The organism is Streptomyces camelliae (assembly GCF_027625935.1).
GTDB classification, from domain to species: domain Bacteria; phylum Actinomycetota; class Actinomycetes; order Streptomycetales; family Streptomycetaceae; genus Streptomyces; species Streptomyces camelliae.
Genome location: NZ_CP115300.1, coordinates 6,159,078 through 6,215,255, shown reverse-complemented (window position 1 = coordinate 6,215,255; position 56,178 = coordinate 6,159,078). Strand labels below are relative to the sequence as shown.

51 protein-coding genes and 1 pseudogene (2 of these 52 running past the window's edge) are annotated in these 56,178 nt (G+C 71.9%); 15 read left to right on the top strand and 37 right to left on the bottom strand.

Features of this window, described 5'->3' with window-relative positions:
* The 3 genes in view from O1G22_RS28455 to O1G22_RS28445 are tightly spaced (at most 42 nt apart) and all read right to left on the bottom strand, a layout consistent with a single transcriptional unit that may run on beyond the window.
* Positions 1-1,052: the 5' portion of a sialidase family protein gene (locus O1G22_RS28455; RefSeq protein WP_270083919.1), read on the bottom strand. 115 nt of this gene lie to the left of the window's left edge; the window shows 1,052 of its 1,167 coding nt (coding positions 1-1,052); the start codon lies at positions 1,050-1,052; its stop codon lies off the left edge, out of view.
* A gap of 42 nt (positions 1,053-1,094) precedes the next feature.
* Entirely contained in the window at positions 1,095-1,778 is a 684-nt protein-coding gene (locus O1G22_RS28450) for an ABC transporter ATP-binding protein (RefSeq protein ID WP_270083918.1), read from the bottom strand.
* Entirely contained in the window at positions 1,775-2,866 is a 1,092-nt protein-coding gene (locus O1G22_RS28445; protein WP_270083917.1) for an ABC transporter permease, read from the bottom strand. Before O1G22_RS28445 ends, O1G22_RS28450 begins: the two co-directional genes overlap by 4 nt.
* 192 nt (positions 2,867-3,058) lie before the next feature.
* Here O1G22_RS28445 and O1G22_RS28440 point away from each other — a divergent pair, with 192 nt between their 5' ends.
* Positions 3,059-4,324, top strand: a complete 1,266-nt coding sequence (locus O1G22_RS28440; protein ID WP_270083916.1) for a sensor histidine kinase — start codon at positions 3,059-3,061, stop codon at positions 4,322-4,324.
* Positions 4,321-4,983, top strand: coding sequence for a response regulator (locus O1G22_RS28435; protein ID WP_270083915.1), 663 nt, complete (start codon positions 4,321-4,323; stop codon positions 4,981-4,983). Before O1G22_RS28440 ends, O1G22_RS28435 begins: the two co-directional genes overlap by 4 nt.
* Positions 4,984-4,996: 13 nt before the next feature.
* Here the strand turns inward: O1G22_RS28435 and O1G22_RS28430 are convergent, their stop codons facing one another.
* Together O1G22_RS28430 and leuA are read right to left on the bottom strand one after the other, a co-directional pair.
* Positions 4,997-5,683 (bottom strand): TerB family tellurite resistance protein, encoded by a 687-nt coding sequence (locus tag O1G22_RS28430; protein ID WP_270083914.1) that lies wholly within the window; start codon positions 5,681-5,683, stop codon positions 4,997-4,999.
* Positions 5,684-5,867: 184 nt separating this feature from the next.
* A complete protein-coding gene (leuA, locus tag O1G22_RS28425) occupies positions 5,868-7,589 on the bottom strand; it encodes a 2-isopropylmalate synthase (protein ID WP_270083913.1) in 1,722 nt (573 codons plus the stop codon).
* Positions 7,590-7,930: 341 nt separating this feature from the next.
* Between leuA and O1G22_RS28420 the strand changes: the two genes are divergently transcribed.
* From O1G22_RS28420 to O1G22_RS28405, 4 genes are read left to right on the top strand one after another with little or no spacing between them, the layout of a single operon-like run.
* Positions 7,931-8,998, top strand: a complete 1,068-nt coding sequence (locus tag O1G22_RS28420; RefSeq protein WP_270083912.1) for a M4 family metallopeptidase — start codon at positions 7,931-7,933, stop codon at positions 8,996-8,998.
* Positions 8,999-9,019: 21 nt separating this feature from the next.
* Positions 9,020-9,286 (top strand): protealysin inhibitor emfourin, encoded by a 267-nt coding sequence (locus O1G22_RS28415; protein ID WP_270083911.1) that lies wholly within the window; start codon positions 9,020-9,022, stop codon positions 9,284-9,286.
* A 58-nt stretch (positions 9,287-9,344) separates the two neighbouring features.
* Positions 9,345-10,691 (top strand): GH1 family beta-glucosidase, encoded by a 1,347-nt coding sequence (locus O1G22_RS28410; RefSeq protein ID WP_270083910.1) that lies wholly within the window; start codon positions 9,345-9,347, stop codon positions 10,689-10,691.
* Positions 10,688-11,944 (top strand): MFS transporter, encoded by a 1,257-nt coding sequence (locus tag O1G22_RS28405; RefSeq protein ID WP_270083909.1) that lies wholly within the window; start codon positions 10,688-10,690, stop codon positions 11,942-11,944. The genes O1G22_RS28410 and O1G22_RS28405 overlap by 4 nt, the downstream gene beginning before the upstream one ends.
* On the opposite strand, the gene O1G22_RS28400 is transcribed toward O1G22_RS28405, so the two are convergent.
* Positions 11,941-12,795 carry an NAD-dependent epimerase/dehydratase family protein gene (locus tag O1G22_RS28400; RefSeq protein ID WP_270086570.1) on the bottom strand — a complete coding sequence of 285 codons (855 nt, stop codon included), beginning with the start codon at positions 12,793-12,795 and terminating at the stop codon, positions 11,941-11,943. The two genes, O1G22_RS28405 and O1G22_RS28400, sit on opposite strands and share 4 nt — an antisense overlap.
* A 119-nt stretch (positions 12,796-12,914) precedes the next feature.
* Between O1G22_RS28400 and O1G22_RS28395 the strand changes: the two genes are divergently transcribed.
* Positions 12,915-13,769 (top strand): helix-turn-helix transcriptional regulator, encoded by an 855-nt coding sequence (locus tag O1G22_RS28395; protein WP_270083908.1) that lies wholly within the window; start codon positions 12,915-12,917, stop codon positions 13,767-13,769.
* A gap of 368 nt (positions 13,770-14,137) precedes the next feature.
* Here the strand turns inward: O1G22_RS28395 and era are convergent, their stop codons facing one another.
* Positions 14,138-15,091 carry a GTPase Era gene (gene era, locus O1G22_RS28390; protein WP_270083907.1) on the bottom strand — a complete coding sequence of 318 codons (954 nt, stop codon included), beginning with the start codon at positions 15,089-15,091 and terminating at the stop codon, positions 14,138-14,140.
* A gap of 152 nt (positions 15,092-15,243) precedes the next feature.
* On the opposite strand from era, the gene O1G22_RS28385 reads away from it, so the two are divergent.
* Together O1G22_RS28385 and O1G22_RS28380 are read left to right on the top strand one after the other, a co-directional pair.
* Complete coding sequence (locus tag O1G22_RS28385) at positions 15,244-16,563, top strand: ammonium transporter (protein ID WP_270083906.1); 1,320 nt, start codon at positions 15,244-15,246, stop codon at positions 16,561-16,563.
* Positions 16,560-16,898: a P-II family nitrogen regulator gene (locus O1G22_RS28380; protein WP_270083905.1), complete on the top strand. Its 339-nt coding sequence runs from the start codon at positions 16,560-16,562 to the stop codon at positions 16,896-16,898. The genes O1G22_RS28385 and O1G22_RS28380 overlap by 4 nt, the downstream gene beginning before the upstream one ends.
* Here the strand turns inward: O1G22_RS28380 and O1G22_RS28375 are convergent.
* The 3 genes from O1G22_RS28375 to O1G22_RS28365 form a co-directional block, all read right to left on the bottom strand.
* Positions 16,792-17,820 (bottom strand): WxL protein peptidoglycan domain-containing protein, encoded by a 1,029-nt coding sequence (locus O1G22_RS28375; RefSeq protein WP_270083904.1) that lies wholly within the window; start codon positions 17,818-17,820, stop codon positions 16,792-16,794. The two genes, O1G22_RS28380 and O1G22_RS28375, sit on opposite strands and share 107 nt — an antisense overlap.
* Positions 17,821-17,880: 60 nt before the next feature.
* Positions 17,881-19,170: a WxL domain-containing protein gene (locus O1G22_RS28370; protein ID WP_270083903.1), complete on the bottom strand. Its 1,290-nt coding sequence runs from the start codon at positions 19,168-19,170 to the stop codon at positions 17,881-17,883.
* Between the two features lie 267 nt (positions 19,171-19,437).
* Positions 19,438-19,914 (bottom strand): hypothetical protein, encoded by a 477-nt coding sequence (locus O1G22_RS28365; protein ID WP_270083902.1) that lies wholly within the window; start codon positions 19,912-19,914, stop codon positions 19,438-19,440.
* Between the two features lie 308 nt (positions 19,915-20,222).
* On the opposite strand from O1G22_RS28365, the gene O1G22_RS28360 reads away from it, so the two are divergent.
* Positions 20,223-21,101 carry a metallophosphoesterase gene (locus tag O1G22_RS28360; RefSeq protein ID WP_270083901.1) on the top strand — a complete coding sequence of 293 codons (879 nt, stop codon included), beginning with the start codon at positions 20,223-20,225 and terminating at the stop codon, positions 21,099-21,101.
* 70 nt (positions 21,102-21,171) lie between these two features.
* Here O1G22_RS28360 and O1G22_RS28355 read toward each other — a convergent pair whose 3' ends face one another.
* The 8 genes and pseudogenes from O1G22_RS28355 to O1G22_RS28320 all read right to left on the bottom strand — a co-directional run.
* Positions 21,172-21,525: a cytidine/deoxycytidylate deaminase family protein gene (locus O1G22_RS28355; RefSeq protein WP_270083900.1), complete on the bottom strand. Its 354-nt coding sequence runs from the start codon at positions 21,523-21,525 to the stop codon at positions 21,172-21,174.
* A 103-nt stretch (positions 21,526-21,628) separates the two neighbouring features.
* A complete protein-coding gene (locus O1G22_RS28350) occupies positions 21,629-21,988 on the bottom strand; it encodes an MmcQ/YjbR family DNA-binding protein (RefSeq protein WP_270083899.1) in 360 nt (119 codons plus the stop codon).
* Positions 21,985-23,286, bottom strand: a complete 1,302-nt coding sequence (locus O1G22_RS28345) for a hemolysin family protein (RefSeq protein ID WP_225100962.1) — start codon at positions 23,284-23,286, stop codon at positions 21,985-21,987. The genes O1G22_RS28350 and O1G22_RS28345 overlap by 4 nt, the downstream gene beginning before the upstream one ends.
* A 16-nt stretch (positions 23,287-23,302) precedes the next feature.
* Positions 23,303-23,800 carry an rRNA maturation RNase YbeY gene (gene ybeY, locus O1G22_RS28340; RefSeq protein WP_270083898.1) on the bottom strand — a complete coding sequence of 166 codons (498 nt, stop codon included), beginning with the start codon at positions 23,798-23,800 and terminating at the stop codon, positions 23,303-23,305.
* Between the two features lie 12 nt (positions 23,801-23,812).
* Positions 23,813-24,880 (bottom strand): PhoH family protein, encoded by a 1,068-nt coding sequence (locus O1G22_RS28335; protein ID WP_225100960.1) that lies wholly within the window; start codon positions 24,878-24,880, stop codon positions 23,813-23,815.
* Between the two features lie 180 nt (positions 24,881-25,060).
* Positions 25,061-26,218, bottom strand: coding sequence for a carbohydrate kinase family protein (locus tag O1G22_RS28330; protein ID WP_270083897.1), 1,158 nt, complete (start codon positions 26,216-26,218; stop codon positions 25,061-25,063).
* Positions 26,219-26,330: 112 nt separating this feature from the next.
* Entirely contained in the window at positions 26,331-27,623 is a 1,293-nt protein-coding gene (locus tag O1G22_RS28325) for a glucarate dehydratase family protein (RefSeq protein ID WP_270086569.1), read from the bottom strand.
* Positions 27,624-27,628: 5 nt separating this feature from the next.
* Positions 27,629-28,102, bottom strand: a pseudogene (locus O1G22_RS28320) (dihydrodipicolinate synthase family protein); the annotation flags it as partial.
* A 227-nt stretch (positions 28,103-28,329) separates the two neighbouring features.
* On the opposite strand from O1G22_RS28320, the gene O1G22_RS28315 reads away from it, so the two are divergent.
* A complete protein-coding gene (locus tag O1G22_RS28315; protein ID WP_428986515.1) occupies positions 28,330-29,484 on the top strand; it encodes an RNA-guided endonuclease InsQ/TnpB family protein in 1,155 nt (384 codons plus the stop codon).
* Between the two features lie 137 nt (positions 29,485-29,621).
* Here the strand turns inward: O1G22_RS28315 and O1G22_RS28310 are convergent, their stop codons facing one another.
* Genes O1G22_RS28310 through O1G22_RS28295 form a run of 4 tightly spaced genes read right to left on the bottom strand, consistent with a single transcriptional unit; the run spans position 29,622 to position 35,213 of the window.
* Complete coding sequence (locus O1G22_RS28310; protein ID WP_270083895.1) at positions 29,622-30,662, bottom strand: adenosine deaminase; 1,041 nt, start codon at positions 30,660-30,662, stop codon at positions 29,622-29,624.
* 35 nt (positions 30,663-30,697) lie between these two features.
* Complete coding sequence (locus O1G22_RS28305; protein ID WP_270083894.1) at positions 30,698-31,603, bottom strand: ribonuclease Z; 906 nt, start codon at positions 31,601-31,603, stop codon at positions 30,698-30,700.
* Positions 31,604-31,609: 6 nt separating this feature from the next.
* Positions 31,610-31,963 (bottom strand): histidine triad nucleotide-binding protein, encoded by a 354-nt coding sequence (locus tag O1G22_RS28300; protein WP_270083893.1) that lies wholly within the window; start codon positions 31,961-31,963, stop codon positions 31,610-31,612.
* Positions 31,964-32,012: 49 nt separating this feature from the next.
* Positions 32,013-35,213 carry a S41 family peptidase gene (locus O1G22_RS28295; protein WP_270083892.1) on the bottom strand — a complete coding sequence of 1,067 codons (3,201 nt, stop codon included), beginning with the start codon at positions 35,211-35,213 and terminating at the stop codon, positions 32,013-32,015.
* A 118-nt stretch (positions 35,214-35,331) separates the two neighbouring features.
* Between O1G22_RS28295 and O1G22_RS28290 the strand changes: the two genes are divergently transcribed.
* Positions 35,332-35,706, top strand: coding sequence for a hypothetical protein (locus O1G22_RS28290; protein ID WP_270083891.1), 375 nt, complete (start codon positions 35,332-35,334; stop codon positions 35,704-35,706).
* Here the strand turns inward: O1G22_RS28290 and O1G22_RS28285 are convergent.
* From O1G22_RS28285 to hrcA, 5 genes are all read right to left on the bottom strand, one after another.
* Entirely contained in the window at positions 35,648-36,040 is a 393-nt protein-coding gene (locus tag O1G22_RS28285) for a VOC family protein (protein ID WP_225100951.1), read from the bottom strand. The two genes, O1G22_RS28290 and O1G22_RS28285, sit on opposite strands and share 59 nt — an antisense overlap.
* A gap of 36 nt (positions 36,041-36,076) precedes the next feature.
* Complete coding sequence (locus O1G22_RS28280; protein ID WP_270083890.1) at positions 36,077-36,814, bottom strand: 16S rRNA (uracil(1498)-N(3))-methyltransferase; 738 nt, start codon at positions 36,812-36,814, stop codon at positions 36,077-36,079.
* The gene (locus O1G22_RS28275; RefSeq protein ID WP_225100949.1) at positions 36,811-37,887 is read right to left on the bottom strand and encodes a nitronate monooxygenase; all 1,077 of its coding nucleotides are present in this window, start codon (positions 37,885-37,887) and stop codon (positions 36,811-36,813) included. Before O1G22_RS28275 ends, O1G22_RS28280 begins: the two co-directional genes overlap by 4 nt.
* Before the next feature lie 339 nt (positions 37,888-38,226).
* A complete protein-coding gene (gene dnaJ / locus O1G22_RS28270; protein WP_270083889.1) occupies positions 38,227-39,363 on the bottom strand; it encodes a molecular chaperone DnaJ in 1,137 nt (378 codons plus the stop codon).
* The gene (gene hrcA / locus O1G22_RS28265) at positions 39,364-40,380 is read right to left on the bottom strand and encodes a heat-inducible transcriptional repressor HrcA (protein WP_270083888.1); all 1,017 of its coding nucleotides are present in this window, start codon (positions 40,378-40,380) and stop codon (positions 39,364-39,366) included.
* 169 nt (positions 40,381-40,549) lie between these two features.
* Between hrcA and O1G22_RS28260 the strand changes: the two genes are divergently transcribed.
* Positions 40,550-41,272, top strand: a complete 723-nt coding sequence (locus tag O1G22_RS28260) for an MBL fold metallo-hydrolase (protein ID WP_270083887.1) — start codon at positions 40,550-40,552, stop codon at positions 41,270-41,272.
* 34 nt (positions 41,273-41,306) lie between these two features.
* A complete protein-coding gene (locus O1G22_RS28255; protein ID WP_270083886.1) occupies positions 41,307-42,122 on the top strand; it encodes a DUF3097 domain-containing protein in 816 nt (271 codons plus the stop codon).
* Here O1G22_RS28255 and O1G22_RS28250 read toward each other — a convergent pair.
* The 5 genes from O1G22_RS28250 to lepA all read right to left on the bottom strand — a co-directional run bounded on the left by O1G22_RS28250 (position 42,100) and on the right by lepA (position 50,009).
* Positions 42,100-42,678, bottom strand: a complete 579-nt coding sequence (locus O1G22_RS28250; protein ID WP_270083885.1) for a Uma2 family endonuclease — start codon at positions 42,676-42,678, stop codon at positions 42,100-42,102. The genes O1G22_RS28255 and O1G22_RS28250 overlap by 23 nt on opposite strands.
* A gap of 99 nt (positions 42,679-42,777) precedes the next feature.
* Complete coding sequence (hemW, locus tag O1G22_RS28245; RefSeq protein WP_270083884.1) at positions 42,778-44,010, bottom strand: radical SAM family heme chaperone HemW; 1,233 nt, start codon at positions 44,008-44,010, stop codon at positions 42,778-42,780.
* Between the two features lie 57 nt (positions 44,011-44,067).
* Entirely contained in the window at positions 44,068-45,888 is a 1,821-nt protein-coding gene (locus tag O1G22_RS28240) for a SpoIIE family protein phosphatase (RefSeq protein WP_270086568.1), read from the bottom strand.
* A 98-nt stretch (positions 45,889-45,986) separates the two neighbouring features.
* Positions 45,987-47,861, bottom strand: coding sequence for an AMP-dependent synthetase/ligase (locus O1G22_RS28235; RefSeq protein WP_270083883.1), 1,875 nt, complete (start codon positions 47,859-47,861; stop codon positions 45,987-45,989).
* A gap of 273 nt (positions 47,862-48,134) precedes the next feature.
* A complete protein-coding gene (gene lepA / locus O1G22_RS28230; protein WP_225100941.1) occupies positions 48,135-50,009 on the bottom strand; it encodes a translation elongation factor 4 in 1,875 nt (624 codons plus the stop codon).
* A 226-nt stretch (positions 50,010-50,235) separates the two neighbouring features.
* On the opposite strand from lepA, the gene rpsT reads away from it, so the two are divergent.
* Positions 50,236-50,502 (top strand): 30S ribosomal protein S20, encoded by a 267-nt coding sequence (rpsT, locus tag O1G22_RS28225; RefSeq protein WP_225100940.1) that lies wholly within the window; start codon positions 50,236-50,238, stop codon positions 50,500-50,502.
* 276 nt (positions 50,503-50,778) lie between these two features.
* Here the strand turns inward: rpsT and holA are convergent, their stop codons facing one another.
* From holA to O1G22_RS28200, 5 genes are all read right to left on the bottom strand, one after another.
* On the bottom strand, positions 50,779-51,768 hold the full coding sequence (gene holA, locus O1G22_RS28220) for a DNA polymerase III subunit delta (protein ID WP_270083882.1): 990 nt from the start codon (positions 51,766-51,768) through the stop codon (positions 50,779-50,781).
* Between the two features lie 87 nt (positions 51,769-51,855).
* Positions 51,856-52,101 carry a hypothetical protein gene (locus O1G22_RS28215; RefSeq protein WP_270083881.1) on the bottom strand — a complete coding sequence of 82 codons (246 nt, stop codon included), beginning with the start codon at positions 52,099-52,101 and terminating at the stop codon, positions 51,856-51,858.
* A gap of 41 nt (positions 52,102-52,142) precedes the next feature.
* Positions 52,143-53,024 carry a YceI family protein gene (locus O1G22_RS28210; protein ID WP_270083880.1) on the bottom strand — a complete coding sequence of 294 codons (882 nt, stop codon included), beginning with the start codon at positions 53,022-53,024 and terminating at the stop codon, positions 52,143-52,145.
* Positions 53,025-53,232: 208 nt separating this feature from the next.
* The gene (locus tag O1G22_RS28205) at positions 53,233-56,169 is read right to left on the bottom strand and encodes a ComEC/Rec2 family competence protein (protein ID WP_333492364.1); all 2,937 of its coding nucleotides are present in this window, start codon (positions 56,167-56,169) and stop codon (positions 53,233-53,235) included.
* Positions 56,166-56,178, bottom strand: the final stretch of a protein-coding gene (locus O1G22_RS28200) for a ComEA family DNA-binding protein (protein ID WP_270083879.1). It continues 1,112 nt past the right edge of the window; 13 of the gene's 1,125 nt are visible here — the last part of the coding sequence; its start codon lies off the right edge, out of view; its stop codon occupies positions 56,166-56,168. The genes O1G22_RS28205 and O1G22_RS28200 overlap by 4 nt, the downstream gene beginning before the upstream one ends.

Sequence of the window (56,178 nt, the reverse complement as noted above, 5' to 3'; positions counted from 1 at the left end):
GGGCGGTGCGTGAGGGTGCGCAGCCTGGTGAAGGTGCGGCCGGCGTCCGTGCTCGACCAGAGCGCCAGGGCCCGGCGGGCGGTCGGCACGGAGGGGGCCGAGAAGAGCAACGGGGCGTCGGGGCCGTGGAGTTGGAGGACGCTGCCCTGGACCACGGGCACGTCGTTCAGGGTCGGCTGGACCGTGTAGGGGCGGTCGAGGGTCCGGCCGCCGTCCCCGGAGTAGGCGTCCAGGCGGTGGCCGGGGGCGGTGCCGTACTGGTCGCGGGCGTTGAAGTAGAGCCTGCCGTCGGGGAGTTGGGTGGCCGTCGTCTCGTTGACGTTGGTCACCCCTCCGGTGGTGGCCGACACGAAGCCCAGGTGCCAGGTGCCGCCGCCGTCGTCGCTGTAGAGCGCGTGGCCGCCGTCGTACCGGGGGCCGGCGCCGGAGGAGCCGGCGGGCGGGGCGACGGAGTGGTTCGCGGGGACGAGGAGGCGGCCGCGGTGCGGGCCCCGGGTGAGGGCCACCGCGTGGCCGGGTCCGGTGGCGTACCAGCGCCAGCCGGGCCGCTTCACCTGGGCCGTGATGTCCTCCGGGGGCGAGAAGCGGCGGCCGTCGTCCCGGCTGCGCTGCACGTACACCCTGCGGTCGGCCTCGCCACGGCTGATCTGGCCCTCCGTCACCTTGCCGCTGTTGCCACAGGTGACGAGCACGACGGCGCCGGTGCGCGGGTCCACGACCGGCGCCGGGTTGCCCCGGGTGTCGCCGTGCCCGGCGGCGACGACGGTCAGCGGGCCCCAGGTGCAGCCGCCGTCGGCCGACCGGCGCAGGACCACATCGATGTCGCCCGAGTCCCCGGCGCCGTTCCGCCGTCCCTCGGCGAAGGCCAGCACCGTGCCGTGCCGGGTGCGGACGAGCGCGGGGATCCGGTACGTGTGATAGCCGCCCCGGCCGGAGACGTACGGCACGGAGGCGACACAGCCGGGGGCCGCGTGGGCCGGGGGCACCTGGGCGGTCAGGGGGCCGGTGAGGAGGGACAGGGCGGCGAGGAGGGTGCGGTGGAGCGGGGTCACACCGTGATGGCTGCCCGGATTCGCCGGGGCGCCCCTACTCCGTCAGGGGGCCGTCGTGGGCAGGCGGAGGCGGCCGTCGTGGACCTCCGCGATCCGGTCGGCCGCGGTGAGATGGGTGCGGTCGTGTGTGACCAGGACGGTCGCGGTGGCCCGCTCATGGGTCAGGCGGGTGAGCAGGTCGACGACGGCGGCGCCGCGTTCGTGGTCGAGGGCGCTGGTGGGCTCGTCGACCAGGAGGAGGGCGGGGTCGTTCATCAGGGCGCGGGCGATGCCGACCCGCTGGCGCTGGCCGCCGGAGAGCTGGTGAGGCCGCCGTCCGGCCTGCGCGGCCAGGCCCACCGCGTCGAGCAGCTCCAGGGCCCGGGCGCGGGCCTTGCCCGGTGCGCGCCCGTCGATCGAGGCCATGAGCTGCAGTTGCTCGGCCGCGGTGAGCGACGGCAGCAGATGGGGCTGCTGGAAGACGATGCCGATGGTGTGGCGGCGCAGCTCGGCCAGTTCCGCGCGGCTCAGGCCGGTCGTGGTGACGCCGTCGACGGTGACCGTGCCGGCGTCGGGGGTGACGAGGGTGGCGGCGACGGCGAGAAGGCTGGACTTGCCCGAGCCGGAGGGGCCGGCCAGGGCGGTCAGAGTGCCCCGGGGCACGTCGAGGCTGACCCGGTCGAGGGCGGTCAGGCGGTCCTCGCCGTCGGGGTAGGTGAGGGTGATCTCGGACAGGTTGAGGCTCATCGGGCGCTCCCCAGGGCGGTCAGCGGGTCCACGGAGGTGATGCGGCGGACGGACAGGGCGGCCCCGAGCGTGCCGAGCAGGATCGTCACGGCGGCGGGGGCGAGGACGGTGGCGGGGGTGAGGAGGAACGGCACCGCGTCCCCCACGGCGAAGGCGCCGAGCGCGGCGGCGATGCCGGTGCCGAGGAAGGTGCCGCCGACGAGCAGGACGGCGGCCTGGCCGAGGGCGTCCTTCAGCAGGTGCGCGGTGGAGGCGCCGAGCGCCTTGAGTACGGCGATGTCACCGCTGCGCTGGATGGTCCAGACGGTGAAGAAGGCGCCGACGACGAGCGCGGAGATGGCGAACAGGAAGCCGCGCATCAGCTGCAGGGAGCCGTTCTCGGAGGTGTAGGAGCCGATCGCGGACAGCGAGCCGTCCTTGGTGACGGTCCTGGTGCCGATGGTCCGGTCGGCGGCGGTGACATCCGCGCCGGCGGTCGTGTTCAGGGCGATCACGGTCGCCGTCGGCCCCTCGCCCGCACCGCTGGGCGGTGCCGCCTGCCGCCAGGCGGTGAGGCTGGTCCAGATCACGGGGGTGTGGCTGAAGGAGGCGTCGCCGGCTACGGCGGCCACGGTCAGCTTCCGGCCGGCCAGGGTGAGGGTGTCCCCCGGCGTGAGGCCGCCGAGGTCGTGGGCGGCGGTGGTGGACAGCACCGCCGTGGCTCCGTGGATCGCGCCGCCGTCGGGGGCCAGGCGGGAGCCGGGCCGGACGCCGAAGGCGGAGACCGCGGTGCTCCGGTCGCCGGCGGTGGCCTTGGTGGTGGTGATCCCGAGCGGTTCGGCGCGGGTGACGCCGGGCACCTCGGCCCACTGTTCCCACTGGCGGGCGGTGACGGTGGAGTCGGTGTACGACAGGCTCTGCCCCGTGCCGGGGGCGGCGAAGGCGATCCGGTCGGCGGGCAGGCCGGTGATCGCGGAGATGTTCTGCCGGCCCAGACCGGCGGTGAGTCCGGACAGCAGCCCGACCAACAGGGTGATCAGAGTGATGACGGTTCCCATCAGGGCGAAGCGGCCCTTGGCGAACCTCAGGTCTCTCCAGGCGACGAACACGGCGGCGACTGCTCTCTGCGGAGGTGGATGTGGTGTGCCCCCACCGTCGCCGCCCGCACCCCGCTCGGGCATCTGGCGGCGGAGGGCACTTCGCGGATCGAAGGGCGGCGCCCGGATTGCAACTTTCGGCAGAGGCCGGCCGGCGCGTCGTTTCCCTACTCTGGAGGCACTGTGAACAACGCCGGCAGAACCGTGAGCACCGCCTCCCCCGCCCTCACCCCGACCACCCGGGCCCTGTCCTGGTGCCTGCACCTGCTGGTCGTCGGCCTGCTCGCGCTGGCCGCCGTACGGGCGGTGACCGGTTCGCTGCCATATGCCGGGGCGACCGTCGCCGCGGCGGCCGGGTGCGGGCTGGTGTACGCGGCGGGGCCGCTGCTGCCCCGGGTCCGGGGCGGCCGGCGGGCCGCCGCCTGGTGGCTGGCAGCCGTGGGTGCGGTGTGGCTGGTGCTGCTGGCGCTGTCCGCCGACGGGGTGTGGGTGGCCTTCCCCCTGTACTTCCTCCAGCTCCATCTGCTGCCCCGCCGGGCGGGTCCGGCCGCCGTGGCCGCGACCGCGTGCGCGGCGGTGGTCGCGTTCGCCGCCCATCAGGGTGCGTTCGGCGCGGCCATGGTGATCGGGCCGGCGCTCGGGGCCGCCGTCGCGGTCGCGGTGGTGTGGGGATACCAGGCGCTGTACCGGGAGAGCGAACGGCGCCGGCGACTGATCGAGGAACTCACCGCCACCCGCGCCGACCTGGCCGAGGCCCAGCACACGGCGGGGGTGCTGGCCGAACGCGAGCGACTGGCCCGCGAGATCCACGACACGCTCGCGCAGGGTCTGTCCAGCATCCAGCTGCTGCTGCGCGCGGCCGAACGCACCCTGCCCGACACGGCGGAGAACGCCGCGCGCCATGTCGGCCAGGCCCGCCAGGCCGCGGTCGACAGCCTCGCCGAGGCCCGCCGCTTCGTCGCCGCCCTCGCTCCGCCGGCTCTGGAGGGCAGCAGCCTGCCGGACGCGCTGGAGCGGCTGTGCACCACCACCGGGACCCGCCACCGCCTCACGGCCCGCTTCCGTCTCAGCGGTGACCCGGCCGCCCTGCCGACCGCGCAGGAGGTCGCCCTGCTGCGCGTCGCCCAGTCCGCGCTGGCCAACACCGTGCGCCACGCGCGCGCTACGACCGTGGAGGTCACCCTCGCCCGACGCGACGACGGGATCACCCTCACGGTCACCGACGACGGCGTGGGCTTCGACCCCGTCCGGCTGCCGGTGCCCGACCCCGAGACGGGCGGCTTCGGCCTGACCGCCATGGAGGCCCGCCTCCGCGCCCTGAACGGCACCCTGACCATCGACTCGGCCCCCGGCCACGGCACCACCCTGACGGCCCGCCTCCCGCTCCCCGCGCCCGAGGGGACCGAGCCCCCGCCCGCCCCCACCGGTACCCCGTCCCCCCTCCCCACCCACACGAAGGCCCACCCGTGACCGACCACCCCGACCACCCCGGCCGTCTCGACCACCCCGTCCGCCTCCTCCTCGCCGACGACCACCCCGTCGTACGCGCCGGGTTGCGGGCCGTGCTGGAGACCGAGCCGGGGCTGGTGGTCGTGGCCGAGGCCGCGACCGCTGAGGAGGCCGTCGACCGGGCCGCCGGCGGGGACGTCGATGTCGTGCTGATGGACCTGCAGTTCGGCAAGGGGATGGGCGGCGCGGAGGCCACCGCCGCGATCACCGCACGGCCGGACGCGCCCCGGGTGGTGATCGTCACGACCTACGACTCCGACGCCGACACCCTTCCGGCCATCGAGGCGGGCGCGACCGGTTACCTGCTCAAGGACGCCCCTCCGGAGGAGCTGGCCGCGGCCGTGCGTTCGGCGGCCGGCGGGCGCACCGCCCTGGCGCCCGCGGTCGCGGACCGGCTCATGAGCAGACTGCGCACCCCGGGCACCTCGCTGACCCGGCGTGAGACCGAGGTCCTCGCCCTGGTCGCCGAGGGGCTGTCCAACCAGGCCGTCGGCCGCCGGCTCCACCTCACCGAGGGCACCGTCAAGTCCCACCTGGCCCGCGTCTACGCCAAGCTCGGCGTCGACTCCCGTACGGCCGCCGTGGCCGCCGCCGGCGACCTCGGGCTCATCCGCCGCTGACCCGGCTCAGGCGTCAGGAGGGGGTGCGGGCAGCCGCCAGCAGGCGGGTGACGTCGTCGGCGCAGATCGTCAGGGCCGCGCCGACCGTGGTGAGCGCGTCCCGTTCGGCGGGCGTGTAGGGGCCGTCGGCGAGGGCGATGCGGGCGGCCTGGAGGAGGAGGGACTCGCGGCCGGCGGGGGCGAGGTGCGGGGCGAGCGGGTCCAGGGCCTCGTGCAGCTCTATCGTCAGGCCGGCGCCGTACGACTGCTCGAAGACCCGGCCGGTGTCGGCGGCGAGGGCCTCGACCAGCGCGGCCAGCTGCTCCTCGGTGCAGTCGTCGAAGCCGGCCGCGCGGACCGTGGTGGCGGCGGTCTCCAGGGCCGTACGGGAACAGGTGCCGCCCGCGGCGAGCACGGCGAGGGCGACGGTGTGCACGGCGTCGCGGAGCATCGCGGAGAAGCGGCGGGTGGTGGGGTGGTCGAGGACGTCGGTGCCGTAGTGCCGGCGGCAGGCCGCGCACTCCACGACCGGTCCGGCCGTGCCGCGCGGCAGCAGCGGCAGCCCGAGCAGGGTGAGCCGGCGACGGCCGGTGAGCCGTTGGTAGTTACGGTCCCCTCCGCAGCCGGGGCAGTAGAACTCGCCGTCCCCGACCGGGGTCCATGCGGTGCGCGCACCCAGAAAACGCAGGGCCCGGCCGTTTCGTCCCCGTACTGGCAGCACGTCGCACCTCCGTAACCGCGCGGCAACATCGCAGCGCTGGCGTGATGTTAGCCACATCACGGAGGCTGAGTCAGTACCCCGGAAGAGACCTTTCTGTGACCTGGCCGGCCCCATGGCCGATAACAGCCGGGGCCCCGCCCGCCGTATACAGCGGGCGGGGCCCCGAAACTCCCGGTCAGAGTGGTCAGCGGGCCGCGCGGTTGACGGCCGAGACGACCGCCTTCAGCGACGCACGCGTCGTGTTCGCGTCGATGCCGATCCCCCACAGGACCTTGCCGTCGATCGCGCATTCGATGTAGGAGGCGGCCTGCGCGGAGGCGCCTTCGCTCATCGTGTGCTCCTGGTAGTCCAGCAGGCGTACGTCGACGCCGATGGACTCCAGGGCGTCGAAGAAGGCCGAGATCGGACCGTTGCCGGAGCCGGACAGGACGGTGTCCTCGCCGTCGACGGTGGCCTCGACGGTCAGGGTGTCGACGCCGTCCGTGTCCGTGGTCGACTGGCCGGTCTTGACCTGGATGCGGCCCCACGGGTTGTCCGGGTTCGGCAGGTACTCGTCCTGGAAGACCGCCCAGATCTCCTTCGGCGTGATCTCGCCGCCCTCGGCGTCCGTCTTCGCCTGGATGAGCTTGGAGAACTCGATCTGCATCCGGCGCGGCAGGTCCAGCTTGTGGTCGTTCTTCAGGACGTAGGAGATACCGCCCTTGCCGGACTGCGAGTTGACGCGGATGACGGCCTCGTAGGAGCGGCCGACGTCCTTGGGGTCGATCGGCAGGTACGGCACCGCCCACTCGATGTCGTCGACCGTGACGCCCTTGGCCTTGGCGTCGGCCTCCATGGCGTCGAAGCCCTTCTTGATGGCGTCCTGGTGGGAGCCGGAGAAGGACGTGTAGACCAGGTCGCCCACGTACGGGTGGCGCGGGTGGACCTCCATCTGGTTGCAGTACTCCCACGTACGACGGATCTCGTCGATGTCGGAGAAGTCGATCTGCGGGTCGACGCCCTGGGAGAACAGGTTCATGCCCAGGGTGACCAGGTCGACGTTGCCGGTGCGCTCGCCCTGCCCGAACAGGCAGCCCTCGACGCGGTCGGCGCCGGCCATCAGGGCCAGCTCGGCCGCCGCCACGGCCGTACCGCGGTCGTTGTGCGGGTGGACGGAGATGCAGACGTGCTCGCGGCGGGAGATGTTGCGGCTCATCCACTCGAAGCGGTCCGCGTGCGTCGACGGCGTCGAACGCTCCACCGTGGCGGGCAGGTTGAGGATGATCTCGCGGCCCGGGCCGGGCTGCCAGACGTCCATGACCGCCTCGCAGACCTCCAGCGCGAAGTCCAGCTCGGTGTCGGTGAAGATCTCGGGGCTGTACTGGTAGCCGAACTCGGTCTCCGGTCCCAGCAGCTTCTCGGCGTACTCCATCACCAGGCGGGTGCCGTCGACGGCGATCTGCTTGATGTCGTCCTTGGAGCCGCGGAACACCACGCGCCGGAAGACGGGCGCGGTGGCGTTGTAGAGGTGGACGGTGGCGCGGCGGGCGCCCTTCAGGGACTCCACGGTCCGCTCGATCAGGTCCTCGCGGGCCTGGGTCAGGACGGAGATCGTCACGTCCTCGGGGATCGCGCCCTCTTCCTCGATGATCGAGCGCACGAAGTCGAAGTCGGTCTGGCCGGAGGCGGGGAAGCCGACCTCGATCTCCTTGTAGCCCATCTTGACCAGCTGGTCGAACATCCGGCGCTTGCGCTCGGGCGACATCGGGTCGATCAGGGCCTGGTTGCCGTCACGCAGGTCGGTGGAGAGCCAGCGGGGGGCGACGGTGATGCGCTGCTCCGGCCAGGTGCGGTCCGGGATGTCGACCTGCTCGTAGCGGCCGTACTTGTGGATCGGCATGGTGCTGGGCTGCTGGCGGTTGGCCATGATGCGTGGGCTCCTCAGGATGTCCGGATATCCGAGTGGACGGCCGACGACGCAACGCCAGAGCTCCGCGGGGAGGGAGTCGGCCTTTGACTACAGGCCCTCGCCGCGGCAGCTAAGAAGAAGCAGCCCGAAACGCATGATGCTCCGCAGCCTAGCCGAGCCGCGCCGGACACGAGGGCCTGTATCAGTATGCGGGACCGTGGGAGCAAAAGGGGCAAAAAGTGCGCCATACCACTGCGGCTACGGTGCGCAGGCGAAGCATCACCGTATTGTCACCGTATTTCACCAATCACGGTTGCGGGTAGTGACACTTACGTCACGCAGTGCCATGGTGCTGAGCCATGACCACCAACGGGGGCTTGAAGCCCGTCTTCTGCACGATCGTGCCGCCGCACATCCTCGACCGGCTCGCCCAGCACGAGGACCAGGCGCTCTCCGACTCCGCGCTGCGCACCCTGCAGCACGACTCCTCGCTGCGCACCCGCCGCCGCGTCACCGCGGTCCGCACCCAGGCCGCCGTCGCCGCCCCGGCGCCCGCCACGAGCCAGCCGAAGCGCACGATCTACGACGCCCAGCACGGCAGCGACCTGCCCGGCACCGAGGTCCGCGCGGAGGGCCACGACCCGGTCCAGGACGCCAGTGTCAACCGCGCCTACGCCGGCCTCGGCGCCACCTTCGAGCTGTACCTGAAGGCGTACGAGCGGAACTCCATCGACGGCAACGGGCTGCCGCTGAACGCGTCCGTGCACTACGAGACCGACTACGACAACGCCTTCTGGAACGGCGAGCAGATGGTCTTCGGGGACGGCGACGGCCAGATCTTCACCGACTTCACCTCCTCCGTCGACGTCATCGGCCACGAACTCACCCACGGCGTCACGCAGTACACCGCGAACCTGGAGTACTACGGCCAGTCCGGCGCGCTCAACGAGTCGGTCTCCGACGTCTTCGGCTCCCTCATCAAGCAGTACTCACTCGGTCAGACCGCCGACCAGGCCGACTGGCTGATCGGCCAGGGCCTGCTCGCGCCGGGCGTCCACGGCACCGCGCTGCGCTCGATGAAGGCCCCGGGCACGGCGTACGACGACCCCCGGCTCGGCAAGGACCCGCAGCCCGCGACCATGGCGCACTACGTGCACACCAACCGCGACAACGGCGGCGTGCACACCAACTCCGGCATCCCGAACCACGCCTTCTACCTGGTGGCCTCCGCCATCGGCGGGCACGCCTGGGAGAAGGCCGGGCAGATCTGGTACGACGTGCTCACCGGCGGCGAGCTGCCGTCGGACGCGGACTTCGCCGCGTTCGGCACGCTGACGCTGAAGGCGGCCCAGCAGCGGTACGGCGCCGGGGCCGAGGTCGACGCCGTGCAGAAGGCATGGGCGCAGGTCGGGGTGCGGACGTCGTAGTTCCGTACTAGACAGGGACCCATGCGTATCCAAGTACGGCGCACGGGCGGTTTCGCGGGGATCGAGCGCCGGGCCGAGGTGGACACCTCGGGCCGGCCCGACGCCCCGTCCCTGCAGGCCCTGGCCGAACGCGTCCTCGCCGTCGGCCAGGGCACCCCGCCGCCGGGCGTCCCGGACGGTTTCGCCTACGAGATCACCGTCGACGGCCGCACGGTGTACGCGGCCGACCCCCGACTCACGCAGGAGCAGCGGGAGTTGGTGACGCTGGTGCTGAAGGAAGGGGCGTAGCCGGCGTTTCACGCCGGGGCATTGACTTCCGTTACCGGGGGTAAGGATGATCCCGGCCATGGCGACTGACGACGCAGGCGATCCGATATCCCCGGTGCCCCCGGTGCCCCCGGTGCCCCGTTTCCCGGACGGCTTCCTGTGGGGTGTCTCGACCTCCGCCCATCAGATCGAGGGGGCGGCCGACGAACGCGAGCGTTCCGTGTGGGACGTCTTCACGGCCGAGCCGGGACGGGTGAAGGACGGCTCGACGGCGGCGGTGGCCTGCGACCACTACCACCGCTACCGGGAGGACGTGGCCCTCCTCGCCGGCCTCGGCGTGGACGCGTACCGCTTCTCGGTCTCCTGGCCCCGGGTGAACTCCCCCGGCGGGCTGGACTTCTACGACCGCCTGGTGGACGAGCTGTGCGCGGCGGGCGTACGGCCCGTGCCCACCCTCTTCCACTGGGATCTGCCCGCCTCCCTGGACTGGCTCGACCGGGACACGGCGGCCCGGTTCGCCGACCACGTGAGCGTGGTGACCGAGCGCCTCGGCGACCGGGTGAAGAAGTGGATCACCCTCAACGAGCCGGCGGAACACACGCTGCTGGGACACGCCCTGGGCGCCCACGCGCCCGGCAAGCAGCTCCTCTTCGATGCCCTCCCGGTCGCCCACCACCAACTCCTCGCCCACGGACTGGCGGTACGAGCCCTGCGTGCGGCCGGAGCGGCCGACATCGGCATCGCCAACTCCCACGGCCCCACCTGGCCCGCCTCCGGCGAACCGGCGGACATGGAGGCGGCCGGCTTCTACGACGTCCTGCTCAACCGCCTGTTCGCCGAACCGGTCATCCTCGGTGAATACCCGGAGGGGATGGGCGAGTTGATGCCGGGGGACGACGTCTCCGCCGACCTCAAGGTCATCGCGGAGCCGGTCGACTGGTACGGGATCAACTACTACGCGCCGACCCGGGTGGGCGCGCCCGGCGGCACCGACAGCGAGTACGGCGGCCTGGCCCTCCCCGCCGAACTCCCCTTCTCGGTGAGGGAGATCGAGGGCCGCCCGACCACCGACTTCGGCTGGCCGGTGGTCCCGGAGGGGCTGACGGAACTGCTGACCGGATTCCGCGAGCGCTACGGCGAGAAGCTCCCGCCGATCGTCATCACCGAGAACGGCTGCTCGTACGAGGGCCTCGACGACCAGGACCGCATCGCCTACCTGGACGCCCACCTCCGCGCCCTCCACACGGCGCTGGAGTCCGGGGTGGACGTGCGCGGCTACTTCGTGTGGTCCCTGATGGACAACTTCGAGTGGGCGGAGGGCTACGCGCGCCGCTTCGGTCTGGTGCACGTGGACTACAGCACCCTGGAGCGCACCCCGAAGGCCTCCTACCACTGGTTCCGGGACATGCTCCGGGCCCAGAGATGACCACGGCCGGCGCTTCGGCCGACGCCCTCGCGGAACCGGTCGAACGGGTCGGCCGGGGCTGGACGGCAGCGCTGTCGCTGGCCAACGGGGCGATCTGGGTGGGCTGGTTCGGCCCGCTGCAGATCCTGCTCGCCTCCCAGGCCAAGAATTTCGCACCGGGCTCCGGGATGTCGAAGGAGACGATGCTGGCCTGGGTGACAGGGGCCGGTGCGGCGGTGTCGCTGGCGGCGAACCCGGTCTTCGGCGCCCTGTCGGACCGTACGACGTCCCGCCGGGGCCGCCGTACGCCGTGGATCGTGGCCGGGACGGCGGGCGGCGCGCTGTCCCTGCTGCTGCTCGCGCGGGCGGGCGGGGTGTGGTCCATGGCGGCGGGCTGGTGTCTGGTGCAGCTCACGCTGAACGCGGCGTTCGCGGCGGTGACGGCGGCCGTGCCGGACCGGGTGCCCAGGCTCCAACGGGGCGCGGTGGGCGGCTGGTTGGGGGCGGCGCAGATCCTGGGCGTGGTCGGCGGCACGGGCCTCGCGACGGCGGCCGGCGGGATCGGCGCCGGGTATGTGGCCTGCGCGGTGTGCACGGTGGCGGGGGTGCTGCCGTACGTGCTGCGGTACCCGGATCTGCGGCTGCCCGCCGCCGACCGCCCGCCGTGGTCCTGGCGGGCGTTTCTGGCGGGCTTCTGGCTGAGCCCGCGCCGGTATCCGGACCTGGGCTGGGCGTGGCTGACCCGGTTCCTGATGAACCTCAGCAACGCGCTGGTGCTGCTGTACCTCCTGTACTACCTGCGCGACCGCCTCCACTACCACGACCCCGGCCAGGGGGTGCTGATCCTGACGGCCGTCAACAGCCTGACGCTGATGGCGACCGTCGTGGCGGGCGGGGTGTGGTCGGACCGGGTGGGCCGGCGCAAGCCGTTCGTCGTCTGGTCCGGGGTGCTGATGGCGGTGGCGACGGCGGCGCTGGCCGGATGGCAGACCTGGCCGGGCGCGATCGTCGCGTCGGCGGTCCTCGGGATCGGCTTCGGCGTGTTCACCTCGGTCGACTTCGCGCTGATGACGGACGTCCTGCCGAGGGCCCTGGACCGGGGCAAGGACCTCGGCGTCATCAACGTGGCCAACGCCCTGCCCCAGGTGGCCGCCCCGGCGCTGGCCGCGCCGATCGTGACGTACCTGGGCGGCTACCGGGTGCTGTACCTGGTGGCGGCCGCGATCGGGCTGGCGGGGGCGGTGCTGGTGGGGCGGATCAGAGGGGTCGACTAGAGCGCCCCGGCATCCCGGGCCGCGTAGACCGACGGGTACACCGGCCGGTAGCCCAGCTCCCGGCGAATCCGCTCGGTGGACATGATCACGAGCCACGGGTCGGGGTCGGTGCGGTCGTGGAGTGCGGCGGGGACCTCGGCTCCGTTGAGCTGGTGCAGTTCGACCGCTGTGACGGGGGCGTCGTCGGCGATGTTGTAGATCCGGCCGGCGATGCCCGGCGCGTGCAGGAGGCGCAGCAGGCCCTGGGCGACGTCCGCGTGGTGGCCCAGGTGCAGGCGCTGGGTCGCCGCCCAGCCGGCGGCCCACCGCAGCGACTGGAGCAGGTGCGGGTCGCCCTCACCGTAGACGAAGGGCAGCCGGGCGACGCGCACGTCCATGCCGTCCATGGCCAGCAGCGCCCGTTCGGCCTCCGCCTTCGCCGCGGGGTAGGCGCCCCACATCGCGCCGCCGGGCCGGCTCTCGTCCTCCTCGGTCACCGGGCGGCCCCGTCCCTTCCCGTACACCAGTCCCGTGCTGACCTGCACGAAGCGCTGCACCCCGGAGGCCAGCGCGGCCCGGCCCAGCTCCACCGCGGCGTCCCGGTTGACGGCCCAGGCCTCGTCGTCCGGTACCCCGCGGAAGGACGCGGCGATGTTCAGGACGGTGTCCACGCCGGCCACCGCCTTGCCGAGCGCCTCCGCGTCCCTCAGGTCCCCCTCCACGACCTCGGCGCCCAGCTCCGCGAACGGCTCCCCGCGCGCCGCGTCCCGCACCAGCACGCGGACCCTCTCCCCCGGCCGGGTCTGGGCCAGCAGCCTGGGCACGAAGCGGCGTCCGACCTGTCCCGTCGTCCCGGTCACCAATGTCAGCATCATGTGCTCCTCTCGTCGGTGACCAGCCTCGGCCGACGCGGGAGAGAGCGGGAGAGACCTGCTGATCGGGGGATCGACAGTCCCTGGATAAGCCGGGCGGGCTGCCGCACGCTGGAGGGGTGAACCGAGCCGAACTCGCCGACTTCCTGCGCCGTGGCCGCGCCCGGCTGACCCCGTCGGACGTGGGCCTGACGCCCGGCGCGCGCCGCCGCACACCGGGCCTGCGCCGGGAGGAGGTGGCGGCGCTGGCGGGCATGTCGGTGGACTACTACACACGGCTGGAACAGTCCCGGGGGCCGCGCCCGTCCCGCCAGATGCTCACGGCGCTGGCGCGTGCGCTGCGCCTCACCGACGCCGAACACGACCACCTGTTCCACCTGGCCGGCGAGGAGCCGCCGCGCCGCGAGACGGCGTCGGCGCATGTCCGGCCCGGACTGCTGCTGATCCTGGACCGCCTGTACGACACTCCGGCGCAGCTGGTGAACGACTGCGGTGAGGTCCTGGCCCAGAACGCGATGGCCAAGGCGCTGGTCGGCGACGTGATGTCCCGCCCCCGGCACGAACGGAACCTGATCCGCCGCTTCTTCCTGGACCCGACCGCGCGTTCGCTCTTCCCGGCGGAGGACCACGAGCCGCACGCGCGCTCCCACGTGGCCAACCTGCGCGCGGTGACCGCCGCCCGCCCCGACGACCCGGAACCGGCCGAGCTGGTCGCCGAACTCCGTTCATCGAGCGAGGAGTTCGCACTCCTGTGGGACCAGCACGAGGTGTCCCTGCGCAACCGGGCGACCAAGCGCTTCCAGCACCCGCTGGTGGGCCTCCTGGAACTGGACTGCGAGGTCATGCTCAGCCACGAACACCACCACCTCCTCATCGTCCACACAGCCCGCCCGGGAACGGAGTCCCACGAACGGCTTCAGCTGCTGAGGGTGGTGGGCTTGCAGGACATGACCCCGCAGGGAGCCCTCGACTAGAAACCGAGCTTGCGGAGCTGCTTCGGGTCCCGCTGCCAGTCCTTGGCCACCTTCACGTGCAGGTCCAGGCTGCATCGACATGCGGCTACCACCGCGCGGCCGACGTCCCCAGCAGCCCTTCGATCTGCTCACGGGACTTGATGCCGCACGGGAAACGGGGCCCGGAGGCGGAGCCCCCGCCCTCAGAAGCCCAGCTTGCGAAGCTGCTTCGGGTCCCGCTGCCAGTCCTTGGCCACCTTCACGTGCAGGTCCAGGCTGCATCGACATGCGGCTACCGCCACGCGGCCGGCGTCCCCAGCAGCCCTTCGATCTGCTCACGGGACTTGATGCCGCACGGGAAACGGGGCCCGGAGGCGGAGCCCCCGCCCTCAGAAGCCCAGCTTGCGAAGCTGCTTCGGGTCCCGCTGCCAGTCCTTCGCCACCTTCACGTGCAGGTCCAAGAAGACCGGGGTACCGAGCAGCGCTTCGATCTGCTTGCGGGACTTGATGCCGACCTCCTTCAGGCGCTTGCCCTTGGGGCCGATGATGATGCCCTTCTGGCTGGGGCGCTCGATGTAGACGTTGGCGTGGATGTCCAGCAGGGGGCGGTCCGCGGGGCGGTCCTCGCGCGGGAGCATCTCCTCGACGACCACCGCGATGGAGTGCGGCAGCTCGTCGCGGACGCCCTCCAGCGCCGCTTCGCGGATGAGTTCCGCGATCATGACCTGCTCGGGCTCGTCCGTGAGGTCGCCCTCGGGGTAGAGGGCCGGGCCCTCGGGGAGGAGCGGGATCAGCAGGTCGGCCAGCAGATCCACCTGCTTGGCCCCCACCGCCGACACCGGGACGATCTCCGCCCACTCGATGCCCAGCTCCTTGCCCAGCTGGTCGATCGCGATCAGCTGCTCGGCGAGGGTCTTGGAGTCGACCAGGTCGGTCTTGGTGACGATCGCGACCTTCGGGGACTTCTTGATCCCGGCCAGCTCCTTCGCGATGAAGCGGTCACCGGGGCCGATCTTCTCGTTCGCCGGAAGGCAGAAGCCGATCACGTCGACCTCGGCCCACGTGGTCCGTACGACGTCGTTGAGCCGCTCGCCGAGCAGCGTGCGCGGCTTGTGGAGCCCGGGGGTGTCCACGAGGATCAGCTGGGCCTCGGGCCGGTGCACGATCCCGCGTACCGTGTGCCGCGTCGTCTGCGGCTGGTTCGCGGTGATGGCCACCTTCTGCCCGACCAGAGCGTTCGTGAGGGTGGACTTGCCCGCGTTGGGGCGGCCCACGAAGCAGGCGAAGCCGGCACGGTGGACGGCCTCGGCCGGCTGCTCGGATGACTGGGTACGCACGCTCATGCCGTTCATTGTCCCTGATCCACAACCCCCGGCCGCACCGTGAGGTTTCGGTAACCCTCAGGCAATGAAACGTCACGGAAACACACTCGTACGCAACCGGAAACGCGTACCGGTGAACCTCTGACGCAGCCCTGACACCGTTGGAGACGCCCGTGACTCTCGCCGCCGCGCCCCAAGTGAACACCGGCGACACCGCCTGGCTGCTCGCCGCGACCGCCCTCGTCCTGCTGATGACGCCGGGCCTGGCCCTGTTCTACGGCGGCATGGTCCGCACGAAGAGCGTCCTCAACATGCTGATGATGAGCTTCGTGTCGATCGCCCTGGTCACGGTGGTCTGGCTGGCGGTCGGCTACTCCCTCGCCTTCGGCGACGACATCGGCGGCGGACTGATCGGCGGCCTCGGTCACGCCGGCATGGCACACATCACGCCCGGCAGCGTCCACGGCACCGTCCCCACGCTCCTCTTCGCCACCTTCCAGCTGACCTTCGCGATCATCACGGCGGCCCTGATCAGCGGCGCGGTGGCGGACCGGACGAAGTTCGCGGCCTGGCTGGTCTTCGTCCCGGTCTGGACCCTGCTCGTATACATCCCCATCACCCACTGGGTCTGGGGCCCCGGCGGCTGGATCGCCACCAAGCTCGGCGCGCTCGACTTCGCGGGCGGTCTGCCCGTCGAGATCACCTCCGGTGCCTCCGGTCTCGCCCTGTGCCTGGTCCTCGGGCCCCGGCTGGGCTTCAAGAAGGACGCCATGCGGCCCCACAACCTGCCCATGGTGATCCTCGGCGCCGGTCTGCTCTGGTTCGGCTGGTTCGGCTTCAACGCGGGCAGCGCGTTCGGCGCGAACGGCCTCGCCGCGGCCGCCTTCCTCAACACCCTGGCCGCCGGCTGCACCGGCCTGCTCGGCTGGCTCTTCGTGGAGCAGAAGCGCGACGGCCACCCCACCACACTCGGCGCCGCCTCCGGCGCGGTCGCCGGCCTGGTCGCGATCACCCCGTCCTGCGGCACGGTCTCCCTGCTCGGCGCCCTCGTCGTGGGCCTGGCCGCCGGTGTCGTCTGCAGTTACGCGGTGAGCTGGAAGTTCAAGCTGAACTACGACGACTCCCTCGACGTCGTCGGCGTCCACCTGGTCGGCGGCATCATCGGCACCCTGCTGATCGGCCTGTTCGCCGAGAAGGCGATGACCGGCGCCGCCGTGGGCCTGTTCTACGGCGGCGGGCTCGCCCCGCTCGGCAAGCAGACGCTGGCCGTGGTGGTCGTGGCGGCGTACGCCTTCGTGGTGACGTACGGCCTCGGCAAGCTGCTGGACAAGATGATGGGCTTCCGGGCGAGCGAGGAGCAGGAGCACACCGGCCTGGACCTTACGGTGCACGCGGAGACGGCATACGATCACGGCGTCCTGGGCCATGGCGCCCCGGTCTCCCACTCCGTTCTCACCGGAACCAGCACCCAGAAGGTCAGCACCCAGGCATGAAGCTCATCACCGCCATCGTCAAGCCGTACCGCCTCGACGAGGTCAAGACCGCCCTGCAGGAGCTGGGCGTGCGCGGTCTGACCGTGACCGAGGCCAGCGGCTACGGCCGGCAGCGCGGCCACACCGAGGTGTACCGGGGCGCCGAGTACCGCGTCGACCTGGTGCCGAAGGTGCGCATCGAGGTCGTCGTGGAGGACGCGGACGCCGACGCCGTGATCGACGCGGTCGTCAGGGCCGCGCGGACGGGGAAGATCGGGGACGGGAAGGTGTGGTCCGTGCCCGTGGAGACGGTCGTACGGGTGCGGACCGGCGAACACGGCCCCGACGCGCTCTGACCAGCAGCACCCCGGCCGTCAGGCCCGCCGCGAACACGAGCCCGGCGAACAGCCACGGCAGCGCGAGGAACGAGGCGCTCGCCGACTGCCGGGTGCCGGGCGCGCTCGCGGTCAACGTCACGTCCCCCCAGTCGAGTTGGGGCGCCCCAGACCATGGCTCGGTGAGCCGTACCCGCTGCCCCGGCAGCAGCTCGGAGGGGACCCGGGTGAGGGTGCGGTCGAGCAGCGTACGGCCGAACAGCCCGCGCGCCTTCAGCACCACCTTCGGGTCGACGGTGACGTTGCCGGTGTTGCGCAGGGTGTAGGAGATGGTCGCCGTACTGGCGCCGAGACCCGGGATCAGCGGCTGGTGATGGCTGATCCGCACGTGCTCGACCGAGACCGCGGGGAGCGTGGGCCCGCTGACCCGGAGATAGACGCGGGCGCCGACGGCCCGCTGCACACCGAGGGCGAGTGAGCCGCTGCCGGGGTCGATCCGCTCGTCGAGCGCGACGATCGCACCGGGATGGTCGCCGGGTCCGGCGCCGTCGGGCACGTGCAGGGTGAACGGCACGGTGACGGTCGTACGCCCCGGCACGGTGATCCGGGACTGTGCCGGCCTGGCCCAGGCACCCACTCCGCCCATCCGCTCCGTCGGCCCGCGTACGGCGAATCCGCCGTCGCGGGCGGTGTTGTAGGCGTCGGCGGCGTAGAGGCGGAAGGTGAGCGGGCCGCCGGTCTTGTTCTGGACGGCGACCTTGTCGGTGAGGGTCTGCCCGGGGTCGGCGGCGAGGTAGAAGTACGGCCGCGCGGCGATCTTCGAGGCGACCGGGTAGACGGACCAGCTGCCGTTGTCGGCGGCGTGCGCGGGGATGGCCTGCCCCGCGAGCAGGAGGCCGAGGAGGCTCAGGAGGTATCGGAGGAGGGCGTACGGCTTGCGCATGGGTGCGGACCCCCGGTGGGAGAAGGGGACGGGCGGGTGCGGACGCCCGTACGCTCGGGTTCAGGTGAGCGTCAGCGTGAGCACACCGGAGTACGAGCCCGGAGGCGTGAACGCCGGTACGTCCAGGGAGAGTCCGGCGTCGACGGTGAACTCACCGCCGGTGAGCGTGCCGTCGGACGTCGACGCGAGGGTCGCTCCCGAACCGCCCACGGTGCCCGCCGAACCGGCCTTGCAGGTGCTGGGGCTGCCCGCCTTGGTCGCGCAGACGGGAGTCCAGCTGAGCCTGCCCGCATCGATCTTGGCGCCGGGCCCGGAGAAGTCGGTGATCTTGCCGGTGAGCGACCAGCCGGCCGGCCCGCCACGGAAGTCCTTGACGGTGACGGTCTGGAGCTTGCCGGTGGAGGCTCCGCCCTGGCCGAAGTCGACCGACGACAGCGCGACGGAGTCCCCGGCCTGGGACATGGACAGGGTGCCCGCCTTGACGGTGGTCGTCAGCTTCTGACTGCCGGGCGGCACGGGGGTGGTGTCGTTGACGACGTAGGCCGCGGGCCCGGCCCCCTTGTCCGCGCTCCAGGAGCCGCCCTCGTAGGCCACGATCCCGGTGGTCGTCTTGTCGTTGACGACGAGGGAACCGCTGAAGGAGCCCTGTGCGTTGGCGGTGACGGTGGCGGTGTCGGCGGTCTGCTTGTCCCCGGACCGGCCGGCGAGGGTGACGGTCGCGCCCGGAGTGAAGTTGCTGCCGCTGACGGTGACACCGGCCCCCGCGTTGCCCGAGGCCGAACTCAGTGAGATGGCACGGGTGTTGGCGGGAGTTCCGGAGGTCGCCGTGACCGTCTCGGAGACCGGTGCGGGCGGATTGGTGACCGTGCAGGGGGTGTCCAGCTCCAGGATGTAGCTGGTGTGGATGTTGTAGTCGCCGGGCGAGAGGGTGATCTGGCCGGGCTTGGTCACGGTGAACGTGCCGGTCATGGAGAAGGACGGGAAGGCGGCCTTCCCGGGGACCGGCGGATTCTTCTTGGGCCCCGCGACGGTGACGTCCCCGGCCTGGGCCCCACCGAGGGCGACCTTGCCGGTCGGGGTCATGATGTCGGCGGGCAGTGCGAGGTCGGTCGGGTTGCTCGCGGCGGCGGTGACCACGGTGTAGGTCACGGTGACGGTGTCGCCGACCTTCGGACTCGCGTTGTCCACCGAGACGTTGGCGGTCGTGGTGCCGTCGATCGGCGGGATGCCGGCCACGGCGGGCGGGATGCAGTGCGTGGCGAAGTCCACGTTCGTGCCGGCGGCACCGGCCGGGCAGGCCAGCGCGCCGCCCGCGGTGACCGCGAGCGCGGTCGCCCCGAACAGTGACATCCAGCGCCACCGTAGGGATCTTCGTGAGCTTGAGGGCGGTGTGGCACCCATGGGCCCCCTCCTGAGGGTCGCGGGCGCAGCGGCTCATCTGCGCCGACAGGGGGCATTGATGTGGAGCGGGGGTGAGAAGTCAATGGAGATGCCGCAGAAATCTGACGGATCATCAGTTTCTGCGGCATCCGGAACAGATCGCTCAGTTCGGTCGGCCGAAGGGATCGATCGAAGGGCTCAGCCGAAGGGCTCGACCGAAGGGATCGGCCGAAGGGCTCAGTCGAAGACGAAGGGGCCGGGTGACTGCGGGCCGCCGGCGGTACAGGTCACGGTGATCCCGAAGATCACCATCTTCAGGGAGCCGCCGTAGGCGTCGAGGCTGTCACCGGAGGCGACGGTACCGCTGAGCGGGCCGACGCTGACCGCGTCGCCGGTGTTCATGGCGGGGTTCTTGGTCCCGCTGAACACCACTGATCCGCCACCCGACTTGGCCATGGTGAGGGTGGAGGTGATGGAGTCCTGCGCCACCGCGACCGGTGCCGTGATCGCGGAGGAGGTGAGGGAGATGGTGGCCGAGGTGCCGCTCTGGGTGGCGGTGAGCGTGGCCGCACCGCCACCGAAGATGCCGCAGCTCGCGGTGATGGTCGCCGACTGTGGGGTGACGGCGGCCGCGGAGGGCGCGAAGGCGAGACCGGTGACCGCGAGGGCCCCGGCGGCCAGTGCCGCACCCATTGCCGTGCGCTTGCCTCTCATGGGGATCCGCTTCCCTTCCCTATGGTGGGGAGTGCCATGTGGGGGGCCGACGGACGAGGAGGCCTGCGCAGGCGGGTGCGGGCACACTGCGAGGGCGGTGCGGATCTGACGGTCCGTCGGAAAGTTACGGCTCCATTGATGCGCAAGGGCGAGAACCGAACAAGGTTGAAATCCGGCCGACCTTCCTGGCGCTGTTCACGAGACCGGGCGGCGGTTGTGCCGGGCAGCCTGGTGCCGACCGGATGGGACGGACCGCATGGCGGGAAAGGCGATGGCTCATCGCCGGTGCCGGAGGCTACCTTCGGACGATGCGGATCTTGCATCTCTCGGACACCCATCTGGACCGGTCCGGCGGCCCCGACGAGGACGGGGCCGACGGCACCGCGGCGCTCTGCCGCCTGCTGGGCGAACTGAGTCATCTGGACGACCTCGACGCGGTGGTGGTCACCGGCGACGTCGCGGACGACGGCTCTCACGAGGCGTACACGCGGGCCCATGAACTCCTGTCCGGCTACGCCGGCCGACGAGGCGCGGACGTCTTCTACACGACGGGCAACCACGACGACCGCACCGCATTCGCGGACGTGCTCGGCACCGGCCACGTGCAGCCCGAGGCGGTGTACGAGGGGGCCGCAGGCGAGCGGGCGGGGGCCACCACCGTCGGCGGATGGCGACTGATCACGCTGGACACGCTCGTTCCGGGCAAGGGCTACGGCCGACTCGACGGCGGCCAACTCGGCTGGCTCCGCGCACTACTGGCCACCCCGGCACCCATGGGCACCGTCCTGGCCTTCCACCACCCGCCGGTTGCCCTGGACGTCGACGTTCAGCGGGCGCTCGGCCTGCAGAACGGCGCAGAGCTGGCCGAAACGATCCGCGGGACCGACGTCCAGCTCATCCTGTGCGGGCACTTCCACCTGCAGATACTGGCCCGCCTGGCACAAGCGACCGTCTGGGTCACCCCCGGCGTCGTCAGCCGCATCGATCTGACCGCCCGCCCCGGCACCGAGCGCGCCGTCCACGGTCCGTCGGCCTCCCTCGTCCACCTGGGAGCACCTCACGGGCCACTCATCCATACGCTCCACGCACGAGACCCTCGCATGGGCGAGACGGTCTACGAGGCCGACGAGGAGGAGATGCGCGAGGTCATCGAAAGGCTCGGCCCCTCTCCTGCGGGCCTGAACTGAGCCTGCGCCTGCGGGCCTGAACTGAGCCCGCGCCGCCACGGGGGTCCAGGGGGCGGAGCCCCCCGGTACCTCAGCCGGCGGAAACGGTGAGCCGCACAGCTCCGTCGGTCCCGGCCAGCAGCACCGGCGTCTGCGGCCCACCCAGGTCGGCGACGGCGGCGAGATCCTCCGCCGGCACGGACTCCGCCTCGCTCACGACCGCCGCCGCCTCCAGCGACGTGGCCCCCGACGCCACGGCCATCGCGACAGCGGTACGCAGCGCGCTCAGCCGCAGCGAGGCCAGCTCCACCGACCCGGCGGCGTACGTACGCCCGGTCTCGTCCCGTACGGCAGCCCCCTCGGGCACACCGTTGCGGGCCCGCACGGAACGGGCCAGAGTGACGATCTTGCGGTCCTCGGGGTCAAGCGCGTTGCTCTCGGTCATGCCCCTAGCTTACGGAGCAGCCTCAGGGCAGACCGGCCTGGTCAGGGTCAGGCAGCGGCGCGAACGATCAGCGTGCCGACCGAGCCTCGGGTCACGGACCGGGTCACGGACGGTCGAGCCGCAGCCGCTCCGCCCGCGGCAGCCCGGCGACGACCAGGTCGTACGAATCCTCGATCAACTCCCGGACCAGCCGGTCCGGGAGCTCGCCGTCGACCGTCACGGTGTTCCAGTGCCGCTTGTTCATGTGCCAGCCGGGGATGATCAGGCCCTCGTGCTCGCCCCGCAGCCGGACGGCGTCCTCCGGGTCGCACTTGAGATTGACCGTCAGCGGCCGCACGCCCAGGTTCGTCAGGGCGAACATCTTGCCCAGCACCTTGAAGACCGACGTCTCGGGATTGAAGGGAAAGTCCTCCTCCGCCGCGTTGAAGGACAGGCAGAAGGCGCGCAGTTCCTCGGGGGTCACTCGGGTTTCTCCTCCTCGGGGACCAGCACGGGAACCGGCTCCACCAGGACCGTGACGATCTTGTTCCGGCGGCCGGCGGCGGCCTCCGCGGTGAGCTTCAGGCGGCGTTCGTCGGGCAGTTCGACCTCGGCGGACGCGCCCGCGATGGGCACCCGGCCGAGGGCCTTGGCGAGCAGTCCGCCGACGGTCTCCACGTCCTCGTCGTCGTACTCCTCCAGCCCGTACAGCTCACCGAGGTCGGTGATGTCCAGGCGGGCCGTCACCCGGAAGCGGTCGTCACCGAGGTCTTCGACCGGCGGCAGCTCGCGGTCGTACTCGTCGGTGATCTCGCCGACGATCTCCTCCAGGATGTCCTCGATGGTGACGATGCCGGCGGTGCCGCCGTACTCGTCGATGACGACGGCGACGTGGTTGCGATCCTTCTGCATCTCGCGCAGCAGGTCGCCGGCGTTCTTGGTGTCGGGCACGAAGACGGCGGGCCGCATGCCGGTCGAGACCAGGTCGCTCTCGGCGTCGCGGCTGATGTGCGTCTTGCGGACCAGGTCCTTCAGATACACGATCCCGACGATGTCGTCCTCGCTCTCGCCGGTGACCGGAATCCGGGAGAAGCCCGAACGGAGGGCGAGGGTGAGGGCCTGGCGGATGGTCTTGTAGCGCTCGATCACCACCAGGTCCGTCCGCGGCACCATCACCTCGCGCACCAGGGTGTCGCCGAGTTCGAAGACCGAGTGCACCATGCGGCGCTCCTCGTCCTCGATCAGCGACTCCTTCTCGGCGAGGTCGACCAGCGCGCGCAGCTCCGCCTCGGAGGCGAACGGGCCGCGCCTGAAGCCCTTGCCGGGCGTGAGCGCGTTACCGATGAGGATGAGCAGCGACGGGATCGGGCCCATCACACGGGCGAGCGGCAGCAGGACGTACGCCGCCACGGTCGCCGTGTTGAGGGGGTGCTGGCGGCCGATGGTGCGGGGCGACACGCCGACGGCGACGTACGACACGAGCACCATGACACCGATGGCGACCAGCAGGGCCTGCCAGGTGGCCGTGAACTCCTGGAGGCAGGCGTACGTCACCAGGGCCGCGGCCGCCATCTCGCAGGCGACGCGGACCAGCAGGGCCACGTTGAGATAGCGGGTCGGGTCGGCGGCGATCTGGGCGAGCTTGGCGCTGCCGCGCCGACCGGACTTGACGGCCTCCTCGGCGCGGAAGCTGGAGACGCGTGCGAGGCCCGCCTCCGCGCAGGCAGCGAGCCAGGCGACGACGACCAGCGCGATCGCGCCGAGGACGATCTGCGGAGACATTCGGGACTCGTCTCGCCTACGAGACCGTCGGCGCCGGGGACGGGCCGGTCAGGCCGTGCTCGGCCCGCCAGCCGTCGACGATGGCGGCCTGGAGCCCGAACATCTCGGCCTTCTCGTCAGGCTCCTCGTGGTCGTACCCGAGCAGGTGCAGCACGCCATGGACGGTGAGCAGCTGGAGCTCCTCGTCCATGGAGTGCTGCGTCGGGGCTTCGGCCCCCTGCTTGGCGGCGACCTCGGGGCAGAGCACGATGTCACCGAGGAGGCCCTGCGGGGGCTCGTCGTCGTCCTTCGACGGCGGCCGGAGCTCGTCCATCGGGAAGGACATGACATCGGTGGGCCCCGGCAGGTCCATCCACTGGATGTGCAGCTGCTCCATGGCGTCGGCGTCCACGACGATCACCGAGAGCTCGGAGAGCGGGTGGATGCGCATCCGCGCGAGCGCGTAGCGGGCGATGTCGAGGATCGCCTGCTCGTCGACCTCGGTACCGGATTCGTTGTTGACGTCGATCGACATGGTCGTGCTGGTCTACTTCCCCTTGTGCCCGGACTTGCCCCGGCCCTTCTGCATGCCGTTCTGGGTGCCGTGCGAGTCGTCGTACTTCTCGTACGCGTCGACGATACGGCCCACCAGCTTGTGCCGTACGACGTCCTGCGAGGACAGCCGGGAGAAGTGGACGTCCTCGACGCCGTCGAGGATCTCCTGCACCTGCCGCAGACCGGACTTGGTGCCGTTCGGCAGGTCGACCTGGGTCACGTCACCGGTGATGACGATCTTCGAGTCGAAGCCGAGGCGGGTGAGGAACATCTTCATCTGCTCGGGGCTCGTGTTCTGGGCCTCGTCCAGGATGATGAAGGCGTCGTTGAGCGTGCGTCCGCGCATGTACGCGAGCGGCGCGACCTCGATGGTCCCGGCGGCCATGAGCCGCGGGATGGAGTCCGGGTCGAGCATGTCGTGCAGCGCGTCGTAGAGCGGGCGCAGGTAGGGGTCGATCTTCTCGTAGAGCGTGCCGGGCAGGAAGCCGAGCCGCTCGCCGGCCTCGACCGCGGGGCGGGTGAGGATGATCCGGTTGACCTGCTTGGACTGCAGGGCCTGCACGGCCTTGGCCATGGCCAGGTAGGTCTTGCCGGTACCGGCGGGGCCTATCCCGAAGACGATCGTGTGCTTGTCGATCGCGTCGACGTACCGCTTCTGGTTGAGGGTCTTGGGGCGGATGGTCCGGCCTCGCGAGGACAGGATGTTCTGCGTCAGCACCTGGGCCGGGGTCTCCGGGCCGTCGCTCGTCCCGTTCTCGCTCGCCTTGAGCATGGCGATCGAGCGTTCCACTGCGTCCTCCGTCATCGGCTGCCCGGTGCGGAGCACCAGCATCATCTCGTCGAACACGCGCGAAATGAGGGCGACGTCGCTGGGGTCGCCGGCCGCGCTGATCTCGTTGCCCCGGACGTGGATGTCGGCCGCCGGGAAGGCCCTCTCGATCACACGCAGGAGGGAGTCGCCGGAACCCAGCACAGTCACCATGGGGTGCTGGGCGGGGACGGTGAGCTGGGCTCTCGCCTGCTCCTGCGAAGGGGTGCGAGCTGTGGATGTCTGTGTCATGGGCCGGCGCTGAAGGCCTGCGCTTCCTCCTCGTCACGGCCGCCTGGCTGAGGGCGGCCTCGCGATTCCAGGGTACGACGGGGGGCTGACAACGCCGTAGGGCTTTTCACGGGCCTCCACGACCGTCGCCGGACCCACCCGTCCCCACCCGTCCCGCACCCCGTCCCGCACCCCGAGCGCTCATCCCGAGCGCCGGAATCCGATGGTCGGCACCGCCCGGCGCAGCGGCCACGGCCGGTCCAGCTCCTCCGGCACCAGCCCCTCCAGGAACGCGTACCGCTCCAGCGCCGCGGGATCCTGCCCGGCGAGGGACTGCACGCGCCGCCACCACGCCCCGATCTCCGACCACCCCGGCGCCGACAGCGACCCCCCGAACTCCTGCACCGACAGCGCCGCCGTGAGCCCGGCGAAGGCCAGCCGGTCGGCCAGCGGCCACCCCGCGAGGGACCCGGTCACGAACCCGGCGACGAAGACGTCCCCCGCCCCGGTCGGATCCAGCGCCTCCACGGCGATCGCGGGCACCTCGGCCGCCTCCCCGGTCCGCCGGTCCACGGCGTACGCCCCCTCCGAGCCCAGGGTGACGACAGCCACCGGCACGTACTCGGTCAGGGCGTGCGCGGCGAGCCGCGGACAGTCGGTCCCGGTGTACCGCTTCGCCTCCTCCGCGTTCGGCAGGAACGCCTCGCAGTGCTCCAGGTCGGCCAGGCCCGACAGATCCCACGCCCCGGTGTCGTCCCAGCCGACGTCGGCGAAGATCCGGGTGCCCTCCCGGGCGGCCTGGGCGATCCAGGGCGCGCGCGTGCCGGGTGTCAGCGAGGCGACGGCGGCACGCGCGCGGGGCGGGCGGTCCGGCGCGCCTTCCTGGAGCAGCGCGGCTTCCGGCGGCGGCTCGTGCCCGTGGGAGACCATCGTCCGCTCGCCCTCGTACGCCATGGACACGGTCACCGGCGAGTGCCAGCCGGGCACGGTCCGCGAGGCCGACAGGTCGATGCCCTCGCCCTGGGCCAGCGCGTCCCAGCAGTACTCGCCGTAGTGGTCGTCGCCGAAGGCGGCCGCGAGGGAGGTCCGCAGGCCGAGCCGGGCCAGCGCGGTGGCCATGTTGGCGACCCCGCCGGGGCTGGAGCCCATGCCCCGGGCCCAGGACTCGGTGCCGCGCACGGGCGCCGAGTCCAGGCCGGTGAAGATGATGTCGAGGAAGACCGTGCCCGTGAGGTAGACGTCCCAGGGCGGGTCGCCGGGTGTACGCAGCCCGGCGAGCGGGTCGACCCGGGTCTGGCAGCGCGCTGCCTTGGTGAGGTGTTCCGGTTCCTCTCCGGTGAGGGCGTGCGAGGCGGTCACGGTGCGCTCCCTGACGTGGTGCGGATCTGGCCAGTGTGCACCAGGTCACGCACGGGAATCGCCGGTTACGACCGTATCGACCGCCACTCGTACAGGTCTCACCAGCCAGGTCTCACCAGCGCGGCATCGCCGGCCGGCGCCACTCCGGTTCGCCCATCAGCATCGCCGCCGCGTCGTCCCGGTCGCGCAGCGCGCCGTCGTCCTCCGCCCACCGGCGGTGCAGCCGGGCCAGTTCGTCCCGGTCGAGCACGACGCCGAGGCCGGGTGCGTCGGTCACCGCGACCCGGCCGCCGTCGAAGACGAGCCGCTCGGTGAGGACGTCCTCGGACTGCCACGGGTAGTGGGAGTCGCAGGCGTGATGGAGGTCGGGGACGGTCGCGGCGACCTGGGTCATCGCGGCGAGGCTGATCCCGAGGTGGGTGTTGGAGTGCATGGACACCCCGACGCCGAAGGCCGCGCAGATCGCGGCGAGTCTCTGGGTGTTGCGCAGACCGCCCCAGTAGTGGTGGTCGGAGAGAACCACCTGGACGGCATCGCGGGTGAACGCCTCCTTGATCTCGCCGAAGGTGGTCACGCACATGTTGGTGGCGAGCGGGACGTCGGTGCCCGCGGACACCTCGGCCATCGCCGGGGTGCCCAGCGTCGGGTCCTCCAGGTATTCGAGGACGTGGCCGAGTTCCTCGGCCACCTTCAGCGAGGTCTCGACGGACCAGGCGCCGTTGGGGTCGAGGCGCAGCGGGTGGCCGGGGAAGGCCTCGGCGAGGGCGCGTACGGCCGCGATCTCCTCGTCGGGCGGGAAGACACCGCCCTTGAGCTTGAAGGAGGTGAAGCCGTAGCGCTCCTTGAACGTGCGCGCCTGGGCCACGATCCCGGCCGGGTCGAGGGCGGCGCCCCAGTCGTCGGGCTCGGCGGTGACGCCCGCCGGGTGTCCGGCCCACTTGTAGAACAGGTAGGCGCTGTATTCGACGGAGTCGCGCAGCTTGCCGCCGAGCAGCGCGTGCACGGGCAGCCCGAGCGCCTTGCCCTGGGCGTCGAGGCAGGCGACCTCGAAGGCGGAGAGCACGGACAGCCGGAGCTTGTCGGCGCTCTGCACCCCGCGCAGCCCGCCGGCGTCCATCTGCCCCTCCACCCGGGACGCGTCCACACCGAGGTCGAGCGCGAAGAGCCCGTTCACATCCATGACCGACCGGCCGGTGAGCCGCTCGGCCAACGGGCGGGCCAGCTCCAGGTACTTGGTGTCGCCGTAGGTCTCGCCGAGCCCGGTGACCCCGTCAGCGGTGACGATCTCCACGATGAGCCGGGGCGTGTACGGCTGGTGCACACCCTGGGTGTTGAGCAGCGGCGCGTCGGCCACCAGGATCGGCGTCAGGCGTATCTCGGCGATGGTCAGGTCACGGGTCGTCACGGTCGTCACAGGGATGCTCCTACGAGTCGAGTCCGGCGGTGAGCAGGGCCTGGAGGTCGGCGAGGTCGGCGGGCGCGGGGTCGGTGAGCGGGGCGCGGACGGGTCCGACGCGCTGTCCGCGCAGCCGGGCGGCCGCCTTCACGAGGGACACGGCGTATCCGGGTGCGCGGTCGCGCAGTTCGACGAAGGGGACGTAGAACTCCCGCAGCAGTTTCGCCACTGCCCCCTGGTCCCCGTCCTTGAGCGCGGTGAAGAAGGCGCCGGCGATCTCGGGGGCGAAGGCGTGCACGGCGGAGGAGTAGGCGGGGACGCCGACGGTGGCGATGGGGTCCCCCCCCCGCGCGAGCGTGTTCGAGCGTGCGGGAGCGGGCCTGGACCTCGGCGGTGGCGGCGCCGTCGAAGAAGAGGAAGCCGTCGGGGGCGGCGAGGGTGAGGCGCTGGAGCCGGTCGAGGTCGCTGTGCACACCCTGCGCCATACCCTCCCGCAGCCGCCGTGCCACGCGCTGCGGACTCGGATCGCCGCCCACCTGACCATCTCCCATTGCGAATCGCTTCTACATATGAGAACCGAGGTTAGATACACGAACAGCGGCCGTCAACGGAAGGGCACACGAAAGTCGAACAATCGCCCTACCGGCCACCCGTTGTGGTGATCGCCGAGAAAATGGCGACCGTGCATGCGTATGCCGCACTAACGTCCAGACCCATGAAACTGGTGGTGCAGGTGAAACTGCTGCCGACGCCCGAGCAGGCGTCGGCGCTTGAAGCAACCCTGCGCGCCTGCAACCGAGCCGCCTCCTATGCCTCCACTATCGCCTTCGCCAAGGACCTCAAGAACCGCAACGGTCTTCAGAAGGAGGTCTACGCAGACCTGAAGGCAACCTTCGGTCTGTCCGCGCAGCCGGCGGTGCGGGCGGTGAAGAAGGTCGTCGACGCCTACGCAACCTTGAAGGCCAATCTACGGGCGGGGAACCTGGGCCCACCCACCTCCAAGCGGCACCGCAAGGCGATCGGCACCCCGATCGCCTTCCGCCCGAAGGCGGCCCAGCCGTTCGACGACCGCTGCCTGTCCTGGCAGTACGACGCACGTACCGTCTCCATTTGGACGGTGGACGGACGCGCGAAGGGCGTCCGGTTCGCCTGTTCATCCGACCAGCTCAAGACACTGGTGCAGTACCGCAAGGGTGAGAGCGACCTGGTCCAGCAGGGCGACAAGTGGTTCCTGGTGGCCACCTGCGACATCCCGGATCCCGAGGTGTACGAGCCGACTGACTGGATCGGCGTGGACCGCGGCATCTCGAACCTCGCCACCACCAGCGACGGAACCAACTACCAGGGCCGCCGTCTGGGCCGATACCGACGCTGGCAGGCCCGCAAACGCGCCGAACTGCAGGCCAAGCAGACACGCTCGGCCACCCGACGCCTTGCCCGCCGCGCACAAAAGGAACGCCGCCATGCCACGCACGTGAACCACCGGATCAGCAAGGAGATCGTGTCCGTCGCCCAACGCACCGTGCGTGGGATCGCCATCGAAGAACTCGGCAGCATCCGCGAGCGGGTACGGCTACGTCGCGACCAGCGGGGCACCTTCTCCTCCTGGCCCTTCCACCAACTCGGACAGCACCTCGCCTACAAGGCCAAGAAGGCCGGGGTGCCGTTCCTTGAAGTGGACGCGCGCCACACCTCGCAGCGCTGTCCGCGCTGCGGGCACACCGAGCGGGCCAACCGGCCCGCCCGGGACCACTTTCACTGTCGTCGGTGCGGGCTCGCTGGCCCGGCCGACGTCGTCGCCGGGGTCAACGTGCGCGACCGCGCACGCTCGGCGTGGGTGCTTGTCACCGCACCCGCACTCTGCCCCTGACAGCTACCAGGGGCAGAGTGGATGCGACCCGTGACCGTCCTGTCGTAGGGGACAGTCGGGAGCGCGACGAGGCGTGAACGACCGAGTACACAAGCTCGGCCGTTCGCGGCCGAGACGGTGACGGTCGGGTATCTCGATTACGACACCGCGTCGCCGAACTCGTACGCCTCGACCTCGGCGAGGTAACGGGCCCGCCGCTCCTCGTCGTCCTCCAGGAAGGAGGCGAGGAAGGAGTTGCGGGCCAGCTCGCGCAGGCGGTCCTCGGGCAGGCCCAAGGTCTGCTGCACGGCCGTGAAGTTGTCGCCCGCGTACCCGCCGAAGTAGGCCGGGTCGTCGGAGTTGACGGTGCACATGAGGCCGGCGTCGAGCATGGCGGGCAGCGGGTGGTCGGCGAGGGTGTCGACGGTCCGCAGCCGGACGTTGGACAGCGGGCACAGCGTCAGCGGGATCCGCTCCCGGACCAGCCGCTCGACCAGCGCCGGGTCCTCCATGCAGCGCAGCCCGTGGTCGACGCGCTCGACGCCGAGCACGTCCAGCGCCTCGGTGATGTACGCCGGCGGCCCTTCCTCGCCGGCGTGCGCGACCCGGCGCAGCCCGAGCGCGGCGGCCGCCTCGTACACCTCCCGGAACTTCACCGGCGGATGCCCGACCTCGGCGGAGTCGAGTCCGACTCCGGTGATCCGGTCGAGGTACGGCTTGGCGGCTTCGAGCGTCTCCAGGGCCGACTCGGCGGACTCGTCGCGCAGGAAGCAGAGGATCAGCCTGGTCGAGATGCCGTGGTTCCGCTCTCCCCCACGCTCGGCTTCGCTCGCACGGGGGGACCCCCAGCTGCCCAGCGCCCGCCACAGCCCCTCCACGACCGTGCCCATGGACACGCCCCGGGACAGGTGGGCCTGCGGGTCGAAGAAGATCTCCGCGTGCCGGACGCCCTGCGCGGCGGCCCGCGCGAGGTAGGCGTTCGCCAGGTCGGCGAAGTCCTGCTCGGTGCGCAGGACGGCCATGAGCTCGTAGTACAGGTTCAGGAAGGACTGGAGATCCTCGAAGTCGTACGCCTTGCGGAGCTCGTCCGTGGTCGCGTACGGGAGGGTCACACCGTTGCGGGCGGCCAGCTCGAACGCCAGCTCCGGCTCCAGGGTGCCTTCGATATGGAGGTGCAGTTCTGCTTTCGGGAGGGGCATCGACGTATCGTACGGGCGTTTTGCCGCCGATTGCTTTATCGCCGTTTCGGCACCGGCACCCGCAGCAGATCGTGCGCCACGGTCAGCTCGCCCTCGAAGCCGGCCGCCCGCGCCTGCCGCTCGAACTCCTCCGGCTCGGAATAACGCTGGCTGAAGTGGGTGAGGACCAGGTGCCGTACGCCCGCGTCCCGGGCCACGGCGCCGGCCTGACCTGCCGTCAGATGACCGTGTTCGATGGCGAGTTCCATGTCCTCGTCGAGGAACGTGGACTCGATCACCAGCAGGTCGCAGCCCTCCGCGAGCGCGTGCACGCCGTCGCAGAGCCGGGTGTCCATGACGAACGCGAACCGCTGCCCGCGCCGCACCTCGCTGACGTCCTCCAGCGTCACGTCCCCGAGCCGCCCGTCGCGCTGGAGCACGCCGACGTCCGGCCCCTTGATCCCGTGCGCGGCGAGCCGGTCGGGCAGCATGCGGCGGCCGTCGGGCTCGATGAGCCGGTAGCCGTAGGACTCGACCGGGTGCGAGAGCCTGCGCGCCTCCAGGGTGTACGCCGAGGTCACCGCGAGGATGCCGTCGGCGGCGACCGGCGCCTCGGTGACGCCGACCGTCTCCCGGTAGGCCGTCGCGTACCGCAGGCGGTCGAAGTAGCGCCGGCCGGAGCGCGGGTAGTGCGCGGTGATCTCGTGCGGCACCTGGTCGAGGTTGATCCGCTGGATGACGCCGGCGAGACCGAGGGAGTGGTCGCCGTGGAAGTGCGTGACACAGATCCGGTTCAGGTCGTGCGCGGCGACCCCGGCGCGCACCATCTGGCGCTGTGTGCCCTCGCCGGGGTCGAAGAGGATGCCTTCGCCGTCCCACCGCAGCAGGTAGCCGTTGTGGTTGCGGTGCCGGGTGGGGACCTGGCTGGCGGTGCCGAGGACCACCAATTCACGTACGGACACGACGGTTTACCCGGGGGGCCATTCCAGGCCACGGCCGCCGAGGACGTGCGCGTGGGCGTGCCACACGGTCTGACCGGCGCCGGAGCCCGTGTTGAAGACGATGCGGTAGCTGTCGAGCTTGTCCTCGTCCGCGACGGCCTGGGTCTCGCGCAGGACGTCCGCCGCCAGCTGCGGTGCTTCGGCGGCGAGAGTGGCCGCGTTCTTGTAGTGGGCCTTGGGGATCACGAGGACGTGGGTGGGGGCCTGGGGGTTTATGTCGCGGAAGGCGACGGTTGTCTCCGTCTCGCGGACGATCGTCGCCGGGATGTGCCCCGCGACGATCCTGCAGAACAGGCAGTCGTCCTGCGGTTCACCTGCCATGCCTGTGCCTCCTCACACCTGTGATCAGTACCGGTGCATCGTAGTCGTATCAGGCGGGCATTCCCGGCGGGGTTTTCGCGGGCCGCTCCTGAAGTGCCGCCAGCGCGAGCCTGATCGCCTCGTCCAGCTGGACGTCCCTCCCCGCCACCCAGTCCTGTGGCCGCTGTACGACCTCCACATCCGGCTCCACCCCGCGGTTCTCCACGTCCCACCCGTAACCCTCCAGCCAGATCGCGTACTTCGGCTGGGTGACCAGGGTGCCGTCGACCAGGCGGTAGCGGCTGTCGATGCCGATCACTCCGCCCCAGGTGCGGGTGCCGACGACCGGGCCGATGCCGAGGGCCTTGATCGCCGCGTTGACGATGTCGCCGTCGGAGCCGGAGAACTCGTTGGCGACGGCGACGACCGGGCCGCGCGGGGCGTCGAGGGGGTAGCTGGTGGGACGCATGCCGCGGGGGACGTCCCAGCCGACCACGCGGCGGGCCAGCTTCTCGACCACGAGCTGGGAGGTGTGGCCGCCGCGGTTCTCGCGGACGTCGACCACCAGGCCCTCGCGGGCGACCTCGACGCGCAGGTCGCGGTGGATCTGGGCCCAGCCGGGGGCCTGCATGTCGGGGACGTGGAGATAGCCGAGGCGGCCGCCGGAGGCCGTGTGGACGTGGGCGCGGCGGCCGGCGACCCAGTCGTGGTAGCGCAGGGGTTCCTCGTCGGCGATGGGGACGACCACGGTGTGGCGGGGTTCGCCGCCGCCCGCCGGGGAAACGGTCAGTTCCACCGGGTGGCCCGCCGTGCCGACGAGCAGCGGACCCGGGCCCGTCACCGGGTCGACCTGGTGCCCGGCCACGGCGATGATCGCGTCGCCGGGGCGGACCGCGACGCCGGGAGCGGCGAGCGGGGAGCGGGCGTCGGGGTCGGAGGTCTCCGACGGCAGGATGCGGTCGACACGCCAACTGCCGTCCGCGTGACGGGAGATGTCGGCGCCGAGCAGCCCGTGCCGGGCGCCGCCGCCCCGGCCGCCGGCGGGGATGACGTAGGCGTGCGAGGTACCCAGTTCGCCCTGTACCTCCCACAGGAGGTCGGTGAGGTCGCTGTGGGTGGCCAGGCGGGCGACGAGGGGGCGGTAGCGGTCGAGGACGCCCGTCCAGTCGGCGCCGCCGAGGTCGGGGCGCCAGAAGTGGTCGCGCATGAGGCGGCCGGTCTCGTCGTACATCTGGCGCCACTCGGCGGCCGGGTCGAGGGTCTGGCGGATGCGGGCGAGGTCGACGGTGACGCTGGTGTCGCCGTCGTCGTCGCTGCCGGTACGGCGGTCGCTGGGGGCGACCCGGAGCCGGCCGTCGCTCCACAGCAGGACGCGTTTGCCGTCGCCGCTGACCTCGATGTGGTCGACGTCGGAGGCGAGGTGTTCCAGGCGCCGCTGGGCGAGGTCGTAGCGCTCCAGCTCGGTGTGCGGGTCGGGGTCCTCGGGGCGGGCGCGGGTGGCGCCGAGAACGCCCTCCACGGGGTGGCGCAGCCAGAGGACGCCGTCCTTGGCGGCGCGGAGGGTGGAGTAGCGGCCGGCTTCCACCGGGAAGGGGACGATGCGGTCGGCGAGGCCTTCGAGGTCGATGCGGGTGGCGGGGGTGCCCTCGCTGTCGGGGGTCTCGTCCTTGTCCGGCGTCTCGAAGGGGCGGCCGTGGCGCTGCGGGCCGAAGGGTGAGGGGGTGGTGGCGGCCAGCGTGATCAGGTGCGGGCGGGCGCCGACCACGAAGGCGAGGTCGAAGACGTGCTCGTCGTAGACCGGGTCGAAGGCGCGGTTGGACAGGAACGCCAGATGCTTGCCGTCGAGGGTGAAGGCGGGGGCGTAGTCCATGAAGCGCAGCGGGGTCGCCTCGGTGACGGACAGGTCGGTGGTGTGGGCGAGGCGCAGCTGGGAGAGCGGGCGGGGGCCGGGGTGGGCCCAGGCGAGCCAGGCGGAGTCGGGGGAGAAGGCGAGCCCGGAGACCTCGCCGTCGTCGCTGCGGTCGACCTCACGGACCTCTCCGGTCTCCCGCTCGACGAGCAGCAGCCGCCCGTCGTGCGCGGCCACGGCGGCCCGGCTGCCGTCGGGAGCCATGGCGAGCTCCAGGACCCGGCCGAGCTGTCCGGCGGCGAGCCGGCGCGGGGTGGCGCCGGGGACGTTGCCCGTGGCGGGGGCGAACTCCAGGGCGTCGTCGCCCTCGGCGTCCGTCACCCACACCACCCACTCCTCGCCGTCGGCGCGGAAGGCGCGCGGCATCCGGGCGCGGACGCCGGGGGTGGCGGCGAGGGCGCGGGCGGGGCCGTAGCGGTGGGTGACCCAGTGGATCCCGCCGCGCACGCAGACGGCGCTGCCGCGCGCGGTGTGGTCGGGGGCGGCCGCGCCGAACCAGCGGGCTGCGTTCACCGGGCGGGGGCGCAGATCGACGCGTGGCCCGCCCAGGCGCACGTCCAGCCGGCGCGGCTCGGCGCCGTCCAGATCGTCCAGGAGCCACAGTTCACCGGCCGCGCCGTAGACGACCCGGGTGCCGTCACCGGCCGCGTGCCGGGCGTAGAAACCGTCGAGCGGGGTGTGGCGGCGCAGGTCGGAGCCGTCGGCGAGGGAGGAGTAGAGGGCGCCGGTGCCCTCGTGGTCGGAGAGGAAGGCGATGCGGTCGCCGGCCCAGACCGGGCACTCGATGTTCCCGTCGAGCTCCGCGTGGAGCCGGACGAACTCACCGTCCCCGTCGGGGTCGATCCACAGCTTGCCCGCCGTACCGCCCCGGTAGCGCTTCCAGTAGGCGGCCTCGCGGCCCATCGGCGCGGACAGCAGCACGGTGGCCGGCCCGAGCGCCACATCGCCGACCGGGCCGTACGGCAGGGTCTCGGCGGGGCCGCCGTCCAGCGGGACGGCGTACGCCCAGGTCTGCCGGAGGCTGGGCCGGCCCTGCGCGCCGAGCGCGAGCACCCGCCCGTCGGGCGTCCAGCCCCGCACCTCCGTACGGCGGTTGCCCCAGTACGTCAGCCGCTCGGCGGGGCCTCCGTCGACGGGAGCGACATGCACCTCGGGCGCGCCGTCCCGGCCGGAGGTCCAGGCGAGGAACCGTCCGTCCGGGGATATCCGGGGCTGGGTCACGGGCCGGTTGTCGGCACTGACCCGCCAGGCCCGGCCGCCGTCGAGGGGCGCGAGCCATACGTCGTCCTCGGCGACGAAAGCCACCAAGTCGCCGTGCAGATGGGGGAATCGGAGATAGCCCGTCGAAGCGCCCTGAGTCACCCCGTCACTGTACGCAGCGACGGCGGGTACGCGCCCCCCGTTTCGATCACTTGCCCTCGGCTGCCCGCGGCCCGTGTTCCCGAAGCGGCGTCGCCGGTGAAGCGCCTACGCTGGGCGGATGCGCAGCGAACGCAGGCTCAGGCGGCTCGTGCTGCCGGACGGGACCGAGTACCGGTGGACGGTCCGGCACCGGCACCGGGACGGCGGCCCCTGCCAGGAGGTGCTGACGCTGTACCGGGACGGGACCCCGACCCGGATCGTGTTCCCGGGCACCGGCGGTGCCTACGGGCACTCGGGCCTCGTCGCCGACCACCGCGGGAACGCCCTCGATCTGCACGAGCCCGGCGTCGTACGGGCGTTCGCGGACGCGGTACGGCGGCTGCGGCCGGCACCCGGCGACGTGGACGGCCGGGCCCTGCTGCCCGGCGTCGCCGTCAGCCGCGCAGCAGCAGCCACTGCTGAAGCTCCACCAGGTTCCCCTCCGGGTCCTTGAGGTGGGCCACGCGCATGCGGTCGGTCATGGGGGCCGGGCCGTGCAGCAGGGCGGCGCCGCGGGAGGTGATCTCGGCGCAGTAGGCGTCGAGGTCGTCCACGCGCAGCACCACCAGGGAGCGGTGCCCGGTGGCGGTCTCGCCCAGCTCGTCCAGGATCTCCGCCATCATCGCCCGGTCCTGCAGGGCGATCCCGGCGGAGCCGGTGTGCGGGCTGAACTTCTCGTACGGCCCCTCGGTCGCGCCGGACTGCGGCTTCAGGCCGAGGACGTCGGCGTAGAAGCGGTAGCACGCGGCGAAGTCGGTGACCAGGAGCCGGACTTGGGCGAGTTCCACGGTGTCCCCCAGATGTGTGTCAGAACCAGTTGTGTGTCAGGACCAGCGGCCGGTACGGCCCAGCAGCAGGGCCGCGGCGGCGGTGCCGGCGGTGGAGGTGCGCAACACGGTGGGCCCGAGGACGTACGGCCGCGCACCCGCCTCGGCGAACAGGGCCAGCTCCTCGGGTGAGACGCCCCCTTCGGGGCCGACGACCAGCACGATCTCGCCGTCCGCGGGGAGTTCGGCGGTGGCCAGGCGCTCCTCGCCGCTCTCGTGGAGGACGGCGGCGAAGTCGGCCGTGGCGAGCAGTGCCCCGATCTGCTTGGTCGTCGCCGCGTCCGCGACCTCGGGGAAGCGGACCCGGCGGGACTGCTTGCCGGCCTCGCGGGCGGTGGCCCGCCACTTGCCGAGCGCCTTCAGTCCGCGCTCGCCCTTCCACTGGGTGATGCAGCGCGACGCCTGCCAGGGCACGATCGCGTCGACGCCGACCTCGGTCATCGTCTCCACGGCCACCTCGCCCCGGTCGCCCTTGGGCAGGGCCTGGACGACGGTGATGCGCGGGGCGGCCGGCGGCTCCTCGTGGACGGACTCGACGGTCACGACGAGCCGGTCCTTGCCCTCGGCCGCCTTGACGACGCCCTCGGCCCAGCGGCCCTGCCCGTCGGTGAGGACGACGTCCTCACCCGGCCGCAGCCGCTTCACGGAGACGGCGTGCCTCCCCTCGGGGCCCTCCAGCACGAACTCCGGCCCCACACGGTCGAGTTGGTCGACGACGAAGACGGGTGCGGTCATCGCGCGTCACCCCCGGCCGACAACGCTGTCCGGGCGGCGGCGAGTTCGGCCGCCAGCACCTCCACCAGCTCCCCGGCCGGCAGCTCCCGGGCCAGCCGGTGGCCCTGGCCCGCCCACAGCGCCATGCCCTGCGCGTCCCCGGCCTTGGCGGCGGCCTTGCGCAGCGGCGAGGTGAGGTGGTGGATCTCCGGGTAGGCGGCGGGGGCGTACGGGCCGTGCTCGCGCAGGAAGCGGTTGACCAGTCCGCGGGCCGGCCGGCCGGAGAAGGCGCGGGTCAACTCGGTGCGCGCGAACAGGGGGTTGGTCAGCGCCTGCTTGTGCAGGGCGTGGGCGCCGGACTCGGGGGTGGCGAGGAAGGCGGTGCCCAGCTGGGCCGCGCTCGCGCCCGCCGCGAGGACGGCGGCGATCTGGCCGCCGCGCATGATGCCGCCGGCGGCGACGATCGGCAGGCTCACGGCCTCGCGGATCTGCGCGACCAGCGACAGCAGGCCGATGCCCGAGCCGTCGTTCTCGGGCAGGTCCCGGTGCGTCCCCTGATGACCGCCGGCCTCCACGCCCTGCGCGATCACCGCGTCGGCCCCGGCCCTCTCGACCGCGCGGGCCTCCTCGGCGGTGGTGGCGGTGACCAGGGTGACGGTGCCGGCCCGGCGCAGCCGGTCGAGGACGTCGCCGTCCGGCACGCCGAAGTGGAAGGAGACCACCGGCACCGGGTTGTCGAGGAGTACGGCGAGCTTGGCGTCGTAGCCGTCGTCCCGGCCGCTGTCCGGGTCGCCCAGCTCGGTCTCGTACCAGGCGGCCTCGCCGGCCAGCTGATGCGCGTAGACCTCGACGGCGCCGGACTCGGCATACTCGGGCTGCGGCATGAACACGTTCACCCCGAAGGGGCGGCTCGTGAGCCCCCTCAGCTGCTTGATCTCCCGGTACATCCCGTCGGCGGTCTTGTAACCGGCGGCGAGAAACCCGAGACCACCGGCCTCGGACACGGCGGCGGCGAGCTGCGGGACGGAGACACCGCCCGCCATGGGGGCCTGCACGATCGGGTGGGGGAAGAGATCGGTCAGCGCGGAGGACATGACCGCATGTTGTCACGTCCTTCGAACAAGTCCGAATCCGGGCGTCCGATGGCATAGGACAGGGGCATACAGGGTGCCGAAGCTCCCGGTACGCCCCTGATCCCGAAGGGCTCAGCGCCCGTTGAACGCATCCTTCAGCCGCGAGAACAACCCCTGCTGTCCCGGCTGACCGTGCCTGCCCGGGGGCCAACCCCCGGACCCCCGGCCACCCTGCAGCACCACGTGTCAGCGCCCGTTGAACGCATCCTTCAGCCGCGAGAACAACCCCTGCTGTCCCGGCTGACCGTGCCTGCCCGGGGGCCAACCCCCGGACCCCCGGCCACCCTGCAGCACCACGTGTCAGCGCCCGTTGAACGCATCCTTCAGCCGCGAGAACAACCCCTGCTGTCCCGGCTGGAACTGCCCCTGTGGCCGTTCCTCGCCGCGCAGCTTGGCCAGCTCGCGCAGCAGCCGTTCCTGCTCGGGGTCCAGCTTGGTCGGGGTCTGGACCTCGACGTGGACGACCAGGTCACCCCGGCCGCCGCCGCGCAGATGCGTGACGCCCCGGTTGTGCAGCGGGATCGACTGGCCGGACTGGGTGCCGGGCCGGATGTCGACCTCCTCCATGCCGTCCAGGGTCTCCAGCGGCACCTTGGTACCGAGGGCCGCGGCCGTCATCGGGATCGTCACCGTGCAGTGCAGGTCGTCGCCGCGCCGCTGGAAGGTCGTGTGCGGCAGCTCGTGGATCTCGACGTACAGGTCACCGGCCGGACCGCCGCCCGGCCCGACCTCGCCCTCGCCGGCGAGCTGGATCCGGGTGCCGTTGTCGACACCGGCCGGGATCTTGACGGTCAGCGTGCGACGCGAGCGGACGCGGCCGTCGCCGGCGCACTCCGGGCACGGGGTCGGCACGACCGTGCCGAAGCCCTGGCACTGGGGGCAGGGCCGCGACGTCATGACCTGGCCCAGGAAGGACCGGGTGACCTGCGAGACCTCACCGCGACCACGGCACATGTCACACGTCTGAGCGGACGTGCCCGGGGCCGCGCCCTCGCCGTTGCAGGTGTTGCAGACGACCGCGGTGTCGACCTGGATGTCCTTGGTCGTCCCGAAGGCCGCCTCGTCCAGCTCGACCTCGATGCGGATCATCGCGTCCTGGCCGCGCCGGGTGCGCGAGCGCGGCCCGCGCTGCGACGCCGTGCCGAAGAACGCGTCCATGATGTCGGAGAAGTTGCCGAAGCCACCGGCCCCGAAGCCGCCCGCGCCCGCACCGCCCGCCGCGGAGAGCGGGTCGCCGCCGAGGTCGTAGACCTGCTTCTTCTGCGGGTCCGACAGCACCTCGTAAGCGGCGTTGATCTCCTTGAACCGCTCCTGGGTCTTCGGGTCCGGGTTGACGTCCGGGTGCAGCTCGCGCGCGAGCCGGCGGAACGCCTTCTTGATCTCATCCTGCGACGCGTCGCGGCGCACGCCGAGAACGGCGTAGTAGTCCGTGGCCACTTACGACTCCGCCAGGATCTGTCCGACGTACCGTGCCACTGCGCGTACCGCTCCCATCGTTCCCGGGTAGTCCATGCGGGTCGGTCCGACCACGCCGAGCTTGGCAACCGCCTCGCCGCCCGAACCGTAGCCGACCGACACGACGGAGGTGGAGTTGAGTCCCTCATGGGCGTTCTCGTGCCCGATGCGCACCATCACGCCCGGATCCTTCGCCTCGCCGAGGAGCTTGAGGAGCACGACGTGCTCCTCCAGAGCCTCCAGGACGGGCCGGATCGTGAGGGGGAAGTCATGTCCGAAGCGGGTGAGATTGGCGGTGCCGCCGATCATCAGCCGCTCCTCGTTCTCCTCCACGAGTGTCTCCAGCAGAGTGGAGAGCACCGTGGAGACCGTACCGCGGTCCTCCGGCTCGAAGGCGTCCGGGAGGTCCTCGACCAGCTTCGGCACGTCCGTGAACCGGCGGCCCGCGACCCTGCTGTTCAGCCGGGCCCGCAGATCCGCCAGCGAGGCCTCGCCGAACGGCGCCGGGCAGTCCACCATCCGCTGCTCGACCCGGCCGGTGTCCGTGATCAGCACGAGCATCACGCGCGCCGGGGCGAGCGAGAGCAGCTCCACGTGCCGGACGGTGGACCGGGTCAGGGACGGGTACTGCACGACGGCGACCTGCCGCGTGAGCTGCGCGAGCAGCCGTACCGTACGGGCCACCACGTCGTCGAGGTCGACGGCGCCCTCCAGGAAGTTCTGGATGGCCCGCCGCTCGGGCGCGGTCATGGGCTTGACCCCGGCGAGCTTGTCGACGAACAGCCGGTAGCCCTTGTCCGTCGGGATGCGCCCGGCGCTGGTGTGCGGCTGGGCGATGAACCCCTCGTCCTCCAGGGCCGCCATGTCGTTGCGGACGGTCGCCGGGGACACCCCGAGGTTGTGCCGCTCGGTCAGGGCCTTGGAGCCGACCGGCTCCTCGGTCCCGACGTAGTCCTGGACGATGGCGCGCAGCACCTGAAGCCTGCGTTCACTCAGCATGCGCGCGCACCTCCAGCACGTCGTCCCCTCGCCCGCTCGTCCGTCGGGTCGGCCGCCTGGCACTCTTCCCATGCGAGTGCCAGCATTCCCGGCCCCAGTGTACGGCTGTCGGGTACACCCTGGGCAAGGTCGCCGTCGTCGTCCCGGCTTGTGAGGCTAGCGTCGCGGTATGACCGTGACTTGGGAAGAGCTGGGCTGGGAGCGGCTGGCCGCCGGGGTCGGGCGGTGCCGGCTGCCCGGCTGGGACTGCACCGTGGGGCTGGTCCTCGGAGAGAGTACGGCGCTCATGGTCGACGCCGGGTCGAGTCTGGCCGAAGGCGCCCGGCTACGGGGGCGGGCGGAGGAACTGGCGGGCGGCCGTGTGACTCATCTCGCGCTCACGCACCCCCATTTCGATCACGTCTTCGGGGCGCCGGCCTTCGCCGGGACGGAGATCTACGCGGCGGTGGGCGTCGACGCGGTGTTCACCCACGAACGCGAGGAGCTGCGCCTGGACGCGATCAGAAACGGCCTGGACGTGCGGGAGGCCGACGAGGCGGCGGACGCGCTGGTCCCGCCCGGCCATCAGGTCTCGGGCGAGTGGACGCTGGACCTGGGCGCCGGCCGCCAGGCCCTGCTGGCCAACGTGGGCCCGGGTCACACGGCCCACGACCTGGCGGTCCTGATCCCCGGCGACCGGGAGGTGGTCTTCTGCGGCGACCTGGTCGAGGAGTCCGGCGAGCCCCAGGCGGGCCCGGACGCGGTCCCGTCCCGCTGGCCGGACGCCCTGGACCGGCTGCTGGCACTGGGCGGTGAGGACGCTCTGTACGTACCGGGTCACGGAGCGGTGGTGGACGCGGCGTTCGTACGCCGGCAACGCGATCGGCTGGCGGCCCGTTTCGGCGTGTCGTGAGCGAGGGAGGGCCGCTTCTCCTATGGTCATCCGAATGCGCCAGTACTCCGCCGATCTGACCCCGCCGTGGAAGAAGCAGCAGCCCGTGCCGGAGGTACCGGCGGAGCCGGGCCTGGTGGTGGAGGAGCCCGGCACCGGGTTCTGCGGGGCGGTGATCCGCTGCGAGGCGGGCACGGTGACCCTGGAGGACCGCTTCGGCAAGCACCGCGTCTTCCCGCTGGAGCCACGCGGCTTCCTGCTGGAGGGCAGGGTGGTGACGTTGGTCCGCCCGTCCGCACCGGCTCCGGTGCGACCCGCCCGTACGGCCTCCGGTTCGGTCGCCGTCCCCGGCGCCCGCGCGCGCGTGGCCCGTGCCGGCCGTATCTACGTCGAGGGCCGGCACGACGCCGAACTGGTCGAGAAGGTCTGGGGCGACGACCTGCGCATCGAGGGCGTGGTCGTGGAGTACCTGGAGGGCGTGGACGACCTGCCGTCGATCGTCGCGGAGTTCCGCCCAGGCCCGGACGCGCGCCTGGGTGTCCTGGTGGACCACTTGGTGCCGGGCACGAAGGAGTGGCGGATCGCGGAGGCGGTGACGAGTGAACACGCGCTGGTGGTCGGCCACCCGTACATCGACATCTGGGAGGCGGTGAAGCCGTCGTCCCTGGAGATCGCCGGGTGGCCCCGCGTCCCGCACGGCCAGGACTGGAAGACGGGAGTGTGCCGTGCGCTGGGCTGGCCGTCGGAGAACACGGGCGCGGTGTGGCAGGCGATTCTGAAGCGGGTGGGGTCTTACAAGGACCTGGAGCCGGAGTTGCTGGGGAGGGTGGAGGAGCTGATCGACTTTGTTACGGGTAGCGGTGGGGCCTGACGTTGAGATACGTGCCGAACTCGCTGGTGTCCAATTCAAGCTCCAGATCCTCCAGCGGCAGCGGCGCGCCGAACTTGGTGATCTGCTGCCTCTGGTAGTCGGCGTTCTCCCCCTTCCCGACGGGCCTTGTCAGCAGGACGCACTGCGCCATGATCGGGTCCACGATGAGGTAGGCAGGCACCTCGCCAGCGGCGTAGATCGACCGCTTGATTTCGTAGTCCCGCTGCACGCTGGTCTTGGAGACCACCTCGACCACCATCGTGACCAGCTGCGACGGCAGCAGGCGGCCTGAGTCCGGGGCAACACCGCGTTCCACCACCACCAAGTCCGGAATGGGCTCGCTGGTCTCATCGATGATGTCCACGTCCGTCACCTGAAGCCGTTCCCAGCGCTTACGCGGGATCTGGTCCACCACGTCCGCCACGATCCGGTTGTGCACCAGATCAGGAGTGGCCATCATCACGATTTCCCCCCGGAGGAGTTCGGCCTTGATGCCCTCGGGAGGCTCGAACTCCTCGAAGAACTTGGCAATCCCACGCTCGTCCACAGCGGTCATCTCCGTGGCCTCCACATCCGCCGCGTACTTTTAGCGGCAGCCTACGAACCAGGTTAGGGACCGAACCGGCGTTCCGGGGCCATTCACTCGCCCGAGTGATCAATCCACCAGATCCCGCACCACCGCATCCGCCAGCAACCGCCCCCGCAGCGTCAGCACGGCCCGCCCCTCCTCGTACGGGCCTTCCTGGAGCAGCCCCTCCCCCAGCGCACGCCGGGACGCCGCAAGCCCCTCCTCCTTCAGCAAGGGCAGCGGCACCCCCTCCCGCAGCCTCAGCTCCAGCAGGATCCGCTCCACCCGCCGGTCCTCCTCGGACAGGAGCTCGCGGCCCGCCCCCGGCGAGCGGCCGGAGGCGAGGGCCGCCGCGTACGCCCCCGGATGCTTCACGTTCCACCAGCGCACCCCGCCCACGTGGGAGTGCGCGCCGGGGCCCGCGCCCCACCAGTCGGCGCCGCGCCAGTACAGCTCGTTGTGCAGGCAGCGGCCCGCCTCCGAGGTGGCCCAGTTGGAGACCTCGTACCAGTCGAAGCCCGCCTCCGACAGCACCGACTCCGCGATCAGGTAGCGGTCGGCGTGCACGTCGTCGTCGGTCATCGGGACCTCGCCCCGGCGGATACGACGAGCCAGCTGCGTGCCCTCCTCGACGATCAGCGCGTACGCGCTGATGTGATCCGGCCCGGCGCCGATCGCCGCTTCCAGCGAGGCCCGCCAGTCGTCGTCGCTCTCCCCCGGCGTGCCGTAGATCAGGTCGAGGTTGACGTGCTCGAAGCCCGCGGCCTTCGCCTCCGCCACGCAACGCTCGGGGCGGCCCGGAGTGTGCGTACGGTCGAGCACGCGCAGCACGTGCTGCCTGGCGCTCTGCATGCCGAAGGAGATCCGGTTGAAGCCGCCCTCGCGGAGGGTCGCCAGGTAGGCGGGGTCGACCGATTCCGGGTTGGCCTCCGTCGTCACCTCCGCGTCCGGCGCCAGGCCGAACTCGTCGCGGATCGCGCCCAGCATCCGTACCAGGTCGTCGGCGGCCAGCAGCGTCGGCGTACCGCCCCCGACGAAGACCGTACGGACCTCGCGCGGGTCGTCGCCGAGCACCTTCCGGGCGAGGCGGATCTCGTCGGTCAGGGTGTCCGCGTAGTTGTCGCGGGACGCCAGCACCCCGCCCGTGCCGCGCAGCTCGGTCGCGGTGTAGGTGTTGAAGTCGCAGTAGCCGCAGCGGGTCGCGCAGTACGGCACGTGCAGATAGAAGCCGAGCGGGCGGCCCGGGGCCCCGGCGAGCGCGGACGCGGGGAGCGCGCCGTCGGTGGGGACGGGTTCGCCGTCGGGGAGTGCGGAAGGCATGTCCTCCATTGTCCAGCACCGGCGCCCTTGCCCGGCCGGCCCGTCGCGCCTCGGGGCTCAGTCGGCCTGGAGCACCAGCAGCGCCAGGTCGTCCTCGGGCTGGCCGCCGCCGAAGTCGTGCACCAGGCGGCGGATCCGTTCCGCGATCAGCTCGGCGCTCAGGCCCGCGCAGCCGGACAGGGCGTGGGCGAGCCCGTCGCCGTCGTCGAACTGGCGGGAGCCGGAGCGCCGCTCGGTCACCCCGTCGGTGACGCACAGCAGGCTGTCGCCGGGCCGCAGCTCGAAGGTCTCGCTGGTGTAGGTCTCGTCCTCGATCACGCCGAGCAGGGTCTGCGGCCGGGCCACCGTACGCACCGCGCCGTCGGGGCCGAGGACGAGCGGCAGCGGATGGCCGGCGGAGGCGAGCGTGCAACGGACCCCGCCGTCGTACGGCGTCAGCTCGCCGTAGAGAAGGGACAGGAAGCGGGTCTGCGGGCCCTCTCCCGCGGCCACGGGACGGCCGCCGACGGCGACGAGGGCGCGGGCGGCGGCGTCGGCGGCCTCCGTGGCGTCGTCCAGGAGGAGCTGGTTGAGGCGGTCGAGGACGTCGGCGACGCGGTAGCCCTCGCGGGCGAGAAGGCGGAGCCAGGGGCGGGCGAGGCCGATCACGACGGCCGCCTCGGGGCCCTTGCCCTGGACGTCGCCGACGGCGAAGCACCAGCGGCCGTCGCCCGCCGGGAACAGGTCGTAGAAGTCGCCGCTGGGGCCGCCCTTGTCGCACGGCTCGTACACGAGGGCGCTGCTCATCCCGGGGATCTCGGCGACCGCGCCGGGCAGCAGCCCGCGCTGCAGTACGGCACTGATGGTGGCCTGGCGGGCGTACTGGCGGGCCGCGCCGATGGCGAGCGCCACCCGGCGGCCGAGGTCCTCCACGAGCCCGGTGACCTCGTCGGGGAACCCGGCGGGCCCGTACCGGCCGATGACCAGGGTGCCGAGCGGCCGGCCGCCCGCGATCAGCCGGTAGGCGAGCGCCGCACCGTCGGCGCCGCGCGGGCCGAGCGCGTCGCCGGGCCAGGGGTACGGCTCGGGGCCGGAGCGCAGCCCCTCGCTCCAGGCGGGCGGCTCCTTCTCCAGGGCGAGGTGCAGTTCCTCGACACGGCCCTCGCAGGTGTGCCAGACCCGGGCGGGCCCGCCGCCGGCGCCGCCGCGCACGCTCGCCTCGTCCTCCAGCCACACCGCGCACCAGTCGGCGAGCCGGGGCACGAGGAGCTGGCCGGTGAGGGCGGTGACCAGGGTCTCGTCCAGCTGTCCGGCGAGCAGGTCGGAGGCCTCGGCGAGGAAGGACAGCGCGCCCCGGCCGAGCCAGTCCGCGTCGCCTGCGGCCCGCTGCGGCTGCGGGGCGAGGTCCTCGGCGGCTGCCAGGGCGGACCCGGGGGCCGGTCCGTCCGGCTCCTCGGCTCCGCCCGGGGGCAGCCGCGCCCACACGGTCTTGGCACCGGCGCGGTAGGTGACGCCCCAGGAGTCGGCGAGCGTGGCGACCAGCCGCAGCCCGCGCCCGTACTCAGGGGTGTCGTACGGCCCCTCGCCGGCCGCGGGGTCGCGCGGGGCGCGCGAGGGATGCCGGTCGTGCACCTCCACGACGAACGCGCCGGTCTCCTCCGTCCGCCAGTCGACCTCCACGTCCGTACCGGCGTGCACGACGGCGTTGGTGACCAGCTCGCTGACGACGGCCATGGCATCGTCGACGAGCCGCGCCGTGACGTCCGGCAGGTCGATGAGCGCGGCCCGCACCAGTGCCCGGGCCGCCCCGGGCGCCAGCGGACTCCCGGGCAGCACGGCCCGCCCCCGTACCTCCCGGTCCCGGGGCTCACTCTCCCGTTGCGTGGGTATGGCCGCCATGTCCATGCGGCCAGGGTGACAGACAGGGGGCGATCAGCAGCGCTGAGTTATCGAAGTGGCCAGAAGATAGCGACTTTTGAACGGCGGTGACAGTCGCGCTACTTCTCCCTCGTCCCGGCGTACATCTCGTCGATGAGGTGCTTGTACTCCCGCTCCACCACGGGCCGCTTCAGCTTCAGGCTCGGCGTGATCTCGCCGTGCTCCACGTCGAGATCCCTCGGCAGCAGCCGGAACTTCTTGATCGTCTGCCACTTCTGGAGCCCGGCGTTGAGCTCCCGCACATACCCGTCGACCATCTCGACGGTCTGCGGCGCGGCGACGATCTCGGCGTACGGCCTGCCCTCCAGCCCGTTCTCCTTGGCCCACTCGACGATCGCGATCTCGTCGAGGGCGATGAGGGCGGTGCAGTAGTTCCGGTCGGCGCCGTGCACCAGGATGTTGGAGACGTACGGGCAGACCGCCTTGAACTGGCCCTCGACCTCGGCCGGGGCGACGTACTTGCCGCCGGAGGTCTTGATGAGGTCCTTCTTGCGGTCGGTGATGCGCAGATAGCCGTCGGGCGACAGCTCGCCGATGTCGCCGGTGTGGAACCAGCCGTCGGACTCCAGCACCTCGGCGGTCTTCTCGGGCAGCTTGTGGTAGCCCTGCATGATGCCGGGGCCGCGCAGCAGGATCTCGCCGTCGTCGGCGATGCGCACCTCCGTGCCGGGCAGCGGCTTGCCGACCGTGCCGGTGCGGTAGGCCTCGCCGGGGTTGACGAAGGAGGCCGCGGAGGACTCGGTGAGGCCGTAGCCCTCCAGGATGTGGATGCCGGCGCCGGCGAAGAAGTAGCCGATCTCGGGCGCGAGCGCGGAGGCGCCGGAGACGCAGGCGCGCAGCCGGCCGCCGAAGGCCTCGCGGAGCTTGGCGTAGACGAGGGTGTCGGCGACCTTGTGCTTGGCGGCGAGGCCGAACGGCACGGCGTGGTTGCCGGTGCGGCGGAAGTTGTCCTGGCTGACCTTGGCGTACTCGCGGGAGACCTCGGCGGCCCACTGGAAGATCTTGTACTTGGCCGGGCCGCCCTCGCGGGCCTTGGCGGCGACGCCGTTGTAGACCTTCTCGAAGATGCGCGGCACGGCGGCCATGTACGTCGGCTGGACCACCGGAAGGTTCTCGATGATCTTGTCGACGCGGCCGTCCACGGCGGTGACGTGTCCGACCTCGATCTGGCCGGAGGTGAGCACCTTGCCGAAGACGTGCGCCAGCGGCAGCCACAGGTACTGCACGTCGTCGATGGTGACCAGGCCGGTCGCGGCGATCGCCTTCGCCATGTACGCCCAGTTGTCGTGCGGGAGCCGGACTCCCTTGGGGCGGCCGGTGGTGCCGGAGGTGTAGATGAGGGTGGCGAGCTGGTCCTTGGTGATCGCGCCGACCCGCTCCTTGATCAGCTCGGGGTGCGTCTCCAGGTAGGCGGCGCCGCGCTTTTCCAGCTCGGCGAGGGTGGTGACCCAGTCGTCCGTCTCGACGCCGGCCGGGTCGATGACGACGACCTTGGTCAGCTCGGGCAGTTCGGCGCGCTTCTCGACGGCCTTGGCGGCCTGCGCGGCGTCCTCGGCGATCAGCACCCGGCTCTCGGAGTCGGAGAGGATGAAGGCCGACTCGTCGGCGTTGGTCTGCGGGTAGATGGTGGTCGTCGCACCGCCGGCGCACATGATGCCGAGGTCGGCGAGGATCCACTCGGCACGGGTGGAGGAGGCGAGCGCCACCCGCTGCTCGGGCTCCAGGCCCAGTTCGATGAGTCCGGCCGCGATCGCGTAGACCCGCTCGGCCGCCTGGGCCCAGCTCAGCGACTTCCAGTCGTCGGGGCCCTGGCCGGAGGCCGGCGGGACCGGGTACCGGTAGGCCTCGGCGTCCGGTGTGGCCGCCACGCGCTCCAGGAAGAGGGCCGCCACGGACGGCGGACGGTTCTCGATCAGGGTCTGTGTGTCGCTCACGACATCCTCCGGGGCCCGCGACGGTGCGGCTGGCTCACATGCGGCTGGGGTTGACTCACGGCGAGGCTCGCGCTTGTTGTTTAACTCGCGAGTAACTATCGAGCAGGGATCAGAGTAAGCCGCGACCGGCCGCTGCGTAAGGGGCATCGGCCTGTCGGTTTCCCCGGGTTCTCCACGCAGAGCGACGCTACGCACGCGTAGGGGCCCGCCGCACTTTCGCACGACGAGCCCCTTCATGCCCGGTTTATGGACGTACCCCGTTGTTACCGATGGTTACTTCTTGCCCTTGGCCGACCCCGCGCTGTCATCGCTGGACAGCACCGCGATGAAGGCTTCCTGCGGAACCTCCACGGAACCCACCATCTTCATCCGCTTCTTGCCTTCCTTCTGCTTCTCCAGCAGCTTCCGCTTACGGGAGATGTCACCGCCGTAGCACTTGGCGAGGACGTCCTTGCGGATGGCGCGGATGGTCTCGCGGGCGATGACCCGGGAGCCGATGGCGGCCTGCACCGGCACCTCGAAGCTCTGCCGCGGGATCAGCTCCTTGAGCTTGGCGACGAGCCGCACGCCGTACGCGTACGCCTGGTCCTTGTGGGTGATCGCCGAGAAGGCGTCCACCTTGTCGCCGTGCAGCAGGATGTCGACCTTGACCAGGGAGCTGGTCTGCTCGCCCGTGGGCTCGTAGTCCAGGGAGGCGTAGCCGCGCGTCTTGGACTTCAGCTGGTCGAAGAAGTCGAAGACGATCTCCGCGAGCGGGAGGGTGTAGCGGATCTCGACGCGGTCCTCGGAGAGGTAGTCCATCCCGAGGAGCGTGCCGCGCCGGGTCTGGCACAGCTCCATGATCGCGCCGATGAACTCGGTCGGCGCGAGGATCGTCGCCCGCACGACCGGCTCGAAGACCTCACCGATCTTGCCCTCGGGGAACTCGCTCGGGTTGGTGACGACGTGCTCGGAGCCGTCCTCCATGATCACGCGGTAGACCACGTTGGGCGCGGTGGCGATGAGATCGAGCCCGAACTCGCGCTCCAGGCGCTCCCGGATCACGTCCAGGTGCAGCAGGCCGAGGAAGCCGACGCGGAAGCCGAAGCCGAGGGCCGCGGAGGTCTCCGGCTCGTAGACCAGCGCGGCGTCGTTGAGCTGGAGCTTGTCCAGCGCCTCGCGCAGCTCGGGGTAGTCGGAGCCGTCGAGCGGATACAGGCCCGAGAAGACCATCGGCTTCGGGTCCTTGTACCCGCCGAGGGCCTCGGTCGCGCCCTTGCTCTGGCTGGTGACGGTGTCACCGACCTTGGACTGGCGGACGTCCTTCACACCGGTGATGAGGTAGCCCACCTCGCCGACGCCGAGGCCGTCGGCCGGCAGCATCTCGGGCGAGTTGACGCCGATCTCCAGCAACTCGTGGGTCGCGCCGGTCGACATCATCTTGATGCGCTCACGCTTGTTGAGCTGGCCGTCGATGACTCGGACGTACGTCACGACACCGCGGTAGGAGTCGTAGACCGAGTCGAAGATCATCGCGCGGGCGGGCGCGTCGGCGACCCCGACCGGCGCCGGGATCTCCTTGACGACCTTGTTCAGCAGCGCGTCCACGCCGAGACCGGTCTTCGCGGAGACCTTGAGGACGTCCTCCGGGTCGCAGCCGACCAGGTTCGCCAGCTCCTCGGCGAACTTCTCCGGCTGGGCGGCCGGCAGGTCGATCTTGTTCAGCACGGGGATGATCGTGAGGTCGTTCTCCATCGCCAGGTAGAGGTTGGCGAGGGTCTGCGCCTCGATGCCCTGGGCGGCGTCGACGAGGAGGATGGTCCCCTCGCAGGCGGCCAGCGACCGCGAGACCTCGTAGGTGAAGTCGACGTGCCCCGGGGTGTCGATCATGTTGAGGATGTGGGTCGTGCCCTGGTCGGGGCCCTCGGTGGGGGCCCAGGGCAGACGCACCGCCTGGGACTTGATCGTGATGCCGCGCTCGCGCTCGATGTCCATCCGGTCGAGGTACTGAGCACGCATCTGCCGCTGCTCGACCACACCGGTCAGCTGGAGCATCCGGTCGGCGAGCGTGGACTTGCCGTGGTCGATGTGCGCGATGATGCAGAAATTGCGGATCAGAGCCGGGGCGGTACGGCTCGGCTCGGGCACATGGTTAGGGGTCGCGGGCACGCAGGGTCCTGTCTCTTGAGGCGCCTTATGCCTCGGGTCGGATCGATACGTAGTCTCCATGGTCCCACGCGGAGGGAGCGGGGACCGTTTTGGGCCGTCGGCAGGGCCGCTGGTACTGTAGATGGCTGTGCCTCATGCCCTCTCAGCGCGAGGCGCGTCAGAGAAATTTTGGATCACCGGTACGGGACCTTCGCGGCCCCGCACCAGAACCTGAAAAGGCTCCTTCGTGGCGAACATCAAGTCCCAGATCAAGCGGATCAAGACCAACGAGAAGGCTCGACTGCGCAACAAGGCCGTCAAGTCCTCCCTGAAGACCGCGATCCGCAAGGCCCGCGAGGCCGCTGCCGCGGGTGACGTCGAGAAGGCCACCGAGCTGCAGCGCGCTGCCGCGCGTGCGCTCGACAAGGCCGTCTCCAAGGGCGTCATCCACAAGAACCAGGCCGCCAACAAGAAGTCGGCGCTTGCTTCCAAGGTCACGTCCCTCCAGGGCTGAGCTCTCCCTCTGATCTGACCGCCGGAAGGACCCAGAGCGGGCCCTCTCTCATCCGCTCCCGTCCGGCACCCACGGATTCGCACGCGGCCTGCGTTCGCCACGCGGGTGCGAGTCCAACAGCGTGAACCGAAACCCCGGCATCTCTCCCTTCCCCAGGGCGGATGCCGGGGTTTTCGGTGTGCCGACGGCTCGGCGGGGCCGCGGTTCGGCCGGCCGACGGGTCCGCGGGCCGCTTCCCGGTCGGCTTCCAGCCGACCGCCCCCCGGCTCGACTCGCCTACCCGCGCCCGCGCGACCGAGCGGCCCGAGCGATGATCACGACGGCCTTCTCCAGCGCGTACTCAGGATCATCGCCCCCGCCCTTCACGCCCGCGTCCGCCTCGGCGACAGCCCGCATCGCCGCCGCGACACCGTCCGGCGTCCACCCCCGCATCTGCTGCCGCACCCGATCGATCTTCCACGGCGGCATCCCCAGCTCCCGGGCCAGATCCGCCGGCCGCCCCCCGCGCGCGGAGGACAGCTTCCCGATGGCCCGCACCCCCTGCGCCAGCGCGCTGGTGATCATCACCGGCGCCACCCCGGTCGCCAGCGACCACCTCAGCGCCTCCAGCGCCTCCGCCGTACGCCCCTCCACGGCCCGGTCGGCAACCGTGAAGCTGGAGGCCTCGGCCCGGCCGGTGTAGTACCGCCCGACGACCGCCTCGTCGATCGTCCCCTCCACGTCGGCGACCAGCTGGGAGACCGCCGAGGCCAGCTCCCGCAGATCGCTGCCGATGGCGTCGCACAGCGCCTGGCACGCCTCGGGCGTCGCCGACCGGCCCGCCGCTCGGAACTCCTGCCGTACGAAGGCCAGCCGGTCCGCCGGCTTGGTCATCTTCGGGCAGGCCACCTCCCGCGCCCCCGCCTTGCGCGCGGCGTCCAGCAGGCCCTTGCCCTTGACCCCGCCCGCGTGCAGCAGCACGAGCGTGATCTCCTCGGCGGGGGAGCCCAGATAGGCCTTCACGTCCTTGACCGTGTCGGCCGACAGATCCTGCGCGTTGCGTACGACCACGACTTTGCGCTCGGCGAAGAGCGACGGACTGGTCAGCTCGGCGAGCGTGCCGGGCTGCAACTGGTCCGGGGTGAGGTCGCGTACGTCCGTGTCGGCGTCGGCGGCCCTGGCGGCGGCCACCACCTCCTGCACGGCACGGTCGAGCAGGAGGTCCTCCTGGCCCACGGCAAGTGTCACCGGGGCGAGAGGGTCGTCATTCGCAGTCTTCCTGGCCATCACCCACAGCATCCCACGCGGCACTGACAACGAGCCGGCCCGCGAACCCTGAGCGGTCCCCGAACGGACCCGGAGCCCGTCTCGGGGTCACGGATCCTCGCGCCAGCCGTCCCACTCGCCGGCGAACGCGTCCAGTTCGGCGGGGTCCAGCCGCTCGTGCTCGTCCCGCACGACCAGCAGCCACTGCGCGTCCTCGGCGTCGTCCTCACCGGCCAGGGCGTCCCGGACCAGCTGGGGCTCCTCGTCCAGGCCGAACCGCTCGCCGAGCGCCTCGGCCGCCTCCTCGGCGGCGTCCCGGTCGGGCAGCACCAGCACATGTCTCACATCGCTCACGCGCCCATTCTCCGGCACGGCACGAGGAGCGAACCGCCAGGTCAGCCCTTGGCGACGAGCTGCACGTCGAGGTCGACCCGGACACTCGACCCGACCACCGCGATGCCCCGCGCCAGCATGGACTGCCAGCTGACGGTGAAGTCGTCGCGGTGCAGCTCGGTGGTGGCCCGGCAGGCGGCCCGGACCTCGCCCTCCATGCCGTTGCCCAGTCCCAGGTACTCGGTGTCGAGCGTGATCGTGCGCGTCACCCCGTGCAGCGACAGCGCGCCGGTGATCGCCCACCGGCTGCCGCCCTTGTGCACGAACCGGTCGCTGTAGAACTCCAGCGTCGGGAACCGCTCCACGTCCAGGAAGTCCGCCGAGCGCAGATGGTCGTCCCGCATCCGCACCCCGGTGTCGATGGAGGCGGCGTCGATCACGACGTGCATCGCCGACCGCTCCACCCGCTCACCGATCCGCACCACTCCGGCGAAGGAGTTGAACTGTCCGTGGATCCGGGCCAGGCCGATGTGCCGTGCGGTGAAGCCGATCGAGGAGTGCATGGGCTCGATCTCCCAGTCGCCGGGCGCCGGCGGCTCCGGCGGCTGGGACACCTGGAGGGTCACATCGCCCAGCGAGGCGAGGGAGTTCTCGCCGACCAACGCGGTGGCGCGGTAGGGGGTGTAGCCATCGGCGGACAGGGCCAGCCGGTACTCCCCCGCCGGCACCGTCACCATGAAGGTCCCGTAAGGGTCCGTGCCACCGGACATGACCTTGCGGCCCATGGTGTCGCTGACCGTGAACTCGGCGCCCGCGACCGGCTCGTCGACCGGATCGACCACCCGGCAGGTGAGCACTCCGGCGCCGGGCGGGGTCTGCACCGTCACCAGGGAACTCGTCCGTTGCTTCTGGTCCGTCCGGTTACCCAGCCAGCGGCCGAACATCTACGACACCCCTGTACGCCTCGACATCATCGGTTGCCGAAGGTTCATTCGATCATTGATGCGACTTTCGAGGCAACACGGGACCACATCGCGGGAATCCAGCACATGCGCCGGAACCGATCCGAATCAGGAGCCACCGTTCCGGTTCCGCACAGCGGGAACACAGCCCTCGGCGGCTCCGCACGGACCGGCCCCGCGCGTCCGCCCCTCAGTCCTTCCTCACCCACACCTCCTCGCCTCTCCCGCCCGCCCCGCCGACCGCGAGGCCGCCGTCCCGGTCCGTGCGCAGCACCAGCGCGCCGCCGGCCCGCAGCATGGCCACGGTCGCCGGTGCCGGGTGCCCATAGGAATTGCCGGCCCCTACAGAGATGAGAGCCACCCGGGGAGCCACGAGCCGTATCAGCTCCGGGTCTTGATAGGCCGAGCCGTGGTGGGCCACCTTCAGCACATCCACCCCGGCCAGTCCGGCCGCCTCCGGGGACCTCAACAGCGCCTGCTGGGCCGGGGGTTCGAGGTCGCCGAGCAGCAGCAACCGCAGTCCGCCCGTGCGGACCAGCATCGCGACGCTGGCATCGTTCGGACCGTCCGGCTCCGGCACGGGACCCGGCCACACCGGGAGCCCCGGGACCGGCTGCGCCCCGCTGCCCGGCGGCGGCCACAGCACCTGCCAGGCGAGCGGACCGGCGCGCCGCTCCTCCCCGGCCACGGCCCGGGTGACCGGGATGTGCCGCGATGCCGCCTCCCTTCTGACGAACTCGGCCTGGTCGGCGGGTTCTTCGAAGCCCGTCGTCTCGATCGCGGCCACCGAACGGCCCCGGAGCACACCGGGCAGTCCCGCCACGTGGTCGGCGTGGAAGTGGGTCAGCACGAGCAGCGGGATGCGTGTGATGCCCAGCTGCCGCAGACAGCGGTCGACCGACGCCGGATCGGGTCCGGCGTCCACGACGACCCCGGCGCCGTCGCCCGCCGCCAGCACGGTCGCGTCACCCTGCCCGACATCGCACATCGCGAACCGCCAGCCCGGCGGCGGCCAGCCCGTGATCACCCGGGTCAGCGGTGCCGGCCGCACCACCGCCAGCACGAGCAGCAGCCCGAGCAGCCCGCACCACCACGGGTGCCGCGACAACCTCCGCCCGGCCAGCACGACGGCCACGGTGACCGCCGCGAGCAGCGCCGCCCCGGCCCAGCTCCCCGGCCAGTCCACGCCCGCACCCGGCAGCGCCGCCCCGGTCCGCGCGACCCCGGCGATCCATCCGGCGGGCCAACTGGCACACCAGGCCAGCATCTTGGCCACCGGCATCACCACGGGCGCCGTCACCAGCGCCGCGAACCCCAGCACGGTCGCCGGCGCCACGGCCACCTCGGCCAACAGGTTGCACGGCACCGCCACCAGGCTCACCCGGGCCGACAGCACCGCCACGACCGGCGCACACACCACCTGCGCCGCGGCGGCCGCCGCCAACGCCTCCGCGAGCCTCGCCGGTACCCCGCGCCGCCGCAGCGCCTCGCTCCAGCCCGGCGCCAGGAGGAGCAGCGCGCCGGTGGCCAGCACGGAGAGCAGGAAGCCGTAGCTCCGAGCCAGCCAGGGGTCGTAGAGGACCAGCAGCAGGACGGCCGTCGCCAGGGCCGGGACCAGGGATCTGCGGCGCCCGGTGGCCAGCGCGAGCAGCGCGACCGCGCCGCAGGCGGCGGCCCTCAGCACACTGGGGTCGGGCCGGCACACGATCACGAATCCCAGCGTGAGCACCCCGGCGGTCAGTGCGGTCGCCCGCAGCGAGAGCCCTAGGTACGGGGCCAGGCCGCGCCGCTCTGCCCGCTGGGCCAGCCCGGGCGGGCCGACGAGCAGTGCGAGCAGCACCGTGAGGTTGCTCCCGGACACCGCGAGCGTGTGCGCCAGGTCCGTCTCCTTGAACGCGTCGTCCAGCTCGGGGGTGATCCGCGCGGTGTCCCCGACGACGAGTCCGGGCAGCAGCGCCCGCGCGTCCCCCGGCAGGCTGTCCGTCGCCTCCCGCAGCCCGGCTCTGAGCCGCCCCGCCAGCCGCTGCGACCCGCTGGGCCCCGCCACGATCCGCGGCCCGGGCTGCCCACGCACCCGCAACACGGCCGCGGTCCGGTCACCCCCCGTCAGTGCGGGCGCCAACCGCCCCTCCACCCGCAACCGCGTGGACGGCAACAGCCCGAGCCATCCGGCCCGCCCCTCCGGCACCCGCCGGACACCATCCCCCGAGCCCGCCCCGAAACCCCCGCTCCACCCAGCCTCTCCCGCCACCGGGCCGTCGTTCCGCGCACCGCCTCCCTCCGCCGGGCCGTCGTTCCGCGCACCACCACCCCCCGCCGAACCTCCGTTCCCTCCGGCGCTCCCCTCCGCCAGGCCGTCGTCCCGCGCACCACGTGCCTGCGCCGGGCCATGGTTCCGCCCAACGCTCCCCTCGGCCGAACCACCCTTCCGCCCACCACTCCCCTCCGCCGAACTCCCCTTCCGCCGACCGCTCCCCCGCGCCGGAACGTCCACGTCGACCACCAGCAGCACCGGGCTCCGTGTCCGCACCCGCCTGCCGTCTCTCTCCTCGACGCTCCGCAGCTCCGCCCGTGCCAGCACCGCCACCAGTGCCGCGTGATCTCCGCGCACTCGCGGCCGGCTGAGCCAGGGGTCGTCGGTCACCTCGACCTCGGCGGTCACGGTCGCGAACCGGCGGGCCAGCTCGGGCACCGGCCCGCGTCGTACATCCGCCCCGTGCAGCCCGGCGGAGACGGTGGCCGCGGCGATGCAGAGCAGTACGGCGGCAACGGAAGCCCGCGCCCACGCGAACCGCCCGGGCACCTGCGCGGCCCGGCTCCGCCCCAGGGCCTGGGCAGTTCTTCCCGCCCCTCCGGCCCGCCCGTCCCGTCCAGCCCTCCGCACCGACAGCAGCACAACCCCGCCCACCAGGGAGACCACGGCCGGCACGGCAGTCCAGCCGGCCGGTGTGTCCAGCGTCAGGGCCGCCGTGGCCCAGGCCGCGAGCGCGGGTGGCACCAGCCGCAGGTCCAGGGGACCCTCCCGGTCGCCGCGCGGAGCCTTCAGCGCCTCCCGCGCATCGTCCGCCACCTCGGGCCGACAGGCTGCGGCAGCCCCGGGCGGTCCCACCTCGATCGCGCGGCTCATGGCCGTACC

Bases quoted from the DNA above. Each gene is read 5' to 3' on its own strand.
- leuA (WP_270083913.1), bottom strand. From the start codon at position 7,589: ATGGCCAACCGCCAGCAGCCCAGCACCATGCCGATCCACAAGTACGGC.
- O1G22_RS28410 (WP_270083910.1), top strand. From the start codon at position 9,345: ATGGCGACTGACGACGCAGGCGATCCGATATCCCCGGTGCCCCCGGTG.
- O1G22_RS28205 (WP_333492364.1), bottom strand. From the start codon at position 56,169: ATGAGCCGCGCGATCGAGGTGGGACCGCCCGGGGCTGCCGCAGCCTGT.
- O1G22_RS28415 (WP_270083911.1), top strand. From the start codon at position 9,020: ATGCGTATCCAAGTACGGCGCACGGGCGGTTTCGCGGGGATCGAGCGC.
- O1G22_RS28360 (WP_270083901.1), top strand. From the start codon at position 20,223: ATGCGGATCTTGCATCTCTCGGACACCCATCTGGACCGGTCCGGCGGC.
- era (WP_270083907.1), bottom strand. From the start codon at position 15,091: ATGAGCGTGCGTACCCAGTCATCCGAGCAGCCGGCCGAGGCCGTCCAC.
- O1G22_RS28345 (WP_225100962.1), bottom strand. From the start codon at position 23,286: ATGTCTCCGCAGATCGTCCTCGGCGCGATCGCGCTGGTCGTCGTCGCC.
- ybeY (WP_270083898.1), bottom strand. From the start codon at position 23,800: ATGTCGATCGACGTCAACAACGAATCCGGTACCGAGGTCGACGAGCAG.
- hemW (WP_270083884.1), bottom strand. From the start codon at position 44,010: ATGCCTTCCGCACTCCCCGACGGCGAACCCGTCCCCACCGACGGCGCG.
- O1G22_RS28240 (WP_270086568.1), bottom strand. From the start codon at position 45,888: ATGGCGGCCATACCCACGCAACGGGAGAGTGAGCCCCGGGACCGGGAG.
- O1G22_RS28335 (WP_225100960.1), bottom strand. From the start codon at position 24,880: ATGACACAGACATCCACAGCTCGCACCCCTTCGCAGGAGCAGGCGAGA.
- O1G22_RS28420 (WP_270083912.1), top strand. From the start codon at position 7,931: ATGACCACCAACGGGGGCTTGAAGCCCGTCTTCTGCACGATCGTGCCG.
- O1G22_RS28280 (WP_270083890.1), bottom strand. From the start codon at position 36,814: ATGACCGCACCCGTCTTCGTCGTCGACCAACTCGACCGTGTGGGGCCG.
- O1G22_RS28250 (WP_270083885.1), bottom strand. From the start codon at position 42,678: ATGACCGCTGTGGACGAGCGTGGGATTGCCAAGTTCTTCGAGGAGTTC.
- O1G22_RS28355 (WP_270083900.1), bottom strand. From the start codon at position 21,525: ATGACCGAGAGCAACGCGCTTGACCCCGAGGACCGCAAGATCGTCACT.
- O1G22_RS28300 (WP_270083893.1), bottom strand. From the start codon at position 31,963: ATGGCAGGTGAACCGCAGGACGACTGCCTGTTCTGCAGGATCGTCGCG.
- O1G22_RS28365 (WP_270083902.1), bottom strand. From the start codon at position 19,914: ATGAGAGGCAAGCGCACGGCAATGGGTGCGGCACTGGCCGCCGGGGCC.
- holA (WP_270083882.1), bottom strand. From the start codon at position 51,768: ATGGCCAGGAAGACTGCGAATGACGACCCTCTCGCCCCGGTGACACTT.
- O1G22_RS28275 (WP_225100949.1), bottom strand. From the start codon at position 37,887: ATGTCCTCCGCGCTGACCGATCTCTTCCCCCACCCGATCGTGCAGGCC.
- O1G22_RS28450 (WP_270083918.1), bottom strand. From the start codon at position 1,778: ATGAGCCTCAACCTGTCCGAGATCACCCTCACCTACCCCGACGGCGAG.
- O1G22_RS28370 (WP_270083903.1), bottom strand. From the start codon at position 19,170: ATGTCACTGTTCGGGGCGACCGCGCTCGCGGTCACCGCGGGCGGCGCG.
- O1G22_RS28405 (WP_270083909.1), top strand. From the start codon at position 10,688: ATGACCACGGCCGGCGCTTCGGCCGACGCCCTCGCGGAACCGGTCGAA.
- O1G22_RS28375 (WP_270083904.1), bottom strand. From the start codon at position 17,820: ATGCGCAAGCCGTACGCCCTCCTCCGATACCTCCTGAGCCTCCTCGGC.
- O1G22_RS28290 (WP_270083891.1), top strand. From the start codon at position 35,332: ATGCGCAGCGAACGCAGGCTCAGGCGGCTCGTGCTGCCGGACGGGACC.
- O1G22_RS28380 (WP_270083905.1), top strand. From the start codon at position 16,560: ATGAAGCTCATCACCGCCATCGTCAAGCCGTACCGCCTCGACGAGGTC.
- O1G22_RS28260 (WP_270083887.1), top strand. From the start codon at position 40,550: ATGACCGTGACTTGGGAAGAGCTGGGCTGGGAGCGGCTGGCCGCCGGG.
- O1G22_RS28310 (WP_270083895.1), bottom strand. From the start codon at position 30,662: ATGCCCCTCCCGAAAGCAGAACTGCACCTCCATATCGAAGGCACCCTG.
- O1G22_RS28400 (WP_270086570.1), bottom strand. From the start codon at position 12,795: ATGCTGACATTGGTGACCGGGACGACGGGACAGGTCGGACGCCGCTTC.
- hrcA (WP_270083888.1), bottom strand. From the start codon at position 40,380: ATGCTGAGTGAACGCAGGCTTCAGGTGCTGCGCGCCATCGTCCAGGAC.
- O1G22_RS28255 (WP_270083886.1), top strand. From the start codon at position 41,307: ATGCGCCAGTACTCCGCCGATCTGACCCCGCCGTGGAAGAAGCAGCAG.
- O1G22_RS28210 (WP_270083880.1), bottom strand. From the start codon at position 53,024: ATGTTCGGCCGCTGGCTGGGTAACCGGACGGACCAGAAGCAACGGACG.
- O1G22_RS28315 (WP_428986515.1), top strand. From the start codon at position 28,330: ATGAAACTGGTGGTGCAGGTGAAACTGCTGCCGACGCCCGAGCAGGCG.